This is a genomic window from Collinsella aerofaciens (genome assembly GCF_015670795.1).
GTDB classification, from domain to species: Bacteria; Actinomycetota; Coriobacteriia; order Coriobacteriales; family Coriobacteriaceae; genus Collinsella; species Collinsella aerofaciens_Q.
In genome coordinates, this window is the sequence record NZ_JADPCJ010000012.1 from 1 (window position 1) to 57,671 (window position 57,671).

Consider the following 57,671-nt stretch of genomic DNA (forward strand, 5'->3'; position numbering starts at 1 on the left):
GTATTGCCCGGCGCCGTTAGGAGCGCCGGTCAATACGGGGCCCGCTCCATTTGTCAATTCCTTCAAGCGAATGTGTCGGGAATGTTTCAATGCATGAATATGCAAGCCATTTACGTATTCATGCATCTTTTGGTGCTAAAGTTTCAACCCACTTCATAACGACCGCTGCGAAATGCGCATCGGTGCATAAATCGCAGACAAGGAGTCTGATATGTCTTTGAAGGTTGGAATCGTCGGCGCGGCTGGATATGCCGGAGCCGAGCTCATTCGCCTCGTGCTCGGCCATCCCGAGTTTGAACTTGTTGCCATTACGTCCAACGCCGATGCCGGCCAGCCGCTGTCCGCGGTGTATCCGAGCTTTGCTGGCGTGAGCGATCTGGTTTTCACCACGCATGACGCCCCCGAGCTCAAGAGCTGCGATGCGGTTTTTCTTGCCGTGCCGCACACGGCTGCCATGGCACAGGTGCCCGCGCTGCTTGCATCGGGCGTCTCCTGCTTTGATCTTTCGGCCGACTACCGTCTGAACGACGCGTCCGTCTTTGAGGCATGGTATGCCGCCGAGCACACGAGTCCCGAGCTGCTCAAGACGCGTGCTTTCGGCCTGCCCGAGCTGTTCTGCCAGGACTTGGAGACCGCTGCTTCCAGCCATGCCGCTGGCAGGCCCGTGTTGGTCGCCTGCGCCGGCTGCTATCCCACCGCAACGAGCCTCGCTGCCGCGCCTGCCGTGCGCGCCGACTGGGTTGCCCAGAGCGGCCCCGTAATCGTCGATGCCATTAGCGGCGTGACGGGTGCCGGTAAGTCCTGCAACGCCCGCACCCACTTTTGCAGCGCGGACGAGAACCTGGAAGCCTATGGCGTGGGTAAACATCGTCATACGCCCGAGATTGAGCAAATCCTTGGCTTAACCGATCGCGTCGTCTTTACCCCGCATCTGGCACCGCTCAAGCGCGGCCTGCTCTCCACGGTGACGATGCCGCTTACGCCGCAGGCTATCGATACCTTGACCCTTGAGGACGTTGTCGACTATTACAAGCAGTTCTACGCTGGACGCACCTTTGTGCGTGTGCTCGACGCCGGCCAGCAGCCCAAGACGGCTTCGGTCGTCGGAACCAACGCCGCCCAGATTGGCCTCGCGCTCAACAAGCGCGCGGGCGTGCTGGTGGCGACGGGCGCCATCGACAATCTGTGCAAGGGCGCTGCGGGCCAAGCGGTCCAGTGTGCCAATATCGTCTTTGGCTTTGACGAGCGACGAGGCTTGCCCACAGTGGCGTGCCCGGTGTAGCACATTCGATTGTTAACGATTTGGTAGTCGGGCATCGAGTGGGGCGCCACTCTTAAGCTGGTCTCATGATCACGACTGGCATGGCGCACCAACCGATGTCCGTTTTTTGTTTGACATAAGGAGTCATAAAGACGATGAATACCGAGCTGTTTGATATCAAGATTCGCGCCGTCGAGGGTGGCGTTACGGCAGCGGCCGGCTTTAAGGCCACGGGCATCCATGCTGGGTTCCGCAAGAACCCTGAGCGTCTGGATTACGCGCTCGTCGTGCCCGATAAACCCTGTCCCGGTGCTGGCGTGTTTACCACCAATCGCTTTTGCGCGGCGCCCGTGCAGGTGAGCCGTGCCAACCTGGGCGGTGCGGACAAGGGCTACGGTATCATCGCTGGTGTTTCAATCAACTCCGGCAACGCGAACGCCGCCACGGGCGAGACCGGCCTTGCCTGCGCGCGCGAGACCTGCAACATCGCATCGCAGGTTATCGGCTGTGAGCCCCAGCAGATTCTGGTTGCCTCCACGGGTGTGATTGGCCAGATTCTGCCGATCGACACGTTTGAGACCGCCATTCCTGCTGCCTACGAGGCGCTCTCAGCCCACGGTGGCGCCGATGCCGCTCGCGCCATCATGACGACCGACACGCACTCCAAGGAGTACGCCGTGTCCTACGTCAGTGAGGCCGCGGGTCATGCGGGCAATGTCTATACGGTAGGCGGAATGTGCAAGGGCTCGGGCATGATCATGCCCAACATGGCCACCATGATTGCAGTTATCACCACCGATGCCCCCGTCGAGCCTGCGGCACTTCATGCCCTGCTGCTCTCGACCGTCAAGCAGACCTTTAACAAGGTAACGGTCGATTCCGACACCTCGACCAACGACACCTGCATCATGCTTGCCTCCGGCGCCGCTGCCGCAGATGCCGAGCCTATCGTCGAGGGCTCCGATGCCTTTGGCGAGTTGGCATTTGCCGTGCACGAGGTGTGCGAGAGCCTGGCGCGCAATATCGCCGCCGATGGTGAGGGCGCATCCAAGCTTGTTACGGTCAACGTTACCGGCGCCGTGAACGACGAGGAAGCCGATATCGCCGCCCGTGCCGTTGCCAACTCGCCGCTCGTTAAGACCTGCATCGCCGGCCACGACTGCAACTGGGGCCGTGTTGCTATGGCGCTTGGCAAGTGCGGCGTGAAGTTTAATCAGGAAGACGTTTCCATCGACATGATGGGCATGCCTGTCTGTCGCGACGGTCTGACTGTTCCCTTTGATGAGGACGAGGCTCTACGACGTTTCGAGGCGCCCGAGATCTTGATCTCGGCCGACCTGGGCGCAGGCGACGCGGCAACGACCGTGTGGACCTGCGACCTCACGCATGAGTACATCTCCATCAACGGCGACTACCGTTCCTAGATTCCGGGCACGCTGCGCATCTTGCCGCGATTGCGGACAGCGGAGCACGGCGCGATAACGATACGAAAGACGAGGCAGATTATGAAATTCGCACGCGATTGTCGTTCGAGCGAATCCAACGAAGCAACCGCGCAGCTGCTGTTCGAAGCGCTGCCGTGGATTAAGAACCTGACCGGCAAGACGGTTGTTATCAAATATGGCGGAGCCGCCATGGTTGATGAGCAGCTGCGCCGCGACGTGATGAGCGACATCGTTTTGCTCAAGATCATCGGTATGCGCCCCGTCATCGTGCACGGCGGCGGCAAGGCTATCAACGAGGCGCTGAGCCATTACGATATTCCCGTCGAGTTTAAGAACGGCCAGCGCGTGACCACGCCGGCGACTATGGATATCGTGCGCGAGGTGCTGGGCGGCAAGGTTAACCAGGAGCTGGTTGCTGCCATCAACCACCACGGCAACCTGGCCGTGGGCGTGTCGGGCAGCGATGCCGGCACGCTCATCGCCGAGCCGCTCGACCCCGAGCTCGGTCGCGTGGGCAAAGTGACGCACGTCAACACCGACTATATCGAGCGCTTACTCGATAGCGAGTACATCCCCGTCATCGCTACCGTCGCGGCGGGGGAGGACGGCGGTTTCTTCAACATCAACGCCGACACCGCCGCCGGTGCCGTTGCCGCGGCGCTCCACGCGCATAAGGCGATCTTTTTGACCGATGTCGATGGCCTGTACAAGGACTTTAGCGACAAGGACTCGCTTATCTCCAACCTAACGCTCGACGAGGTTAACGAAATGCTCTACGGCGGCGAGGTCGATAAGGGCATGATTCCCAAGCTGCGCGCGGCCGTCGATGCGCTTACCGGCGGCGTATTTCGTGCCCACATCATTAACGGTACTACGCCGCATTCGCTGCTCCTGGAGCTGCTGACCGATGCCGGCGTCGGCACCGTGATCCATTCCACCGAGACGGCTTACGAGTTCGATACGCATCCGCATCCGCTTTCGACGTTTGCTGCGCGTCTGACCGAAAACCTTGACGAGGTCGAGAAGCTTCAGACGGTCTAGCTGACCCGCAGCCGCCCAATTCCTGCACCCATAGCCCCGCGCCGTCTGGCGCCCAACGAAAGGCATCCCATGTCACTTGCAGCTCAGCAATCGCTTGAATCCCATTACGTTATGCATACCTTTGGCCGCTCTCCGGTCGAGTTTGTCGAGGGTCACGGCATGAAGCTCACCGGCGACGATGGCCGTGAGTACCTCGACTTTCTTGCCGGCATCGGCGTGTGCAGCCTAGGTCATGGCGACCCGGCTGTGCTCTCGGCGCTCGAGGCACAGACCAAAAAGCTCATGCATGTCTCCAATTACTTCTACATTGAGCAGCGCGGACAGGTCGCGGCGCTGCTGTCCAAGCTTGCTAACGACGACGTAGATGGTGCGCGCGTGCTTGCCGATGCCATTGTCGCCGGCGATGAGACCACGGCAGCTGCTCTTGGTGCCCCGGCTGCGGATGAGCAGGTTTGGGAGACCTTCTTTGCCAACTCTGGCGCCGAGGCCAACGAGGGCTCGATGAAGCTCGCGCGCCTGTACGCCAAGCGTGCCGGTAATGGCGGCAACACCATCGTGTGCATGCGCGGCGGCTTCCACGGCCGTACGCTCGAGACCATTGCCGCTACCATGCAGGATTGGCTGCAGGACAGCTTCCGCCCGCTGCCGGGTGGCTTTGTGGCCTGCACGCCCAACGATGTGGACGAGCTGCGTGCGATCTTTAAGCAGCTGGGGAGCGAGATTTGTGCCGTGATGCTCGAGCCGATCCAGGGTGAGAGTGGCGTGCACCCCATGACCGAGGAGTTTATGGCGGCAGCGCGCGACCTGGCACACGAAGTGGGCGCCGTGCTTATCGCCGACGAGGTCCAGTGCGGCATCTTCCGCTCCGGCAAGCCGTTTGCATTCCAAACCTATGGCGTGGAGCCCGACATCATGAGCCTTGCCAAGGGCATTGCCGATGGCGTGCCCATGGGTGCCGTCGTGGCAAAGAAGGAGATTGCCGACGTGTTTAAGCCGGGCGACCACGGCTCGACCTTTGGCGGTAGCTGCTTGGCCGTCGCGGCGTGCGCCGCGACGCTCTCCGCGCTTGTGCGCGGCGATTATGCCGACCATGCTGCCAAGGTGGGTGCCTATATGGAGGCAAAGCTCGCTAAGCTGCCGCACGTGACGGAGGTGCGTGGCCGCGGCTTGATGCTCGGCTGTGATTTGGATGATGCTGCGGGCGATGCGCATGATATTGTTGCCCGCGCGCTGCCCGCCGGTGCCGTGATTAACGCTACGGGTGCCCATACGCTGCGTTTCTTGCCGCCGCTCGTCTGCGAGGAAGCCGACGTGGACAGTTTGGTCGAGATTCTGTCGGACGTTTTGGGCTAACGCAGCGCAATACCTCAATTTGGACCGGGTTCCGGACTGCGGGCGTGTCCTATGTGGCATGATTCAGCGGTCTGGAGCCCGTTTTGCCTTAGATTCGCTAAGGCAGGGAGACCTGCTGGTCAAATAACATCAAATATGAGTAGTGTTACCGATTTGGTAGCAGCAATTTTGGACTAATAAGGCCAGATGGCAAGTCGAAATGGCGATGAATGCACGATTTTGATCCAACTGTTAGTCCTAATAATGGACATATGCTGCGTAACTTAAGCAAATACTATCTTTTTATATGTTGCAAACAAAGTAGCAGTACTCATTTTTGCCATTATTTGGCCACGGCCTTTGTGACAGACGTGCTGGCGGGTTCGAATCCCATGCGCTGGGCATGAAAAAGGAAAGGCCTCCATCGCTGGAGGCCTATCAAATCAGTGGTGGGCGATGAGGGATGTCCGCGTGCGGCTCCGCCGCCCGCATCCGCTTCGTCGCTTCGCTCCTCGCGTGCTGCGCTGGAAAACGCTTCGCGTTTCCTCAGCTCCGCACCCTTGCGGGTTCGAATCCCATGAAATGGGCGCAAACAAAACGGTCCCCTTGCGAGGACCGTTTCCAATTCAGTGGTGGGCGATGAGGGATGTCGCGTGCGGCTTCGCCGCCCGCTCTCGCTTCGGGCCTGCGGCCCTCGCGTGCTGCGCTGGAAAACGCTTGCGCGTTTCCTCAGCTCCGCACCCTGGCGGGTTCGAATCCCATGCGCTGGGCCCAAAAAAGAAAGGCTCCCATTGCTGGGAGCCTATCAAATCAGTGGTGGGCGATGAGGGATTCGAACCCCCAGCCTTGTGCGTGTAAAGCACCTGCGCTAACCGTTGCGCCAATCGCCCGTGCGGAGAGAGTATAGCAAAACAATCGCCCCATTCACCTCATATCCATTAAAGGTAACTCGCGCGTGTCACAGCGGAGCTGATTCAGTTGAGATTGCCTGAACATTCCGCCCCTCTTTACGCCCTCGGGTATACTCAAAAGCTACTGATTCGATTTGATGCCCAGCAACAGCAGAGGGGATAGTATATGTGCGGTTTTGTCGGTTTTGTCGGTGGGACGGATAACCAATCCGAGGTGCTCACCAAGATGATGGACCGCATCGTCCATCGCGGTCCCGACATGGGCGGTCAGTTTATCGACGGCCGCGTTGCCCTGGGCTTCCGCCGCCTGTCGATCCTCGACCTGACCGAGGCCGGCGCTCAGCCCATGGCCAACGAGGACGGCAGCGTCGTCATTGTCTTTAACGGCGAGATCTACAACTTCCAAGAACTCCGTTCCGAGCTCGAGGCCAAGGGCTACAAGTTCCACTGCGGCGCCGACACCGAGAGCCTCCTGCACGGCTACGAGGAGTGGGGCGAGGCCGTTCTCGATCGCCTGCGCGGTATGTACGCCTTCGTCATCTGGGACAAAAAGAAGAACAAGCTTTTTGGCGCCCGCGACATCTTTGGCATCAAGCCGCTCTACTACTATCCCATGGCCGATGCGGGCGACGGCGCTCCGGGCGTGCTCTTTGGTTCCGAGATCAAGAGCTTCCTGGACTACCCGCACTTCCACAAGGCGGTCAACAAAAAGGCTCTGCGTCCGTACATGACGCTGCAGTATTCGGCAACCGAGGAGACCTTCTTCGAGGGTGTCTACAAGCTGCCGCCGGCGCACTACTTTACCGTCGATATCCCGACCGGCAAGATGAACATCGAGCGTTACTGGGATTGCGATTACTCTGCCGTCGAGAAGCCGTTCGAAGAGTATGTCGATGAGCTGGACGAGGTCGTGCACGAGAGCGTCGAGGCCCATCGCATCGCCGACGTCAAGGTCGCGTCGTTCCTCTCCGGTGGCGTCGACTCCAGCTACATCGCCGCTTGCCTCATGCCCGACAAGACCTTCTCGGTGGGCTTTGACTACAAGAACTTCAACGAGACCAACTACGCCAAGGAGCTTTCCGATAAGCTCGGCGTCGAAAACGTTCGCAAGATGATTACCGCCGACGAGTTCTTCGGTGCGCTCGAGGACATCCAGTATCACATGGACGAGCCGCAGTCCAACCTGTCTTCCGTGCCGCTGTGGTTCTTGGCCGAGATGGCCCGCAAGGACGTCACCGTGGTGCTTTCGGGCGAAGGCGCCGACGAACTCTTTGGCGGCTACGCCTACTACGAGGATACGGTCCCGGTGCGCAAGTACAAAAAGATGGTGCCGCTGCCCGTCCGTCGCGCGCTCGGTAACCTGGCGCTGCATATGCCGTACTTCAAGGGACATAACTTCCTGGTCAAGGGTGCCGAGATCCCCGAGAAGTCGTTCCTGGGACAGGCTCTGGTATGGCCGGAGCGCGAGGTCGACGACGTGCTCAAGCCCGAGTACAACACCGGCGATGGTGCCTTCGAGCTTGCCGCTCCCATCTATGCGCGCGTGAAGGGTCAGCCCGAGCTGGTCAAGAAGCAGTACCTGGACATGAACATGTGGCTCCCGGGCGACATTCTGCTCAAGGCCGACAAGATGTGCATGGCACACTCACTGGAGCTGCGCGTGCCCTTCCTGGACCGCAAAGTCATGGAGTTCGCCGAGCACATTCCCGACCGCTACCGCATCAACGAGAACGGCAACAAACAGGTACTCCGCCACGCTGCCAACAAGTCGCTGCCCGATGAGTGGGCCACCCGTCCCAAGGTGGGCTTCCCGGTGCCGATTGTCTACTGGCTGCGCGAGCAAAAGTGGTACGACTATGTCAAGGAGTACTTCACCGCGCCGTGGGCAAGCGAGTTCTTCGATACCGACGAACTCATGCACCTGCTCGATCTGCACTTTGCGGGCAAGGGCGATTTCCAGCGCAAGATCTATACGCCGCTCGTGTTCTTGGTGTGGTACAAGCGCTTCTTTATCGACGAGGACCAGCCCGCTGTTCAGGCTGCCTAGCCTCGGCTGACGAACGCCTGCGCGTAACGGCTCCTCCGGGAGCCGTTTTTGCGTGGGTGCGTTTCAGTTACTATAAAACCGTCCCTGCCAAATGGCTGAGAAAGGTGAAAGATGCACCATTCGGATTCCGCGACCGTGACCACGGTCGATACGCTTGCCAAGCTTCTCGATGTGTGCGGCGAGCTGCGCGCATCAGAGCAGGTTGACGAGCGTGCCGTGACCGGCTGCTCGTTTGATTCGCGCGCGGTCTCGGCAGGTGACGTGTTCTTCTGCAAAGGTGCTGCCTTTAAGCCCGCGTTTTTGAGCATGGCGCTCGATGCGGGCGCCGTCGCATTTGTGTGCGAGGAGTCACTGGTCGAGTCTCTGGAGCCGCTGGCGCAGGAGAGCGGTGCTGCGATGCTGGTTGTTGATAGCGTTCGCACGGCCATGGCCCTGTTGCCGCCGGAGGTCTACGACCGTCCCGACCACGACGTCAAGATCGTGGGTATCACCGGTACCAAGGGAAAGACCACGGCCGCTTTTATGCTCCAGTCGATTATCAAAGCGGCGGGCGAGTCCTGCGGCATGATCGGCTCGGTGAGTACCGACGATGGCATCGAGTGCTACGAGAGCACCAATACTACGCCCGAGGCCCCCGAGGTCTGGCGCCATATCGCCAACTGCCGCACGTCCGGTCGCCAGTCCATGGTCATGGAGGTTTCGAGCCAGGCGCTCAAGTACCAACGCGTCGAGAATCTGCCGTTTGACGTGGCGTGCTTCCTCAACATCGGCCGCGACCACATCTCGCCGATCGAACACCCCACGTTTGAGGATTATTTTGAGAGCAAACTCAGGATCTTTGACCAGGCAAAGACCGCCGTGGTGAATCTAGGCACCGAAGAGGTTGACCGTGTGCTAGAGGCAGCGTCGACGGCCGAGCGCTTGGTGACCGTTGGCGTCGAGCATCCCGAGGCAAGTCTGTGGGCGAGCGACGTACGCATGGTCGGCTTTAGCATCGAGTTCAACTTGCATGGCTTGTGTGCCGACGAGTCCGAGGCGGGGGAGAAGGTCCTGCTGGGTATCGCGGGCGACTTTAACGTGGAGAACGCGCTGGTCGCTATCGCCGCTGCGCGCGAGATCGGCATCGGTATCGATGCCATCAAGAAGGGCCTCTCAAAACTGCGTGTGCCGGGCCGTATGGAGGTCGTGGAGTCGAAGGACGGCCGCGTGATTTGTGTCGTCGACTACGCGCACAACCAGCTTTCGTTCCGCTCGCTTTTCTCGTCGGTCAAGCGCGCGTTTCCCGCTAGTCCGGTCATTGCGGTGTTTGGCGCTGCCGGCGGCAAGGCGCAGGAGCGCCGCGAGCAGCTTCCGCGCGAGGCCGCACCGTATTCCGACCTGATGATCTTTGCCAATGAGGACCCGGCTCACGAGGACCCGATGAAGGTCTGTCGCGAGCTTGCCGAGCATGTTCCCGGCGATACGCCGAACAAGATCATCCTCGACCGCGAAGCCGCTGTGCATGCGGCGTTCAAGGCGGCGCGCGAGGAGTACGTCAACCCCGATGCTCCCACCATTGTCTTGCTGCTGGCAAAGGGTGACGAGGAGCTCATGCACGTGGGCGACGAGTTCGTGCCCATCGAGAGCGACCTTTCGCTGGCCAATCGCCTGATCGATGTTACCCAGTTTGACTAATGAACCATGATGGCGGCGGCGCCCTGAGTGCGCTGTCGCCATAAGCGTGTTCCCTCAATCAAAACATGCCGTCCAAGTCCAAACCCTTCTACGTAAACGGAGTAACCATGTCCCACAATACCCTGCCGACCGTCGCTGAGCTTTCGGGCGAGATGCGCGAGCGCTTGGCCAAGGTCAAGTACGTCTTTACCGACCTGGATGCCACGATGCTCGCACCCGGCTCGTGCGTGCTGCGCGACAACGACGGCAACCCCTCGACCAAACTCGTCGAGGCCGTCGTGGCGCTCGCTCGCGCTGGTATTCAGGTGGTTCCCACCTCGGGCCGCAACCGTACCATGATCCACGAGGATGCGCGCGTGCTCGGCCTCAACTCCTACATCGGCGAGATGGGCGGCCTGGTCATGTACGACCTCAAAGCCAACGATTGGGAGTATCTGACCGGCGACATGCCCTACGACTCCTCTTGCGGCCTCACGCCGCACCAGGTGATCGAGCAGACCGGCGTGTGCGAGAAGATCCTCGCCCGCTGGCCGCACAAGATCGAGTATCACAACGACATGTCGACCGGCTACAAGTACCGTGAGGTCACCGTCGGCATGCGCGGCGATGTGCCCGACGATGAGGTTCAGGCCATCCTGGACGAGGCCGGCTGCGGTCTGATCTGGGCTTGCAACGGCCATCTGACTCACCTGTCCAAGCCGACGACGCTCGAGCTCGATCGCGTCGAGGACGGTCGCGCATTCAACATCAACCCCGCGGGCCTCAACAAGGGCGTCGCTATTGCGCGCTTCTGCGAGCACCTAGGGATCGAGCGCGAGGAGACGTTGGCGCTCGGCGATTCCGAGTCCGATTTCTACATGGCCGATCACGTGGGCACGTTCTGCCTGGTCGAGAATGGCCTGACGAGCGCCGGCGCGCCCGAGTTCCTGGCTGCCTGCGAGAACGCTTTCGTTACGCGCGGCAAAATTGTCGACGGTTGGGCGGCGACGGTAGAGCTGCTGGTCGCGGCGCGTTCGTAGCGCGGCGTCGCCGCACGTGGACATGTCTTTTCGAGAGAGACTGGTGAGGTAATGTCCGATATCGAGAATCCGGCAGGCGACACGCGCCCGATTGGCGTGTTCGATTCTGGTTTGGGCGGTCTGACGGTTGCGCGCGCGATTGCGACGGCGTTGCCGCACGAGTCCGTCTACTACTTTGGTGACACCAAGCGCTGCCCCTACGGCACGCGCACCGAGGATGAAGTGCGCTCGTTTGCGCTGCAGGCGGGCCGCTGGCTATCGAGGCACGACGTTAAGATCATGGTCATCGCCTGCAACACGGCGACCGCCGCGGCCTTGCGTTTGGCTCAGCAAGTGCTCGACGTTCCCGTGATCGGCGTGATCGCCCCGGGCGCGCGCGCCGCCATCAACAGCACGCGTACGCGTCGCGTGGGCGTGCTCGCCACCAATCTCACCATTCGCTCGGGCGCCTACACGCGCGCCATCCAGGATTTGGATGCTGGTGTCGATGTGTATGGCTGCCCGGCTTCGAGCTTTGTCGAGGTCGTCGAGCACGAGCTCGCCTCGGGCGCGCATCTGCAGGAGCAGTGGCTCGAGAACGAGGATATTTTTGATACGCCAGCCGTTCGCGCGCTGGTGGGTGCCACGGTTGAGCCGCTGCGCGACCACGGTATCGATACCGTGGTGCTCGGCTGTACGCATTTTCCGCTGTTGGTGGGACCTATCCGCCATGCGCTGGGGCCTGGGGTGCGCGTCGTGAGTTCCGCCGAGGAGACCACACGCGAGCTGACCGATATCCTCACGCGCCGCGAGCAGCTGGCGGGCGACGCCGCCGAGCCGCAGCATCGTTTTGCCACGACGGCCGATAACATTGCCGAGTTTGCGGTGGCGGGCAGCTTTATCTTTGGTCAGCCGCTCAAGAGCATCGAACATATCGATATCGATGAGCTGAAATAGATGTAAGGCAGCCGTCAAGGCCTTCGCCACATCTTTTGCCGAAAGGATATTTCTATGGAGTACATGCAGGTCAACCGCGCTAACGGTCGCGCCGCCAACGAGTTGCGCCCCGTTAAGCTCACCCGTAGCGTCATGAAGCACGCCCACGGCTCGTGTTTGGCCGAGTTCGGCGACACGCGCGTGCTGTGCGCCGCCACTATCGAGGAGGGCGTGCCGGGCTGGCGAAAGGGAGCTAAGGCCGGCTGGGTGACCGCGGAATACGCCATGCTGCCGGCGTCGACCGGCAAACGTTGCAAACGCGAGCACGCCAACCGCAAGGGTCGCTCCATGGAGATCGAGCGCCTCATTGGCCGCAGCCTGCGTACCGTCGTCAACATGAAGGCGCTCGGCGAGTACACCGTCACCGTCGACTGCGATGTGATTCAGGCCGATGGCGGCACGCGTACAGCGAGCATCACCGGCGCCTGGGTGGCGCTGCACGACGCCCTCGCCATGTGGGTCGAGGCGGGAAAGATCGAGCGCATCCCGCTTATCGGCCAGGTGGCTGCCATCTCCATGGGCGTTGTCGACGGCAATACGCTGCTTGACCTCGATTATTCCGAGGACAGCCATGCCGAGGTCGACATGAACCTCGTCGCTACCGAAACCGGTGAGATGATCGAGCTCCAGGGCACCGGCGAGCAGGCGCCCTTTGACCGCAAACGCCTCAACGCCCTGCTCGACCTGGGCGACAAAGGCATCGCCGAGCTCATCGAGCTCCAGCGCCAAGCCCTCGCCTAACCTGCCAAAAAGGGACAGGTTTATTTTGGTAGGTTTCATCTGCGGAGACGTCTAGACACAAGACTTCCGTTGATTGAGAGGGGAGAGGCAGAGGCCCTCGTCGCCCTCGGCGCGGCATTGCTATAGAGACAAGGAGGCCAGTTATGGCACTTGAGAAGATCGACATCGACACCCTCGACCCGGCGGCGACCATCGTCGTGGCAACCGGAAACGCTCATAAGCTCACCGAGATCGAGGCCATTTTGGGCAAGGTCATGCCCGAGGTGCGCTTTGTGGCGCTCGGCCAGCTGGGCGATTTTGAGGACCCCGAGGAAAACGGCACGACGTTTTTGGAGAACGCCATCATCAAGGCGCAGGCTGCCGTCGAGGAGACGGGGCTCATGGCCATTGCCGACGATTCGGGCTTGGTCGTTGATGCCCTGGACGGCGAGCCGGGCGTGTATAGCGCGCGCTATGCGGGCGTGCATGGCGACGATGCCGCCAACAACGCCAAGCTGCTCGTTAACTTGGAAGGCGTGGCAGACGAGGATCGCACCGCGCGTTTTATGAGTGTCGTCGCGCTCATCGACACGGATGGTCTGGTCACCTATGGTGAGGGCGCCTGCGAGGGCGTTATCGCGCACGAGGGCCGCGGCGATCACGGCTTTGGCTACGACCCGCTGTTCCTGCCGGTCGACACGCCGGGCAAGACCATGGCCGAGCTGACGGCGGACGAGAAGAACGCCATCAGCCATCGATTCCATGCGCTCGAGCACCTATCCGCCAAACTGACGGGCGAGGAGTAGGCCGTGCGTGCGGTGGTGCAGCGCGTACTCAACGCCGGCGTGACGGTCGACGGCGAGTGCGTGGGCCGCATTGGACGCGGCTACCTGGTGCTGCTGGGTGTGGGCCATGGCGATACGCGTGCCGAGGCCGATAAGCTGTGGGGCAAGCTCCGCGGGCTGCGCATCAACGAGGACGAGAACGGCAAGACCAACTTGGCGCTTGCCGATGTCGACGGTGAGGTGCTCGTGGTGTCGCAGTTCACGCTGTTCGCTGACTGCCGCCACGGTCGCCGCCCATCGTTTACGGATGCCGGCGCGCCCGATGTTGCCAACGAGCTCTACGAGTACTTCCTGACGCTCGTTCGCCAAGATGTCGAACACGTGGCGCACGGCATTTTTGGCGCCGATATGAAAGTCGACTTGGTCAACGACGGCCCATTCACCATCGTCTTGGACACCGATAACCTTTAGGTTACGCGGTTTTACCAAACCGCGTAACAACTGGTCATGCGAGATTGTCGTCTGGTACGTATTCGAGACCGGGCTTTTTTAGCTACTTGCGTATGGCCACAACAGGGTGCTATAGTATTAGAGTTTTGTCTATCTTAGGGGTATTATCCCCTTTTTGAATTGCACCTTCTGGAGGCCCTGTTCATGGAAGAGATGGAAGTCAATCACGTCGACGACATCCACGAGAAGCTGACCGATATGGTGGGCGATCGCGTCAAGGTTAAGGCCAACATGGGCCGTACCCGCGTCGTCGAGCGCATGGGCACCATCAAGAGCGTCCACCCGGCCGTCTTCATTGTCGAGGTTGACGAGCGTCGTGGCCGCAAGTCGCGTCAGTCCTACCAGTATATCGATGTGCTCACCGGTCAGGTCGAGCTGTTCGACCCCGAGAGCGGCGAGCATATCTTTACCCCGCTCGGCAATCAGCTCGAGGAGCATTAACGGTGACCGATCGGTCCCTGACTCTTTCCGCGCCGGCAAAGATTAACCTCTACCTGGGGGTTCATACCGAGCGCGATGACCGCGGCTATCACAGGGTCGATTCCCTGATGGCGGCCGTCGGTCTTTCCGATACCGTGACGGTCACGCCGGCGCAGGCGCTGACCGTCCAGACGGTTCCGGCATCAGATTTTCCCATGCAAAAGAATACGGCGTATCGGGCTGCGGTTGCTATGGCCGAGCATTATGGTCGCGAGGCAAACATCTGCGTGACGATTGAGAAGCGCATTCCATTGTGCGCCGGCTTGGGCGGCCCCTCGACGGATGCGGCCGCGGTCATTGTCGCCTTGGCGGAGCTCTGGGGCATTGATCGCACCGACCCCGCGCTCGATGACATTGCGCGGGGCATTGGTGCCGATGTCCCGTTCTTTTTGCACGCGAGCCCTGCGTTTTACGTAGGTGGGGGAGACGTGCTGGCAACTGAATACTCCGCGCTGCCCGCGACGCCCGTTGTGCTGGTCAAGCCGCGGGAGGCGAGCGTTTCGACAATTGAAGCCTATCGACGTTTTGACGAGGCCCCGGTGCCTGCGGACAAGCCCGGCGCGATAGCTTCTGCCTTGCGTGCTGGTGATGCCGAGACGGCATATGCGCTCATCCATAACAACCTGGGTGTCATTTCCGCACAGATGGAGCCGCAGATTCAAACGGTCCTCGACTGGCTGCGTAAACAGGACGGAACCGTTGCTGTAGATGTGTGCGGATCGGGTGCCTGCTCGTTTGCCATTTGCGACACCGCTGCCACGGTCGAAAGGCTTGCCGATGCTGCCCAGCAAAATGGCTGGTGGGCCTGCGCGACTGAGCTTATTCCCAACACGGTTCAAATCGACGCGCCAAAGAAATAAAAATTTCTCTGGCACACGACGGAAATCTTTGTTACTATAGTTGAGCTAACGGGTTGTGGCTCAGTTTGGTAGAGCACTGCGTTCGGGACGCAGGGGTCGCTGGTTCAAATCCAGTCAACCCGACCAGAGCATGAGGAGGGACCGCTTCTTGCGGTCCCTTTTTTTAGCTAGTGTTGTGATACCGCGATACCCGCGGTATACTCATTCGAGCTTGTCTCGCTGTATTGTGGAGGTCTACATGTTTGGACTGAGGGCTCCTGAGCTCATCATTATTCTCGTCGTTGTCCTGATTATCTTCGGTCCCAAGAACCTGCCGAAGCTCGGCAAGTCCCTCGGCTCTACCGTCAAGAATATCCGTGAGGGTATGGAGGGCGACGATAAGGCCGAGACCAAGCAGGCCGAGGAGGTCGTGGTCGAGCAGTCCGAGGAGGACAAGGAGATCGCTGAGCTCGAGGCCAAGCTCGCTGCTGCCAAGAAGAAGCAGGCAGAGGACAGCGACGCGGACGCAGAGTAGTCCCATCCCTTTGGGGTGAGCACCTGACCGGCTTGCCCGCAGGCTAGCCGGTCTTTTTCGTTTTGTTGACAGTTGATTGTTTGATCAGAGTTGGGGAGATATCCGTATGGACGCAAGCCAGATCGTACTGACCGCTGAGGGCCGCCAGAAGCTCGTCGAGGAGCTCGCCTGGCGTGAGGGCGATTACGCCAAGGAGATCGTCGAGGACATCAAGGAAGCCCGCGCGTTCGGCGACCTTTCGGAGAACTCCGAGTACGACGCCGCTAAGGACAAGCAGGCCCAGAACGCCGCTCGTATCGCCGAGATCCAGGCCATCCTCGCCAACGCTCAGGTTGCTGCCACCACGGGCGACCTGACCGTCTCCATCGGTTCCACCGTTTCGCTGATTGATCCCAACGGCGAGGTCATGGAAGTCACGCTCGTCGGTACCACCGAGACCAACTCGCTCGAGCACAAGATTTCCAACGAGTCTCCGGTCGGTCACGCCATCATCGGTCACGGCGAGGGCGACTCCGTCGAGGTCGTTACGCCTTCCGGCAAGACTCGCGTCTACACCATCGCCAAGATCGCACGCTAGACCACGGTCCCGCGTAAAGGTATGTTTTCGCTCCCTGGGACCGAATCCTGGGGAGCGTTTTAGTTTGAGGAGCTAACTTATGGCAGAGAACCAGAACGCCGCCGATCAGGCATCGACGCTCAACGACGAGCGCGCCACCCGCCTGGCCAAGCGCGCCGCCCTGTTCGAGGCGGGCCAGAACCCCTATCCCGAGCACTCTGAGCTTGAGGACTACGTCGCCGATATCGAGACTAAGTACGCCGAGCTTGCCGATGGCGAGGACACCGAGGACGTCGTGAAGATCGCCGGCCGCGTGGTCGCCAAGCGCGGCCAGGGCAAGATAATGTTCATCGTCGTGCGCGATGCGACTGCCGAGATTCAGCTGTTCTGCCGCATCAACGACATGGACGAGGCTGCCTGGAATACGCTCAAGGCCCTCGACCTGGGCGACATCCTGGGCGTGACCGGCGTGGTCGTGCGCACCCAGCGCGGCCAGCTTTCCGTTGCCCCTAAGAGCGCGACCCTGCTTTCCAAGGCCGTTCGTCCACTGCCCGAGAAGTTCCACGGTCTTTCCGACAAGGAGACCCGCTATCGCCAGCGCTATGTTGACCTGATCGCCAACGACGACGTTCGCGAGACCTTCCGTAAGCGTTCGCAGATTCTCTCCACCTTCCGTCGCTTTATGGAGTCCGACGGCTACATGGAGGTCGAGACCCCCATCCTGCAGACCATCCAGGGTGGTGCCACGGCCAAGCCGTTCATTACCCACTTCAACGCGCTCGATCAGGAGTGCTACCTGCGTATTGCCACCGAGCTGCACCTCAAGCGCTGCATCGTCGGTGGTTTTGAGCGCGTGTTCGAGATCGGCCGCATCTTCCGTAACGAGGGCATGGACCTTACCCACAACCCCGAGTTCACCACGATGGAGGCCTACCGTGCCTTCTCCGACCTCGAGGGCATGAAGGCGCTCGCCCAGGGCGTCATTAAGGCGGCTAACAAGGCCATCGGTAACCCCGAGGTCATCGAGTACCAGGGCCAGACCATTGACCTTTCTGGTGAGTGGGCCAGCCGTCCCATGACCGACATCGTCTCCGACGTGCTCGGCAAGCAGGTCACCATCGACACGCCGGTCGAGGAGCTTGCTGCCGCCGCGCGCGAGAAGGGCCTGGAGATCAAGCCCGAGTGGACTGCCGGCAAGATCATCGCCGAGATTTACGATGAGCTGGGCGAGGACACCATCGTCAACCCGACCTTCGTGTGCGATTACCCCATCGAGGTCAGCCCGCTCGCTAAGCGTTTTGAGGACGACCCGCGTTTGACTCACCGCTTTGAGCTGGTCATCGCCGGCCACGAGTACGCCAACGCATTCTCCGAGCTCAACGACCCGGTCGACCAGGCTGAGCGCTTTGCTGCCCAGATGGCCGAGAAGGCCGGCGGCGACGATGAGGCTATGGAGTATGACGAGGACTACGTGCGCGCCCTCGAGTACGGTATGCCTCCCGCGGGCGGCATTGGCATTGGTATCGACCGCGTGGTCATGCTGCTCACCAACCAGGCTTCTATCCGCGACGTGCTGCTGTTCCCGCACATGAAGCCCGAGAAGGGTTTCCAGTCCGGTGCCGCTGCTGCCAAGGCTGCCGAGGCCGGCAACACCGCGAGTCCCTTCGTCAAGCCGCTCAAGCCCACGGTTGATTATTCCAAGATTGCCGTCGAGCCGCTGTTTGAGGAGTTCGTCGACTTTGATACCTTCTCCAAGAGCGACTTCCGTGCTGTGAAGGTCAAGGCATGCGAGGCCGTCAAGAAGTCCAAGAAGCTGCTGAACTTTACGCTCGACGACGGCACCGGCACCGACCGCACCATCCTCTCCGGTATTCACGCTTATTACGAGCCCGAGGACCTGGTTGGCAAGACCTTGCTCGCCATCACCAACCTGCCTCCGCGCAAGATGATGGGTATTCCCAGCTGCGGCATGCTGATCAGCGCTGTCCACGAGGAGGAGGGCGAGGAGCGCCTCAACCTGATCCAGCTCGACGCCTCCATTCCCGCCGGCGCAAAGATGTACTAGGGGGTTACGCGGGTTTACCAACCCGCGTAACCAGTTGACGCTGCGCGCCGCCCAGGGCGACAATTTGTCATTCAAAAGGCAAGGCATGACCAGAAGGTCTATGCCTTGCCTTTTTCATGCCAACTTGTTCGCCCTGGACGTCGCTCGCTGTCCGTCCTCTACCTGCGGCGTTGACTTGGTTGGCACTTAGGGACGTTCCTTTTCTGCCGGCACTTGGGGACAGTCCTAGTCGTTGGGGATCTACCGACGCATTGGGGGTTTGCGCCTTCCATGCATGACAGCCGTCTCTTTTATGTTTCCTTTAGCCGTTGCTGCCTAGGATGGGGGTTAGTCGGTAGGAAGGGAGCGTCTATATGGACGACGCGAGCGAGCGTTCAATCGAAGAGGACATGCTCGATCAGTTCAATTACTTTGATGATGAGGACGAGGAGCTGATCGACCGTCGCGAGCCAGCGCCGCTTGATTCCTTTGATCTGGTCGATGAAGAGCCCGACGAGGACGAGGGCGAATCGGCGGAGCCCTCACAGCCTTCGCGCCTTGACTCGCTGCTTTCGAGAGCCCCCATGCACCACGGCGTTCGTGCCGGCGCGCTCCATATGAAAACTGACTGGCACCAGATCGTGACGGCAGGCGATGAGCTTGCCGTCGATGCGCCACTCACCGATAAGTCATCCATCATCTGCCGCACTGGCATGCTTATGCTGGCAAGCGGAACAGGTGCCTGGCGTGTGCGCGATACCATGAATCGTGTTGCTGCCGTACTCGGCGTCACGATTCACGTCGACCTGAGTCTTCTGTCGTTTGAGTGCACTTGCATCGAAGATGGCCACTGCTTTAACGAGGTTGTCAGCCTGCCCACAACGGGAGTCAATACCCATCGCATTTGGATGATGGAGAGTTTCCTCAAGGAAATTGAGACCTATGGTCGTCGCTTCACGGTACACGAGTATCACGAGATGCTCAAGACCGTTGAGAGTTCAAAACCCGATTACTCTCCCTGGCAACAGGGCCTTGCGGCAGCTTGTGCTTGCGGCGCCTTCGTCTTTTTGCTCGGCGGCGGCCCTATCGAGATGGCCTGCGCGTTTGTGGGCGCGGGTGTCGGCAACTTTGCCCGCTCCCATATTCTCAAGCAAGGCCTTGGTCAGTTCAGCGCGCTGACGACCGGCGTTGCGCTCGCTTGCGTTTCGTATCTGCTGGCATTGCTCGGCCTTGGCCAGGTCGTACCGGGGGCAATGTCGCACCAAGAAGGCTATATCGGCGCCATGCTCTTTGTGATTCCCGGCTTTCCGCTCATTACGGCAGGCCTCGACATCGCTAAGCTCGACATGCGAAGTGGTATCGAGCGCCTGTCATATGCCGTATCGATTATTGTGATGGCGACGCTCGTAGGTTGGATGGTTGCCGAGTGTGTTGGCCTGGCGCCGGACGACTTTGCGCCGCTCGGCCTTTCGCCGCTTGCTCTTACGCTCCTGCGCGTGGTGATGAGCTTCGTTGGCGTATTCGGCTTCTCGGTGATGTTCAACAGCCCGGTAAAGATGGCCGCGGCAGCTGGGCTGATCGGCGCCGTGTCCAATACCCTGCGTCTGACCCTTGTCGATGCGCCGACGATGATTCCCTTCCTGGGCCTCAGCACGGGAATGCCTCCCGAGGCAGCAGCGTTTATCGGCGCGCTGGTATCGGGTCTGCTGGCAAGCTTGGCCGAAGTCAAGCTCACCTACCCGCGTATCGCTCTCACGGTGCCTTCGATTGTCATTATGGTGCCGGGTTTGTATCTGTATCGCTCGATGTATTACATGTGCACCTTCGACACGGTCAATATGCTCGGCTGGTTTGTGCGCGCAGTGCTCATCGTGGCGTTTTTGCCCGTTGGCCTGGGTGTGGCGCGTACGCTCACCGACCCTCGCTGGCGCCACACCAGCTAATTGGTGCAAGGGAGACAGGTTACTTTGCACCAAATGAGTTGCGGTGAAATAGGGACTGAATTGCTGCTTAAAGGGTCAAAACAGTCCGTATTCCACCGCAACTTATGGGGTCGGGGGATTATCGGTGCCCTGCATCTTCATAAACTCAACGCTTACGAAGCGCATGCGTTTCGTGCTAGGCTGGTTCCACCACATAAGTAGTCGCAGACGCGCGTACCACGGGCGGGCGAGATGAAGTTCCAACAGCTCCATCTTGCCCGCCCGTTTTTGTTGCGTGGCGCCGCGGTACAACACAGAGAGGAATCTGCCCTTTATGCCTATCAACAAACGAGAGAGCCTGCTGTTCACCTTTATCATGTGCTTTTGCATGGTGCTCTGGATGAGCATCTACAACGTTGCCCTGCAGCACGGGGCCATCAACGGCGAGGTCGTTGCCGCTGCGTGGCTCGGCTTCCCCGTTGCCTACATTTTTGCCATGTGCTGCGACTGGTTCGTCGCCAGCCCGCTCGCCAAGGGTTTCGCCTTTAAGTACTTGGTCACGCCGGGCAAGAGCTCGCCACTTGCCATGACGCTCGCCGTCAGCTCCTGCATGGTCGTCCCCATGGTTATCATCATGTCGCTGTACGGTGCCTGCGAGGGTCTGACGCACATGCCCGGCGGCATCCTTGCGAACCTGTATTCCGTGCCCGCGATCTGGATGATCAACATCCCGCATAATTTTGTGATGGCGCTGCCGTGGAACCTTTTGGTAGCCGGTCCGATTTCCCGCTTCGTCTTCCGTCGCGCCTTCCCTGTGGGGACGGTTTTCGAGGAGGAGCATGCCGAGCTCTTGGAGCAGGCTATGGCTCCTGAGTGCGAGTAGCTCGCTTAGGGATCTGCTGAGCGCGGGCGACTTGCTTGGTTGGAGCCCTAAGCGTGGATAGCTCGCTCGGCGACATCGCGGGCGCGAGCGGTGCGCATGACAGGAGGGCCCGTGCTGCTCCGTTGCCCGACGTGCTAGCGCGCAGAACAATCTGTTGGTGCATTCGGCGGCTGCTGAAGCGTTTCGGCAGCCGCTATTTATACGGAGTTTAAATACAACAGTCTGTTGTATTACGTAGAGTGGTATATCTCTAGCAGGAAAAATGCGAGAGACGGAGCATTATGGCGTTGCTAGTAGGACTGGACGTAGGGTCGACGACGACCAAAGTTTACGCGATGCACGAGGATATGACCGAGGCGTGGTGGGGATATCGCCGCCACGGGGCGTGTCAGACAGCGAGCGTGCGCGCCATGCTCGGCGAGCTCGCCGAGCGCTTTCCCCATGAGTCACTGCGCGTTGCGGTGACCGGCTCGGGTGCGCGCGATATCGCGACCGCGCTGGGCGCCTCGTACGTTCAGGAGGTGGTCGCCAACGCGCTCGCGATCAGCAGGTTCTATCCGCAGACGCGCTGCGCCATCGAGCTGGGCGGCCAAGACGCCAAGATGATCTTCTTCCGCACCAACGATAAGGGAGACATCGAGGTTGCCGACATGCGCATGAACGGCTCGTGCGCAGGCGGTACCGGTGCATTTATCGACGAGATGGCAAAGCTCATGGGGGTCGGCACCGAATCGGGCGAGTTCGAGCAGCTCGCAAGCCGGGGAACGACCGTCCACGAGGTCTCGGGCCGCTGCGGCGTGTACGCAAAGACCGATATCCAGCCGCTGCTCAACGAGGGCATTCCTACCACCGACCTGGCGCTTTCGGCGCTTCACGCGGTCGCCCGCCAAACGATCGGCGGTCTGGCCCAGGGTATCGACATCGAGCCGCCGGTAATCTTCGAGGGCGGTACGCTCGCCTACAACCCCACACTGGTCCGCGTGTTCCGGGAGCAACTGAATCTATCGGACGATCAGGTTATCGTCCCGCGCGATCCGCAGATCATGGTCGCGCGCGGTGCCGCCCTGTCGCTGACCGACATGTTCGCATCGTCCCAACCGATCGACCTTCCCGACGCTTTTGTCCGGCTGGATAAGCTCGAGACGGTCGCGCCCGCAAGCGGGGAGGGACGTCTTGCCCAGCCCTTTTTTGCCACACCTGCCGAGCAGGCGGATTTTACGGCACGCCATGGCAAAGAGACGCCGGCAAAGGGTCCGGATGCGTATGCGCCCGGAGAGACGGTGCGTGTGGCGCTCGGTATCGATTCGGGGAGCACGACGACCAAGTTCGCCCTGGTCGATGAGGCGGGTGAGCTTGTCGATTCGTTCTACGCGTCTAATAACGGCAGACCGCTCGACGTCGCCCAACAGGGTCTTGTCAGCTTGAAGAACCGCTGGGAGACAGCGGGAGTCACGCTTGCGATCGATGCCGTGGGCACCACGGGATACGGCGAGGAGCTTTTCGCGCGCGCGTTCCACGCCGACTACCATACGGTCGAGACGGTCGCGCACGCCCGCGCCGCGTGCGCATGCGTTCCCGATGCGACCTTCGTGCTCGACATCGGCGGACAGGATATGAAGGCCATCTGGCTCAACCACGGCGTGCTGACCGATATCGTCGTCAACGAGGCGTGCTCTGCGGGCTGCGGCTCGTTCCTCGAGGGTTTTGCCAAAAACCTCGGAATAGCCGTTGAGGATATCGCGACCGAGGCATTTTCGTCCAAAGCCCCCGCCGTTCTCGGCAGCCGCTGCACGGTGTTCATGAACAGCAGCGTCGTTTCCGAGCAGCGGCGCGGTAAGGGTCCGGGCGACATCATGGCCGGTCTCTGCCGTTCGATTATCGAGAACGTGTTCACCAAGGTCATTCGCGTTTCAAATCTCAACCGTCTGGGCGACAAAGTCGTCGTCCAGGGCGGCACGTTCCGAAACGACGCGGTGCTGCGCGCATTCGAGCAGTATCTGGGCAAATCCGTCACGCGTGCGCCCCACCCGGGGCTGATGGGCGCTATCGGTATCGCCCTGCTCGCGCGCGAGGAATGCCGCAAGGGCGACGCCGGCACGTCGTTTATCGGGCTCGATGCCGTGGAGCGCTTCGAGCATCGCGAGTTCGGCGGCGTTACCTGCCGTCGGTGCAACAACCGCTGCCAGCGCGCGGTCGTGGCATTTGGCGACGGCTCGCTTTACGTCACGGGCAATCGCTGCCCGCGCGGCGGCGCCATCTCATGGGATGAGCTCGTGCGCGAGGTTCCCGCGGCGGAGGAGCTGCGTCCGCAGGGTGCTTGCGAGGCACAGGCACCCGGCACGGGGCGCGACCGGACCGCGGCTGCCCCCAATCTCTTTGTCGACCGCGAGAAGCTGCTGTTCGAGTCGTACCCCACGGTTCCCGTCAGCGGGGGGCGCGATGTCACGATCGGCATTCCCCGTGTGCTCGAGTTCTGGGACACCATGCCGTTCTGGTCGACGTTCTTCAGCACGCTCGGCTTTAAGGTGCGCGTCTCGGGACGCAGCACCAAGGCGATGTACGAGCGCGGTCTGGCGCACGTCACATCCGACACCGTGTGCTTCCCGGCCAAGCTCGTCCACGGGCACATCCGCAATCTCGTCGACGCCGGCGTCGACCGCATCTTCATGCCCATCATCACGACGGTGCCCACCGAAAACACCGCCTCTACCAGCGAGTGGATGTGCGCCGTCGTAAAGGGATACCCCTACGTGATGCGCAATTCCGATAACCCGGAGGAGCGTTTCGGCGTTCCGTTCGATACGCCGCTGTTCCACTGGTACGACGAGGGCGACCGAAACCGCCAGCTCAAGGCGTGGTGCAAGGAGACCTTCGATATCGATGCCGACCTGGTTGCCAAGGCGACCGAGCAGGCGGACCGCGCGCAGGAGACGTTTGAGAACCAGCTGCAGCTGCGCGGCAGGCAGGTGCTCGAGAACGTGCACGAGGACGGCGGCTACGCGGTGGTGATCGCTTCGCGCCCGTACCACAACGACCCGCTGGTCAACCACGGGCTGCCCAAGCTCTTCTCTGAGCGCGGCATCCCCGTGCTGACGCCCGATGCGGTGCCGGGGGTCTGCAACGTCGATCTTTCCAACAGCCGCATCGACATCGTGAACAACTACCATGCGCGCATGCTGTCGTGCGCGGTCATCGTCGCATCGACGCCCGAGCTCGAGCTCGTGCAGATGGGCAGCTTCGGCTGCGGCCACGATGCGTATCTCACCGACGAGATCGCGCGCATGATGGGCGAGATGGGCTCCAAGGTTCCGATGATGATCAAGCTCGATGAGAGCGACGTCGCCGGTCCCATGGGCATTCGCGTGCGTTCGTTTATCGAGTCGGTCAACCGTCGTCGCGCGGAGGAGCGTGCCGAGGGCGCCCGGGTGCACGCGGTCCATCCGCTCGACGACCCGTATAAGGTCAAGTACACCAAGCGCGACCGGCACGACAAGATCGCGCTGGTCCCCAACACCTCCCATGCGTTCTGCAGGCTCATGACCGCGGCGATGCGCAATCAGGGCGTGCGCGCCGAGGCCCTTGATATCGGGCGCGAGGATGCCATCCGCCTGGGCAAACGCTATGTGCACAACGACATCTGCTTCCCCGCGCAAATCGTGATCGGCGAGGCGCTCGCGGCACTCGAGAGCGGTAAGTACGACCCGCACGACGTCGCCGTGGTGACTGGCAAGTATATCGGCGACTGCCGCCTGACGCACTACATGCCCCTGCTGCGCCGCGCGCTCGACGACGCGGGATACGACTATGTCCCGGTGCTCACCAACGACGACGTCGATGCCCACAATGCGCATCCGGGCTTCAAGCTCGGCCTTGGCCCGAGCATCCAGATCGCCTACGGTCTTCCCATGATCGATGCCCTCGAGGCCATGCTTAGGCGCATCCGTCCCTACGAGCTCGAGAAGGGCGCGGCGGACGCTGCGTTCGACCGCGCGCTCGATGAGGTTATCGAGGGCATGGAGCGCTCCGGGCTGAGAGGCCAGGCGACGGGCTTCAAACGCGCGCTTGCGATCATGGACGCCGTTCCGTACGACCGCTCGAACCCGCATCCGACCGTTCTCATCGTGGGCGAGTACCTGCTCAATTTCCATCTCGGCGCCAACCACGAGATCGAGCGCTACCTCGAGGACAACGGGCTCGAGGTCATCGAGGCGCGCATGACCGACGTGATCCGCAAGACCTATTTCTACAAGCATGCGCAGTCGCGCGAGTTCCACGTCGACCTGTCGCTGCCCGAAAAGGCCTGGTACGCCACGGCGGACAACCTGTTCGAGCTCGCGCACGACCGTTGCGACCGCCTGGGCGCGGCGAGCCCGCTCTACGAGCCGCCGACGCGCATGCCCGAGCTCGTGCGCGCGAGCGATAAGATCCTGCACCATACGTTCGATGCGGGCGAGGGCGTGCTGATTCCGGCGGAGATCCTCGAGCACGCCAAGCGCGGCTGCCGCAACTTCGTGATCCTGCAGCCGTTCGGGTGTCTGCCCAACCATGTCGTGGGGCGTGGGCTCATCCATGCGCTCAAGGAGCAGTATCCCACGGCGCAGTTCCTGCCGCTCGACTACGATCCCGACGTGAGCTTCGCCAACGTGGAGAACCGTCTTCAGATGCTCATCATGAACGCCAAGGCGCAGGGGTGCGGTGAGGCGCATGGCGAGACCGCGTAAGGACGCCGATGCGCCCGATGCACGCACCCGTATCATCGAGGCGTTTTGGGAGCTCATCGAGAACAACAGCATCTTCGAGCTGTCGGTTGGCGAGGTGACCCGCGCCGCCCAGTGCAATCGCGGAACGTTTTACTACTATTTTCACGATTTCGATGAACTCGTCGCCATCGCCATAGCCCAGCTGCTGCAGGATAACGAGCTCATCACCGATGCCCTCTGGCATTTTTCGAGCGAGGGCGACCTTTCGGCGTTCGACCGGCGCGACGTCCGCTGCCTGCTGCGGCGCATCGTCATCACCATGAGGGCGGGTGCCGCCGAGCAGGTCGTGCAGGGCATCCATACGATCATCATCGACCGCGTGAGAGAGATCGTCCACCCCGACGGAGAAGAGCTCAAGGCAGATTCGAGCTTTGCGGTGGGCTTTCTGGTCTCGGGCATCATGGGCTTTGTGATGGCGGTCGGCTTTGCCCGGGAGGGCGGCGAGGAGATAGACCTCGAGCAGCTGGGGGACAGCGCGTGCGCGTACCTGAGGGCGGTCGCCATGCAGACGGTGGAAACGGTCGCGCAAGTCGAGGGCGTCGATACATCCGAGCTGCTCGAACACGTCTCCAAGGAGGCCGATGCCTATCGCGCATCGCGTGCGACGAGTCCCGACGTGGTGAAAGACACCTAGGGTTTCTCTTGCGGGGCGCCTGTCGCGCATCGCGCGGTGAGTCCCGCGATGCGGTCATAACCTGCATTCATGTGAGCCGGGTTTATAGATATTCCTCCAGCTGTTAACATAGACAACCTGTGGGTAAAGAGACAAAAGCGCCGCCGACGGGCGGGCGTTTTGATTTCGATGAACTCATGTAAGGAAACGAGCATGTTAGATAGATTTACCGATCGAGCGCGCAAGGTCATGTCCATGGCCAAGCAGGAGGCGCTCGATCTTCATTCAAATAAGGTGGGTACCGAGCATCTGCTGCTCGCGCTTGCCAAGGAGGACGAGGGCATTGCCGCCGAGGCGCTGCGCTCGCTCGATATCTCCTACGACGACATCATGGACACCCTCAAAGAGGTCCAGACCACCGTTCCCGAGCCCAGTGAGGAGACCGAGGCCGCTAAGCTCGCCTTTACGCCGCTCGTCATTAGCGTGATGGAGCGTTCATTCCGCGTGGCGCGCGAGAACAACCAGACCTACGTGTCGACCGAGCACTTGCTGATCGGCATCGTCGAAGAGGGCAACGGCATGGCCATGGACATCCTCATGCGTCTAGGTGTGTCGTCCGCCTCCATCAAAAAGGCTATCGAGAAACTCACTGCCAAGGACCAGGATAAGAAGCGTCCGCTCGCCGGCGCCGGTGCCGGGCGTCCCGGTGCGGGCCTGCCGTTCTTTAGCGGCTCGGACGCGTCGCAGCAAAAGGGGAGCGGCACCGACACGCTCAAGCAGTTCGCCACCAACCTTACGCAGAAGGCGCGCGACGGCGAGCTCGACCCTGTAATTGGTCGCGAAAAGGAAGTCCAGCGTATGATGGAGATCCTTTCGCGTCGCACCAAGAACAATCCGCTTATCTTGGGCGACCCCGGCGTGGGCAAGACGGCCATCGTCGAGGGTCTGGCTCAGCAGATTGCAGCTGGCAACGTGCCCGAGAACCTCATGAACCAGAATATCTGGACGCTCGACCTGCCGGGTCTCGTTGCGGGTGCCAAGTATCGCGGTGAGTTCGAGGAGCGCCTCAAGAACGTGATCCAGGAGGCCACCGAAGCTGACGACGTTATCCTGTTTATTGACGAGATGCATACCATCATCGGTGCCGGTTCTGCCGAGGGCTCCATCGACGCGAGCTCCATGCTCAAGCCCGTACTTGCGCGCGGTGCCTTTCAGATTATTGGCGCCACCACGGCCGAGGAGTTCCGCAAGTACCTCACCAAGGACCCGGCCTTCGAGCGTCGCTTCCAGACCATCGATGTCGAGGAGCCGAGCGTCGAGGACACAGTCAAGATCCTGACCGCGCTCAAGCCGCGCTACGAGGAGCACCACCATGTGCGCTATACGCAGGGTGCTATCGAGGCCGCCGCGAACCTTTCCAACCGCTACATCCAGGATCGCTTCCTGCCCGATAAGGCCATCGACCTTATCGACGAGGCCGGTGCCCGCGCTCGCATCGCCGCGAATCGCGCGCCCGAGCCGGTGCGTGAGGCCGAGCATCGCATAGAGGAGCTTAAGGCCGCCGCGCAGGAGGCCACCGAGAGCGACGACATGAACAAGGCCGCCGAGATCACCGAGCAGCAGAAGGCCGCCGAGATTGAGCTTGCCGAGGCTAAGGCCGCCTGGACCGCCGAGCTCGACGCCAGCCCGCTCACCATCGACGTGAGTCAGATTGCCGACATCGTGTCCGTGACCTCTGGCGTGCCGGTTTCCTCGCTCACCGAGAGCGAGAGCCGCCGCCTGCTGCAGACCGAAAGCGTGCTCAAGACGCGCATCATCGGTCAGGACGAGGCCGTCGAGGCCGTTGCCAAGGCCGTGCGCCGCAGCCGCTCGCCGCTCAAGGATCCGCGTCGTCCCGGTGGCAGCTTTATCTTCCTGGGTCCCACCGGCACAGGCAAGACCGAGCTCGCCAAGACGCTCGCCGAGTACCTCTTTGGCAGTAAGGACGCGCTCATCAGCTTCGACATGTCGGAGTTCGGCAGCGAGTTCGAGGTCTCCAAGCTTATCGGTAGCCCTCCGGGTTACGTGGGCCACGACGAGGGCGGTCAGCTTACCAAGGCCGTTCGTCGTCACCCGTACTCGGTCGTGCTGTTCGACGAGATCGAGAAGGCGCACCCCGACATCTTCAACATTTTGTTGCAGGTGCTGGAGGAGGGTCGCCTGACCGATAGCCAGGGCAAGACGGTCGACTTCCGCAACACCGTGATCATCATGACGTCCAACGTGGGCGCCCGCGAGATTGCGCAGGATGCGAGCGTTGGCTTTGGCACTACCGGCGAGCAGGGTCTCACGTCGAGCGAGATCCGCGGTCGCGCGATGGGCGAGCTCAAGCGCCTGTTCCGCCCCGAGCTGCTCAACCGCATCGACGACATTGTGGTGTTCCAGAAGCTCTCGGGCGAGAATCTCACCAAGATCGCGCACCTGCTGGTGGACGACCTACGTCAGCGTTTGATTGCCAACGGCATGAACATCAAGCTCACCGATGCGGCGTACGACAAGATCGTGGCCGAGGGTACCGACCTCACCAACGGTGCGCGTCCGCTGCGCCGTGCTATTCAAAAGCTCATCGAGGACCCGCTGTCCGAGGAGCTTCTGGCCGGCGAGTGGGGCGAGGGCGATACCGTCCTATGCGACGTGGCCGATGGCAAGTTTGTCTTTAGCCACGGCACGGGCGAGATCCCGGCACCGCGTCCGGCGGGCACGCTCGGTGGCGATACCGCCCCGGCGGCACCGCACACCGGCAACGCCGCGCCCGTGAGCGGCGGCGTGACCTCGGGCCCCGGCGGCATGATGCAAGCCGGTTCCGGCGCGCTGTAGGGCGTGGCGACAATTTGATACGCGCAATCGAGGCGCTCCGGAAAGGGCGCCTCGATTTGTAGAGCTGCGGAAGTTGTGACCGTTACGCTATACGGTCCACCGTTAGCCGATGATGCGAGGGCGCTCGGCGTTTTCGACTGGTTTATGCACGCAAAGTCTGGGAATATACAAGTCGCATGTCTTACTGTCTAACCAGTTGCGCCAAGGAGGCACCATGGACTACAAGATTACCGGCTACGAGCCCGCCCAGCTGTTCCATTTCTTTGAGGAGGTCAGCGCGATCCCCCGTGGGTCTGGCAACGAGAAGGGCATCAGCGATTTCCTGGTTGCGTTTGCCAAGGAGCGCGGTCTCGATGTGTACCAGGACGAGGTCTACAACGTCATCATTCGCAAGCCCGCATCTGCCGGTGCCGAGAATGCCCCGACCGTGATGCTGCAGGGCCACATCGATATGGTGTGCGACAAGTTGGGCTCCGTTGAGCACGACTTTACGACCGATGGTATCGACCTGGTCGTCAAGGACGGCGTCCTCACCGCTAACGGCACCACTCTGGGCGCCGACAACGGTATTGCCGTCGCGCTTATGCTTACCGTGCTCAACGACGATTCGATTACCCATCCGGCCCTCGAGTGCGTGTTCACCACCGACGAGGAGACTGGCCTGGTCGGCGCCGAGACGCTCGACAAGTCCCAGATTAGCGCCCGCACCATGATCAACCTTGACTCCGAGGAGGAGGGCGTTGCCACCGTCAGCTGCGCCGGCGGCGTCGTCGTTACCTACACCTGCCCCATCGTGCGCGAGCACAAGACCGGTAGCACCCTCACGCTCGACATTTCCGGTCTGTTGGGCGGCCACTCCGGCAGTGATATCAACCTGGAGCGCGGCAACGGAAACCTCATCATGGCCCGCATCATCGACCGCCTGATGGTCGCCGGCGAGCCCGCCATCGTCAGCTTCAACGGCGGCACCAAGGACAACGCCATCAACCGTGAGTGCAAGGCCGTTCTGGTCTATGCCGATCACGCTGCCGCCGAGGCCGCGGCCCAGATCGCAAAGGGCATCATCGCCGACGTCACTGCCGAGCTCGAGGTCTTCGACCCCGGCTTTACCTGCACCGTCGAGATTGCCGACGACGCCGAGGTCGAGGCCATGGACGAGAAGTCCGCGCTTGCCCTCATCCGCGCCCTGCGTCTTGCCCCTAACGGCGTGATTCGCCGCAACGTCGCCACCGACGGCTCCGTCGAGGTTTCCTCCAACATCGGCGTGGTCGCCACCTCCGATGACGAGGTCAAGATTATGCTGTCCCCGCGCTCCTCGATCACCTCGCTGCAGAACGAGTTCAAGGACCGCCTGCAGACGCTTGCCGATGTCCTGGGCTTCGACGCCAAGTTTGAGTTCGAGTATCCCGGCTGGAGCTATGCCGAGCATTCGCCGGTCCGCGAAGTCTTTGTCGAGAGCTATCGAGAGCTCTTTGGCTCCGAGCTGCGCATCGAGTCCATTCACGCCGGCCTTGAGTGCGGCCTGTTTGCCGAGGCTCTGCACGGCCTGGACGCCATCGCCGTGGGCCCGACGCTCTCCGATGTCCATACCCCGGACGAGAGCATGGAGCTCGCTTCTGCCGAGCGCTTCTACGAGCTGCTCATCGACGTCCTCAAGCGCCTCGCTGCGTAAAGGTTGCGCTAGCAGCAGTCCGAGCCACGTGCTAGCGGATTGCAAATGACATTATGAGAGGGGGCACCCGGTCTTTTGCGACGGGTGTCCCCTCTCTTTTGTTTGATAATTGCGAAATTAAGGCCACCTAGTCCATTTCTGCCTTGATGAGGTCGAGGGTGCGCTGGCAGTTTTCGCGGACGGGGCCGAGCATATGCTCGCGCAGGTCCGCCATGCCGGGCAGGTCGGCGTATTCGTCCATGACCTCTTCCATGCAAATGGGCACCTCGTAGGCGAGGTCCATCATGGTCGCAAAGCAAAACTTCTCGGATAGCCCGGCATCGGTGAGTGCCGCCTCCAGCGCGGGGTCGCCCATACCGTGGTATCGGCGGATAGCGCCTGGACCGATGCGCCCCACACGATTTTCGCCGCCAACGCTCATGGCAAGGCGCGCCCGGCGGCGCATGCGCTCGTATGCCAGCCCCGATGCGACATCGTACATGGGTGCGAGCGCCGCGTTTGTGCCTTTGCCAAGGATGAGCGAGTAGTTTTTAGCGTGTGCGTCAGGCGCTCCGATAATGGCGTTATAGAACAACATATAGGTAAAAAGCACAAGATTCATGTGGTGGGGGACTGTGTTAATCAGTCGTTCTTGGATGTCTCGTGTAGTTGGTCCTCCGTCGGCGGTGTATTTCTGGATTGGCAATACACCGAGCGCCTGGCAAAAGTCCTCCTGATGCAGCCTTTCGATATTTCCGCTGCTATTGACCATTCTGTCGTACCGTTCAACGACGAGCGCGGCTTCGTCTTCAAATGTGTAATAGGAGACGTTGGCAGTTGGAATGCCAACACGCCGAGCCGTTTTCATGCAGACGAATTCGTTTAAGGCCTGATGTTTGAACCCAACGACACCATTTTTGAAGATATGGGTAGTGGGGGATGACCCTAGACATTCGCACCATTGGCCATCATGCCAAGCTAGTGCAAATTTGCCTTGATTGCCGCCCAGGGACCAGCTTTCGTTGGAGCCCATCCATGTCTCTCTTTCGTCATCGCGAATTGCTTTGAGCTTGTGAGCGATTTGAGAATTGGTAAGCGGGCGGTATGCCGAGACCCTGCCGCGGGCGGCGTCTAATTGATCGGCTCGACAAAACTGAACGGCCCCCGCGCAGTCTAGACCGATATGGCACAAGAGGGCGACGGGGTTGTTGGATGCAACATCATGCTCGGTGGCAATAGCGCGACGCTGCTCTTGACTGTCGGGCAAAAGGCCAAATAGGAACGGGCGGACGATGCTATGGCCATACGTGCGATTGGAAAGCGGCATTGTTAGCGATAACGGTGCTCCGCGATAGGTTGGGGCGTATGCAAAGCTGCAGAGTCCATGCTCGTCTTGGCGGAGAGTGCCGGCGATTTCGCCACAAATGAGGGTCGCAAGCTCCATTTCTGCCATTTATTTCACAACCTTACAGCCAAAGGAGAGGTCTGAAGTGCTGGAAAGGCCTTGCTCGGCTGCGATTTGGGCCAGCAAGGCACCATAGAAAGCTGGCGTTCCTTGTCGAGCGGGTCGTCTGCCTACGCTTGGCTTTGGCAGGGCATTCGAGTTCGCGATAGGGAGGTCCGCTATCGTCATCGGATGTTCGGAGGGTGATGCGATGGAGTCGTTATCGCTTTGCGCAAAGAGACCTATGCCGAGTGCGTTAAAGACGGTCAACAGCTTGTCGAGCCGAATGCCCGTGGCATCTCCCAGCTCGAGCGATGCGAGCAGGCGCTCCGAAACACCGGCCTTTTTGGCGAGGGTGGCACGGGTGAGACCCTGAGTCTCGCGTGCCTGGCGCACGTAGATGCCAGCTTGGCGTGGTGTGGTGATGGGAAGGGTATCCACGGCTATCTCCTAACGTGCAGGCTTTTGCATCCTAGTATGACATGCAAAAGTCTGCATGAAAAGGCCTCATGCAAAACTCTGCATGAGGCCTTATACGGACGTTTAGTTTTGAAGGGTGTTTTACAGCACTAAAATCCCTAGGTGCTCCAGCAAAATCTTGAGGCCGATGAGGATGAGCACAACGCCGCCCACGATGGTGGCGGGCTTTTCGTAGCGCGCGCCAAAGATGCGGCCAATCGCCACGCCGGCAACGGAGAAGATGAAGGTCGTGATGCCTATGAGCGACACGGCGGGAACGATGTCGACGGAAAGCGCGGCGAACGAGATGCCCACGGCCAGGGCGTCAATCGAGGTGGCGATGGCGAGGATCAGGTACTCGCCCAGGTCAATCTTTTCGGCATCCTTGCCGTCGCCTTCATCCTCGTCCTCGGTAAAGGCTTCCCACAGCATTTTGCCGCCGATGAAGGCGAGCAGGATAAAGGCGATCCAATGGTCGATGGGTCCGATGATGCCCATGAATTGACTGCCGAGCGCCCATCCGATTACGGGCATGCCGGCCTGAAAGCCGCCAAAGAACAAGCCGAGCACTACGGCGACCTTAAGGTTGATCTTCTTCATGCCAAGGCCCTTGCAGATGGATACGGCAAAGGCGTCCATCGAAAGGCCGATAGCGAGCAATACGAGCTCTGCGAGTCCCATAGTCTGGCTCCCTCTCTGCGGGCGGGCCCGCGTGTACCTCTTGGGGGAGTAACAAAAAAGACCCGTGGCGTACGCGTTGTGCGCACAGCCACGAGTCTCGTTCATTAAGGCAAGCCAGGCCGCATCGGCCAGTGTGTTGACTTACCGCGCCACCGGAGGCGAATCCGGTCACGCGACTACTCCCTCATTTATGCGAATCCCGATGCTGCCACATGAACAGCTGATTTGGGTTGGGCTCTCAGCTGTGTTCGCTCATTCTGTAAGCATCGGATTTCGCAAGCGCCGCAGGGACAAACCGTGAGAAACTATTTAGCGTTTATGGAGCGTATACGATGGGAGCGATGCCTTGGATAAGAACGAGCTGCAAAAGCGTATGGAACAGGCCATCCGCCTGACGGCACCTGGTCAGCCGATCCGCACCGCCCTCGACATGATCATCGCCGGTCACCTGGGCGCCCTTATCTGCGTCGGCGACACCGAAAACGTGCTCGCTGCCGGTAACGACGGCTTCCCGCTCAACATTTCGTTTACTTCGAACCGTCTGTTCGAGCTTTCCAAGATGGACGGCGCCATCGTTATCGATGGCGACCTCACCCAGATCCTGCGCGCCAACTTCCACCTCAATCCCGATCCCTCGCTTGCCACGAGTGAGACGGGCATGCGTCACCGTACTGCCGCTCGCATGTCGGTGCTCACCGATGCCATCGTGATCTCGGTCTCGGCCCGTCGCGCCGTCGTTAACGTGTACGTTCACGGCAAGAGCTACGAGATCCAGCCCGTCACCACCATCATGAGCTCGGTCAACCAGCTCGTCGCCACGCTCCAGACCACCCGTCAGTCGCTCGACCGCTCCTTGCTGCGCCTGACGGCCCTCGAGCTCGACGACTACGTCACGCTCGCCGACATCACCGGCATTTTCTCGAGTTTCGAGATCATGCAACAGGCAAAGACCGAGCTTAAGGATTGCATCGTCAAGCTGGGTAACCAGGGCAAGCTCGTGCAGATGCAGCTTGAGCAGCTCGCGGGCTCCAGCATGGATACCGAATACGACTTGATGATCCGCGACTACGCAAGCGATTCCTCTGAGGCCAACGCCGAGAAGATTCGCGCCGAGCTGAGTCGCATGACGCCTAAGGACCTGTCTGACCCGCAGCACGTGGCGGCAGTTCTGGGCTATGACGACCTGGACGAGGACTCCGTCATGACACCGCTGGGCCTGCGCACGCTTTCGCGCGTGTCCGTCGTGCGCGACGGCGTGGCCGAGAAGATCGTCGACGAGTACGGCTCGCTGCAGGAGCTCATGGATGACATCAGCGAGGATCCGGAGCGCCTGGGCGACTTTGGTGTTAACAACCCTGCCATTCTTGCGGACTCGCTGTACCGCATGAAGGGCACCAAACAGGGGAACGCATAATGGCGCCCGTATGCGCCGTGGTCGTTGCCGGCGGCAGCGGCCAGCGCTTTGGTAACCCCGGTGGCAAGCAGCTCGTTAACGTGGCGGGCCGTCCACTCATGAGCTGGTCCATCTGCGCGTTCGATCGTAGCGACAAGGTCGGCCACATCGTGGTGGTGTGTCCTGCCGAGCGCCGTGCCGAGATGCGCCGCCTGGCCATTGACCCGTTTGACTATGACACGCCCATCAGCTTTGCCGATGCCGGCGATACCCGTCAGGATTCCACCCGTGCCGGCGTGCATGCGGCTCCGGCGGGCTTTGAATACGTTGCCATCCACGACGGCGCTCGTCCGCTCATTACTACCGAGGCGATCGATCACGCTATCGACGTGCTCGTGAGCGACCGCGCCCTCGACGGTGTCGTGTGCGGTCAGCCCGCGATCGACACGCTCAAGATCGTCGACGGCGATAATATCGTCGAGACGCCGCCGCGCGAGCTCTATTGGGCTGCGCAGACGCCGCAGATCTTTAGCGTCGACGCCATGAAGCGTGCCCATGCCGCTGCTATCGCCGAGGGCTTTATCGGGACCGACGATTCATCGCTGGTCGAGCGCATGGGCGGGCGCGTCCGCTGTGTCCAGAGCCCGCGCGATAACCTTAAGGTGACGGTGCCCGAGGATCTGCGTCCCGTAACCGCGATTCTGCTTGGCCGTATGGCCGAGGGAGAGGACCTTCCCCATGTTCAGTAACCTGCGCATTGGCCATGGCTACGACGTCCACCGTCTGGTGGAGGGGCGTCGATGTATCATCGGCGGGGTCGACATTCCCTACGAGCGCGGCCTGCTGGGCCACTCGGATGCCGATGTGCTCGCGCACGCCTTGGCCGACGCCATTCTGGGCGCCTGCCGCGGGGGAGACATCGGCAAGCTATTCCCCGACACCGATCCCGCCTATGAGGGCGCCGACTCGATGGTGCTGCTCGCTCGCGTGATGGACTATGCGCGCGAGCTGGGCTTCGAGTTTGTCGATGCCGATTGCACCATTGCCTGCCAGCAGCCTAAGATCACCCCGCACCGCGATGCCATGCGCGCCAACCTCGCCCATGCCTTGGGCGTTGACGTCGAAAACGTGGGCGTCGCCGCCACTACGACCGAAAAGCTCGGTTGGGAAGGCCAGGGCGAGGGAGTCGGCGCCTGGGCCGTCTGCCTGCTACAGAAAACCGTTAAGGAGTAACGAATGCGTATCTACAACAGCGCTACCCATAAAAAGGAAGAGTTCCAGCCCATCGAGTCCGGCAAGGTCCGCATGTACGTGTGCGGCCCCACGGTCTACGACAACATCCACATCGGCAATGCCCGCACGTTCATCAGCTTTGACGTGATTCGTCGCTGGCTCATCGCGAGCGGCTACGAGGTCACGTTCGCCCAGAACCTCACCGATGTCGATGACAAGATCATCAAGCGCGCCAACGAGCAGGGCCGCACTGCCGCCGAGGTCGCGACGGAGTTCTCCGACAAGTTCATCGGCGTCATGCGCGCCGCCAACGTGCTCGATCCCGATGTGCGCCCCCGCGCCACCAAGGAGATCGGCCCCATGATCGCCATGATCAAGACGCTTATCGAGCAGGGCCACGCTTACGCAGCCGATAACGGCGATGTGTACTTTGCCGTGCGCAGCGATCCCTACTATGGTCAGGTCTCGGGCCGCAACATCGACGACCTTATGGTTGGCGCGCGCATCGAGGAGAACGAGGACAAGAACGACCCGCTCGACTTTGCCCTGTGGAAGGCCGCCAAGCCGGGCGAGCCCAGCTGGCCGAGCCCCTGGGGCGAGGGCCGTCCCGGTTGGCACACCGAGTGCGCCGCCATGGTGCATCGCTACCTGGGTACCCCGATCGATATCCACGGCGGTGGCTCCGATCTTGCTTTCCCGCATCACGAGAACGAGTGCGCCCAGGCCACCTGCGCCTGGCACCAGGGTTTTTCCAACACCTGGATGCACACTGGCATGCTGCTGGTTGACGGCGAGAAGATGTCCAAGTCACTCGGCAACTTCTTTACGCTGGCCGAGGTCCTCGAACAGCACTCCGCTGCCGCCCTGCGCCTGCTGATGCTGCAGACGAGCTATCGCTCGCCGCTCGACTTTTCTTGGGAGCGCCTGGAGGGTGCCGAGAACTCGCTCACGCGTATCGCCGGTACGGTCGAGAACCTGCGCTGGGCCGCGAACCATGCGACGGCCGATGCCGATGCGGCTGCCGCCGAGGCGTTTGCCGCCAAGGCCGCCGAGACTCGTGCCACCTTTAAGGAGTGCATGGACGACGACTTTAACACCGCTGGTGCCATGGGTGCCGTCTTTGGCTTTGTGACCGAGTGCAACCAGTACCTGGAGCAGGCGGGCGACGCTGCCGACAAGGCCGCCGCGCTTGCCGCCGCCGACACGCTGGCCGAGCTGCTCGATACGCTTGGCGTTGAGCTCCCCGAGCCCAAGGTCGAGTTGCCGCTGGGCCTGCTGGGCGTTGCCGCCGGTTTGGTTGCCTACACGGGTGACGACGTGGACGAGGCCGCTGCCAAGATTCTCGAGGCCCGCGCCGAGGCCCGCGCCGCCAAGAACTGGGATCTGGCCGACGCCATCCGCGACCAGCTCAAGGACCTGGGCCTGACGATCGAGGATACGACCGCCGGCACCCGTATTAAGACTCTCTAGTATTTGTTGACCGTTCGAGGTGCGGCAGATTGCCTTGAAAGAGGAGGGCATAGACCTGGTGGTCATGCCCGACGATTGAAAGGCAAGGTGCCGTGGCTCGGACGGTCGATTCTTGTTCGTTATGTATTTAGGAGGTCGCTTTATGGCCGACAATCGCAAGCGTGCACCGCGTGGAGGCAAGCAGGCTGCTTCTGACTCGCGTCCGATTCGCCGCAACGACCGCGCTGCCGCTCCCAAGGGCCAGCGCGAGCGCTCCCAAGCCCAGGCTGCGCGTCCGCAGCGCGATCGCAACCGCGACAACGTTCAGGCTCCCAAGGGCGAGTTTATCGAAGGTCGTCGTGCAGCCGCCGAGGCGCTGCGTACCGGCTTTCCCGTCAAGTGTGCGCTCATCGCCGAGGGCGGGGAGCGCGATGCCGCCCTGTCTCGTCTGGTCGATGACCTCAACGCCGCCGGTGTCCGCATTAAGTATGTGCCGCGTGCGCAGCTCGATGCGCTGTCGAGCCATGGCGCTCACCAGGGCATTGCGCTCGAGGTTGGTAACTTCCCTTACGCTGATGTTGCCGATATCCTCGACCGCGCGGGCGACGGTCCGGCGCTTGTCGTTGTGCTCGACCATGTGACCGACGACGGCAACTTTGGTGCCATCGTGCGCTCCGCCGAAGTCGTGGGCGCGGCGGGCGTCATCATTGCCAACAAGCGCGCTGCCGGCGTGACCGTTGGCAGCTACAAGACTTCCGCCGGCGCCGTCATGCACCTGCCTATCGCGCAGGTTCCCAATATCGCCCGTGCACTCGACGACCTCAAGGCCGCTGGCTTTTGGGTGGGCGGCGCCTCCGAGCACGCCGAGGGCAGCTGCTGGGATGCTCCCTTCGAGGGCCGCGTGGCGCTCGTCATGGGCTCCGAGGGCGACGGCATCTCGCGCCTGGTGCTCGAGAAATGCGACTTTATGACCAAGCTTCCCCAGCGCGGCATGACCGAGAGCCTCAATGTTGCCCAGGCGACCACGGCGCTGTGCTTTGAGTGGCTGCGCCGCAACGTCGGCGAGCTCATGGGGGAGGAGTAGCGCATGTCCAAAAAGAACCGTGCCAAGTCCAAGGCCAAGCGCTTTGGCGAGGGCTCGGCCAAGCCGATTGTTTCGGCCGCGACCTACGGCGTGGGCGGCAATGCGTTTGCGCAGGCCATCGCCGACCCGGTCTCGACGGTGCACTCCAATAAGCCCGAGCTGCTGGTGGTCGACGGCTACAACGTGATCCACTGCACGCCGCGCTACGAAAAGCTCGTGTACGACCATTCAGACGATCCGTATTCCAGCGACGTTCACGATATGGCACGCACCGCCCTCATCAACGACGTCGCCGCCTTTGCCCAGGGCCGCTACGAGGCCGTGATCGTGTTCGACGGCGCGGGCAATATCTCCAACGAGCGCCCCAACCTGCCGGCCCGCGGCGTGCGCATCGAGTTTTCGCCGACGGGCGTTTCTGCCGATACCGTGGTGCAAAAGCTCTGCATCGAGGCGCGCGAGGAAGGCCGCGCGTGCTCCGTGGTATCGAGCGACGGCACGATCCAGGCCGTCGTCATGGGCAAGGGCGTCACGCGCATCTCGAGCCGTATGCTGGTGGACGAGATCAAACAGATCGACAACGACGTGCACGAGGCCGAGGAGGCCCCGCAGATCAAGATGACCCTGGGCAGCCGTCTAAGCCCCGAGGCCCTGGCCAAGCTCAAAGCTCTGCGCGGGAGGTAGGGGAGTTGGCGGGGCGATGCTGTCTCGCTAACTCCATTCAGCGATGTCGATCATTCTTTCGAGGCGCCATGTTAGCGCCTCTTTTAGATAAGGCAGTCTCGCTGTAAGAGCGTCGTTTTTGGATAGGATTTCGATTGCCTCGTCAACGAAACCCTCGAGTTTGTCGCCGTCAAACCAGCCCATGTCCTCGACGAGCAACATTTGTTTGGCGGGGCTTGAATGAAATTGTGCGCTGGTAAAACTGTGCTCTCCCGCCCTAAGCTCCTCTAGTGATATGTTGCACCAGAGTGATGAGCCCGAATCGAAGATAGGGGCAGGTCTGCAGGCTAGCGTGTTTACGTTTCGCACAAGGCCAAAGTTGCGCCAATGGCGATCATAGTTGGCAATGATGTCATCGCATACGATCATGCGGTCAAGGGCGTCTTTTATATCCGTCGCTCCAAGCTCCTCGCAGTTTGCTACATACCGTTCGTAATCGGTTAGTCGCTCGTCTGCATTTGCATGCTGGTTTACATAGAACGCAGGGACATACTCTTCTTCATCAGTTAAGAAGACATCGCATATGCTCAGGGCGGAAGTGCCCGTGCCCTCGAGCGAGTAAGGCACATAATCGCAAGCGTTTAGGATGCGACGGTGAAGTGCAGTCGCCACCAGCTCGTTATAAGGTTCCTGGCTTAGATGTGCACCTGCCTTGTGGAGGATTCGACGGTCATCCTCGCATGTCCAGTACTTTTGAAGATTGCCGTCCGAGGTGTTATCGGGCTTTGCGGCAGCTGCCTTGCCCTCTGGGGCGAAGGGCGCGATGCTGAGAGAGACGTCGTCAAAAGCATTATTGAAGAAATTGATATCTTCCCACGCGAGACCGGAGTCTTGGGGCCTAATCCAATACTGGTCGGATAAGGAGAGGCCAAGATTTCGCTGGACGAGTTCATCGGGAACATCGACTGCGGCTTCTGCAAGCAGGGAGGCTAGTCCAATGCGTGCGAGCGGGATACCGCGGCCGCGCCACCAGATGCGGAAGGAGTCGAGCGATATGGGGCTATTAGGGCCAAATACTCCAATAGGGGCGTGGGCGTAATCGACGTCGGCGCCGATGTGGGTGAAGTCTTTTCGCGATGTGCTGTAGACCAGTTGGGCTACTTCGTGCGTGCGGTTCATGAGGGTAAATGCGACTTCGCTTTTCCCATGCCCACGACGAGGTCGTCCCCCTCTTTTGGTTGCGGAGCGGAGTCGCGCGTCTACGCTGTCTTTGTCGATGAGCCACACGCCAGAAGCCTTGCGGGCGGTCAGCGCGCCGTTCTTAATGAGCTCCTGCACCCTGCGCGGGCTGATGCCGAGCAGCTCGGCTGCTTCCTTGGTAGTCAACATCGCGAAACCCTTCGCCAGAACGAATAGTTTTATATAGCCAATTGTAATTAAAACTATTCGTTCTGGCGAATAGTTTTGAGATGTGGTCGGGTGAAGGGCCTGTTGCGCCTCGTCGGCAATTCCTTTATTCTTAATTGGCTTCGCGCGAAAGCGCCAAGTGTGCCAGTGTGGCGCAACGGTAGCGCAACTGATTTGTAATCAGTGGGTTGCAGGTTCGATTCCTGTCACTGGCTCCATGAGAGTTTCGGGCTCTGTCTCTATATGGGACAGGGCCCGTTTCTATTTAGGTGGTGCGCCATCGGGTTAGCGCCCATCCCGTTTTTGGTTTGTCTCGTCCTCCAGTTTGTCTAAATCTGTAACACCAAGACCGATATTTGGCATCTAACTGTTACAGATTGAGATGAAACTTAGGGTGTTTTAGGAATATCTTGATCTGTAACATGTAGAAGCGGAATAGGCCTCTTACTGTTACAGATCGAGACAAGGGCGGGTGCGGACCTGGATGTCCTGCTCGAGCGTGGATTTCTGGACACGCGAGCGAAGAAAATCTCCCGACCGGAGAACGAGCGTGGATAATTAACTTGGATAGGGAGCTAAGGTAAACACCGATTGTCTATCGACGGCTTTAGAAACAACGACCCCGATTTCATTGTGGAATCGGGGTCGTTTGTGCCTCAGGAATCCGAATGGATTAATCGAGCTCCTAAGGGACTTCTTGGGTTCTTGCTAATGGTCTGCCGAGGATGTCCCCAATGCAAACAGCGGGCATCTACTCAATATAGCTGGGGTTCTTCTTGATGATTACGCGTGCAGCGATGAAAGAGACGACGATGGCGATGATGGCGACAACGCATGCCAGCACGAAGTTGCCCATGGACCCATCGGGAGCGATAAAGATGAGTGCCGAAAGAAGGCCGGGGCATGCTCCCGCAACATACTCTTTCAGGACAAAGATGCCTGCAGGGAGTCCAGCGCAGAGCGCGCCGATTGCCGTGCCGACAAGCAGGCGGGGACGCTCGATGAGGCAACCGTAGAACGCGGGCTCGGTTACGCCACAGAGTGCGGTAACGGCAACCGTGGTGACCATACCCTTCTTCTCCTTGTTTCCCTTCATGGCAGTTGCCAGGGCGAGGCTCGTGCCGCCAATGCAGAGGTTCGAGATGAATCCAAAGATAATGGGTGCCCAACCGAGCTGCGCCAGGCTCGTAACTTCGATTGCGATGTAAGCCTTATCGAGACCGAGCATGACGAAATAGGGGTTAAGGGCTGCCAGGATCGGAGTAGCGATAAATGCCACGTTGTCCATAAGCCACGTGACGGCATCACTCAGCGCGTAGCCCATCATGCTGCCGGCGGGGCCAAGGATAATCAGCTCGACGGGCACGACGATGATCATGGTGAGCAGCGGCTTCAAGAACAGTTTGGTAACGTCGGGAATGATCTTCTGAAGGCTGCGGTCGACAAAGTACATGAACACAACGCCCAGTACGATGGGCACTACCGTACTCGAATAGTCGTTCGTCGGGATGGGGATACCAAGAAAGTCGAGACCCTCGGCACCGCTAATGGACGAGCTGATCATGATCGCGCCCAGCAATGCGCCCATGATGGGCTGCATCTTCATGACGGCTGCGAGCTGATAACCAAGATAAACGGGCAAGAAGCTAAACGAAGCGCTAAAGATCGCCAACAGGACCTGGGCGGTTCCGCTATCGGTGCTTAATCCGCAATAATTGACCAGGAGATTCTTGATCGAAAGAATGAGTCCGCCAACGATGAGCGCCGGGACGATGGGCATGAATACCTGTGCAGAGACGTTCCCGAATTTCTCAATCAAGCCCATGGCGGTGTTACCGCTTTTAATGCCTTCTGCAAGGTCTTTGGCGGTTTGGGCATCGTCGGCAACCGTGCCACCGCCGACTTCGATTCCCGCGAAGTCGAGGAAGTCGTTGTAAGCCTCGGTGACGTTTGGGCCGATGATCACCTGAAGCTGGCCACCGCTGACTACTGCCCCGAGCGCCTGATCGGCCGATTTGGCGAGCTGGAGATCGATGATCGAGGTGTCTCGTGCGTCGATGCGAAGGCGTGTCGCACAATGAGTTACCGATGTAATGTTCTCTTTGCCGCCAACAGCCTTTAGGACTGTTTCGGACATTGCCTGATATTTCATCTCTTTCTCCTAACCTTCCTGCTCCTGATACTTCGAGATAAGGTCTCGGTACCAATACCAGCTCTTTTTGGGGGTGCGCTCCAGATTGTTCTCGAAGTCGATATGGACAAGTCCGTATCGTTTTTCGTAGCCGTTGATCCAGCTATACAGATCCATCGTCGACCAGAGGTAGTAACCCTCAACGCGCGCGCCGTCGCGCTTAGCCCTCATCATGTGCTCGATGAACTGGCCCAGAAGCTCGATGCGGTCATCATCGTGGATCATTCCGTCTGTGTCTGGTTGCTCATAGGCGCCATGTCCGTTTTCCGTAATAAAGATGCGGGGCGCGTCATAGCGCTCGTGGACATCCATGATGGTTGAATACATGCAACTTGGGAGTATTTCGCGGCCCCATTTATTGCGGGGAACATTGCTGTCGCGGGCGCTTTCAAACAAGGGCGCAATGCATTTTCCTTCGACCCTTTTGCTCGAACTGCCCTTATTGTTCGCCGAAACGGCAAGCTCTCCACCGTGCCAGTCGGTTACATACTCTCGGCAATACACGTTGAGTCCAATAAAATCGACTTTACCGTCTCTGAATTCTTTTACGTCATTTGGGGATCGATAGAGCGAGACGCCAAGTTTTTCAAGGATTTCGTCCATTTCTGGCGGCAGTTGACCCTGAAGCGCTGGTGCCAGAATCATGCGATTGGCGAAAAAGTCTGCGTATCGAAATACGTCATCAGGGTGCTCGGTTGCCGGGTCGAGTTCGACAACGCCGCCATCGTGGACGGCGCCGATGATGCCGTCGTAGCCCATTTGACGATATGCTCGGACTGCGAGTGCGCTTGCGCGCATCAGGTTGTACTGAAACTGCATGTACGACTGAACATCGAGCGATCGATTGGGGGGATAGTTGCCCAACATGTTTACGCAGTAGCTGTAGAAATGCGGCTCGTTAACGGTAGCCCAGATTTTGACGCGGTCTCCAAAGCGCTCAAAGCAAATCTTGGCGTATTTGCAGAACCACTCTGCCATGTCGTTGTTCAGCCATCCGCCTTTGCAAGCAAGCGTGAATGGCAGATCGTAATGGAACAGCGTAACGTTGGGCTCTATGCCATTTTCGAGGCAGCAATCAATGACCCGATTATAAAAATCGATACCCTCTTCATTCACTTCGCCGATACCCGTGGGGATGATTCGACTCCATGAAAGAGAGAAGCGATAGGTGTTTTGTCCGCCTTCTTTCATCATGCGGATATCTTCTTCATAGCGATGGTAGAAGTCGCAAGATACATCACCGTCAACATGGTTGATGTTCTTATTGCTTGTGTGGCTAAAGAAATCCCACTCACCAAGGCCTTTGCCGTCTTCGTTCCAGGCACCCTCGCACTGATAAGACGCCGTGGCGGAACCCCAGAGAAACGGCATGTTGTTCACGTTGCCCATGAATCCCCTTTCCATCACTCAAAACACGGTGGATACGTGTGGCGGAATTATGATTAAGATGACGTCAACTGATTTGAATCATAGGAGAACGACCAAAGCTGTTTGATTCAATAAATGAACCATGATTTCGAGGAGAGCGGAAAGAGGGATCACGTGAATATCAATGACTTCGATGTGCTCAATCGCATTAGCTCCATCATCAACAGCGAGTTTGGGTCAAACGATGCCGCCATCGCTCGATATCTCATCGCTCACATTAGGCGTTCGAGCGAAATCAATGTTGCCGCAATAACCCGCGATGCATTCGTGACTCGTTCCGCTGTTCGTCGTTTCTGCAATCGATTGGGCTACCAGTCTCTTAGCGATTTGAAAGAATCATTTACTCAGTCAGTCTTTCCAAGCGACTTAAGCCATCGAGAGGAGGAATTTGGCTACGAGGAGTACAGGGCAGAGCTCGACGTTCGCATGATCGAGATGTTCGCTGAGGTTGAAAGCGGCGTGTCCGATATCGCTATTAAGCATCTTGTCGACGAAATTGATGGCCATAAAAACGTTGAAATCTGGTGCACCAATAATGTGAGCGCCAATCTCGTACGATTTCAGCAGGAAATGTTTTATGCGGGCAAGATAGTTCGCATAGTTGCTGGGGCTAACGTCGCGGAATTGAAAAACATGGGAGACGCTTCGCAGTCATTGATAATTCTCGTATCGGTCTCCGGGCTATTTGCGTCACAGGCGCGTGAGTATCTTGATTGCCGTTCGGGCAGGAAGATTCTAATTACTGCGTTTAGCAACGATGACAAATCGAGGTCTTTTGACCGTGTATATCGTCTTGGTAATGCGGGAAACGGAATTGACCGACTCGGCGTTTATTCGAAATACGCCATGACTTATTTTTTCGACTTGCTATCGTCGTGTTACTTGAGTCGCTACCCCTGCACCAAGGGGGAGCCGCTCTATGGGTCTACTTTGGCCTGGCCCGAGTAGTTGCGGCTTTACAGTTCTCTCGCCTGGAGAATGAACGTGGATAATCTGCCACTTTGGCCTTAGAGCCGCGCTAAAAGTGGGAGATAATCCACGCTCGATCGTGGCGTGGAAGCCCCGATCTCGACCTATATATAGGTGCAAATAAGCTGGTATCGAAGTTCGATACTGAAGGTGTACTCCACTACAGCAAAGTGTTACCTTGGGAAACGTCACCTCAGTATCCAAAACCACCGTCCTTCATATCCAAACTCAATAAAACCGCAGGTCACGGCTATATAGATACGCCCGGCACCGTGTATCTAGAGGTTTTCGTTGACAGCCCCCAAGGTGGCATCGTATTATCTTCTTCGTTCGCGGGGGCGGCGGTCCAAAAGACCAAAGGACCTGCGGATACTTGAACGATTGGGAGTTTGCCCGAGTGGTTAATGGGGACGGGCTGTAAACCCGTTGGCTCTGCCTACATAGGTTCGAATCCTATAGCTCCCACCCGTCAAGTGCCTGTATAGCTCAGTCGGTAGAGCACTTCGTTGGTAACGAAGAGGTCACCAGTTCAAGTCTGGTTGCAGGCTCCATCCGGCGGTGTAGCTCAGTTGGTTAGAGCACACGGTTCATACCCGTGGCGTCACTGGTTCGAATCCAGTCACCGCTACCATAGGTAACACGGTGGCTTCTCAATAGTATGTTGAGAGGCCACTATGGTATAAAGGCAAAGTCCCGTCCGGGGACGACCTGTTAAGAGGAGGGCTTTATGGCCAAAGAGAAGTTTGAGCGCACTAAGCCGCATGTTAACATCGGCACCATTGGTCACGTCGACCACGGCAAGACCACGCTGACCGCTGCCATCACCAAGGTTCTCTCCGAGACCGAGGGCTGCAAGGCTGACTTCACTGCGTTCGAGAACATCGACAAGGCTCCCGAGGAGCGCGAGCGCGGCATTACGATTTCCGTCTCCCACGTTGAGTACGAGACCGCTGCCCGTCACTACGCTCACGTTGACTGCCCGGGCCACGCTGACTACGTCAAGAACATGATCTCCGGTGCTGCTCAGATGGACGGCGCTATCCTGGTCATCGCCGCTACCGACGGCCCCATGGCTCAGACCCGCGAGCACATCCTGCTCGCCCGTCAGGTCGGCGTTCCCTACATCGTCGTCTTCCTGAACAAGTGCGACATGGTCGACGATGACGAGCTCATCGACCTCGTCGAGATGGAGACCCGTGAGCTCCTCTCCGAGTACGATTTCCCCGGCGACGACATCCCCGTCATCCGTGGTTCCGCTCTGGGCGCTCTCGAGGGCGACGCCAAGTGGATGGACGCTATCCGCGAGCTCATGAAGGCCGTCGACGAGTACATCCCGACGCCTGCTCGTAACAACGACCTCCCGTTCCTGATGGCCGTTGAGGACGTTATGACCATCTCCGGCCGTGGTACCGTTGCTACCGGCCGTGTCGAGCGCGGTGAGCTCAAGCTCAACGAGCCCGTCGAGATCGTCGGCATCAAGGATACCCAGAACACCGTCGTTACCGGTATCGAGATGTTCCGTAAGTCCATGGACTTCTGCGAGGCTGGCGACAACGTCGGTCTGCTGCTCCGCGGCATCAAGCGCGAGGACATCGAGCGCGGCCAGGTTCTCTGCAAGCCCGGTTCGGTTACCCCGCACACCAAGTTCACCGGTGAGATCTACGTTCTGACCAAGGAGGAGGGCGGCCGTCACACCCCGTTCTTCGATGGTTATCGTCCTCAGTTCTACTTCCGTACCACCGACGTTACCGGTACGGTCAAGCTCCCCGAGGGCACCGAGATGGCTATGCCTGGTGACCACATCACCATCGAGGGCGACCTCATCCACCCGATCGCCATGGAGGAGGGCCTGCGCTTCGCTATCCGCGAGGGTGGCCACACCGTCGGTTCGGGCATCGTCTCCACGATCATTGAGTAAATTAGCTCTTTGATATAGCTGACTTAGAGAACCCGGCACTTATATGGGTGCCGGGTTCTTTTCTGCAATGGATATTGAGCCGTTGCTGGTGTCGAGAGGATCGATAATGGTCCTGGATGCACCGTCGATTAGCTCTCGATGGCTTCATTGATGTGTTCCAAATATGAATGGATCCACCGAGAACCAATTGACTCGAGGTTTTCATTGACAGCACTTACGTGGAGCTGATAAAGTAACAACTCGTGCCCGTACGGGGCGGAAATGAAAGGTTCAGGATACATGCGTACTCTAGTTACTCTTGCGTGCACTGAGTGCAAGCGCCGCAACTATACGACCACCAAGAACAAGTCGACCATGCCTGATCGTATGGAGATCAAGAAGTATTGCCCCTGGTGCCGTCACCACACGCTGCACAAAGAGACTCGCTAGTCTCTAGTCACATACGCCAGTAGTTCAATTGGTAGAGCATCGGTCTCCAAAACCGAGTGTTGAGGGTTCGAGTCCTTCCTGGCGTGCCAGTCATTATTCCGTAAGCTCCCACTTGGGGGCTTACGGTTTACTCATGTATAAGCGCATTGCGCGGAGGTAACCCAAATGGCCAACAAGAAGAACAAGAAGAAGGCTCAGCAGCCGGCACCTGCCAACAAAGCTGCCGCCAACTCCAAGGTTGAGGCCAAGAAGGCCGTTGCCAAGAAGAACGAGAAGGCTGCGAAGTCCAAGAAGAACGAGAAGCCTGGTTTCTTCGCCCGCACCAAGAAGTATTTCGCTTCGGTCAAGTCCGAGATGAAGCGTGTCACGTGGCCCGATAAGAAGGAGCTCGTGAACTACTCGGTTGTTGTTTGCGCTTCTCTGATCGTCGTCGGCGTCGTCATCGCTCTGCTCGATGCTGGCTTTGGCGAGGCTCTTGCTCTGTTCTCTGGATTGAGGGGCTAAACCATGTCTAAGCGTTGGTACGTCGTTCACACTTACTCTGGATACGAGAACCGCGTTAAGTCCGATCTCGAGCATCGCATCGAGACTATGGGCATGCAGGACCGTATCTTTGATATCGAGATTCCTATGGAGCGCGTCACCGAGATTAAAGAGGGTGGCAAGCGTGAGACCAAGGATTCCAAGATCTTCCCGGGTTATGTCCTGGTCCGCATGGAGATGGATGACGATGCTTGGACGTGTGTTCGTAACACGCCTGGCGTCACCGGTTTCCTAGGCGGCAACGGCAAGCCCGCTCCGCTTTCCCGCGACGAGTACAACAAGATGACTCGTCGTCCCGGTAAGGGCGATTCGCCCAAGCGCACCTCGGTTGATATTGAGGTCGGTACGTCCGTCCGCGTCACCGATGGCCCGCTTACCGACTTTGATGGCAAGGTCTCCGAGGTTAACACCGAGGCTGGCAAGCTCAAGGTCACGCTGATGATCTTTGGCCGCGAGACGCCGGTCGAGCTCGACTTTAACCAGGTCGCTGTCATCGCTTAAGTTTTCGTCCGTTCGCGCGAGCGTGCTTCTTCTGTGACTGCTCATCTCAGGAGTGCTTCTAACACGTGCGTGCTTACGATATAGCAAGTACTTCACACTCGTGATTCGAAAGGAATGACCATGGCTGAGAAGAAGGTTGCCAACGTCATTAAGCTCCAGATTCCTGCTGGTGCAGCAAACCCCGCTCCTCCCGTCGGCCCCGCCCTGGGCGCTGCTGGCGTGAACATCATGCAGTTCTGCCAGGCCTTTAACGCCGAGACGCAGGACAAGAAGGGTGACATCATCCCCGTTGAGATCTCTGTCTACGAGGACAAGTCCTTCTCCTTCATCACCAAGACCCCGCCGGCGGCTCACCTTATCAAGAAGGAGCTGAACCTCAAGTCTGGTTCCGCTAAGCCCCAGGCTGACAAGGTTGGTCAGCTCTCCCAGGAGCAGCTCACCAAGATCGCCGAGATCAAGATGCCGGACCTCAATGCCAACGACATTGACGCCGCCAAGAAGATCATCGCCGGTACCGCCCGTTCCATGGGCGTCACCATCGCTGAGTAGCGATTTCTTATGGTAACGGCGGGTGCTCCGACCGGGGCGCCCGTTAAATGTGTGCAATAGGGCACACGATACGATGTGGGAGGGCTCACGCCCGTTTAACCACAGGAGGTAATGCACATGGCTAAGCATGGTAAGAGCTATAACGCCGCTGCCGAGAAGATCGACCGCGCCACGCTCTACACCCCCCTTCAGGCTGCCAAGCTCATCAAGGAGCTCGACACCGCCAAGTTCGACGAGACCGTCGAGGCTCACTTCCGTCTGGGCATCGATACTCGTAAGGCTGACCAGAACATCCGTGGTTCCATCTCCCTGCCCCACGGCACCGGCAAGACCGTTCGTGTTGCCGTCTTCGCCGAGGGCGAGAAGGCCCGTGAGGCTGAGGCTGCCGGCGCCGACATCATCGGTTCCGACGAGCTCGTCGCCCAGATTCAGAAGGGCGAGATCAACTTCGACGCCGCTATCGCTACGCCGAACATGATGGCCAAGGTTGGCCGCATCGGTAAGATCCTTGGTCCCCGTGGCCTCATGCCGAACCCCAAGCTCGGCACCGTGACCATGGACGTCGCCAAGATGGTCTCCGAGCTCAAGGCTGGCCGCGTTGAGTACCGCGCCGACCGCTACGGCATCTGCCACGTGCCCCTGGGCAAGAAGTCCTTCTCTGAGCAGCAGCTCGTCGAGAACTACGCTGCCCTGTACACCGAGATTCTGCGCGTCAAGCCCTCTTCTGCTAAGGGCAAGTACGTCAAGTCCATCTCCGTGTCTTCCACCATGGGCCCTGGCGTCAAGGTCGATCCCGCTGTCCAGCGTGACTTCCTGGCTGAGTAACTGCTAGTTACTGCCTGAGCAAAGCAAGCATTGCTAAAGAAACCCGGTTCTGTCTCGTGCAGGACCGGGTTTCTTGCTATCGCGTCAAAAGCACCACAAAGGGGACAGTGTCCTCTTTGTGGTGGTTACCAGGGTGTTCTGGCCGTTGAGGGCTCGATGGCTTCGTGGCGTTTGAGCTCGCGGCGCATGGTTTGCGAGTTGAGCCAGGCTGCCTGCCAGCCACGGATGGGGTAGCGCGCTTCGTCGAGCTCAAACTGCGTATAGCCGCAGGCGTTGATAATCGTCGTCCCGCACGCGTGTTGCCGCTCGCGCTGAAAATCGGGACCGTAGCTCTGGTGCACATGCCCGTGCACCATGTAGTCGGGTCTCCAAGACTCAAGCGCTGTGTTAAAGCATTCGAATCCTCGATGTGGCAGATCATCCAGATCGCCCATGCCGGCGGCGGGCGCATGGGTCAGCAGGATGTCGCAGCCGCCGACCATCTTCACTTTGTGTGACAGCTTGCGCACGCGCTTGGCCATCTCGCGCTCGGTGTACATGTTGGCGCCATCTCGGTAGCGCATGGAGCCGCCAAGCCCCGCAATGCGGACGCCTCGATACACGTACACGGTGTCTTCGACGCAGATACAGCCGCCCGGTGCATGACGTGCGTAGCGGTCATCGTGATTGCCGCGCACGTAGATGAGCGGTTTGTTGATGACCGTGACCAAAAACTCAAGATAATCCGGGTCCAGATCGCCAGCGGACAAAATCAGGTCGACACCTTCAAAACGCTCCTTGCGAAAGCACTCCCATAGGCATCGTTCTTCGGTATCGGCTATGGCAAGGATTTTCATAGGGCGTGGACTTTCGGCTCATCGTCGAGTTGCGGAATGGTGCCTACCACGTTGTCCGCCAGCCAATTCATCTCGACAATCTGCGTGCTCGGCAGCGGAGGGAAGCCTTCGATCTGTACCACGCCGTTCTGGCTGTGGAGCTCGCCGCCAAAGGGGTTGATGGATCCCTCAACAATGCCGTTGCGGAGCAACTGCACGAGTTTGCGCGTTTGGTAGGGTAGGCCCGGAGCGTAACGGATGTCGATAACGCCGGAGCTCATGCCATACCAGTAGTTGACAGCGCGCACTTGGTTGTCGTCGCTGGTCTCGTCCCACGTGCCGTGAAGAAGGCTTTTCACGATAAGCTCGTAGTAGCGCCCCCAGTTCCAGACGGGCATGGCGATGCCGGTAACCTTGCCATCGACCAAGCGGTGAAGCCCGTAGGCGGTGGGATCTTCCAGCGACTTTGACATATCGGCGCCGGTCATGACGCTCACGCCTTCGCGGCACATGGCCTCGGCAAGGCCTCCGGCGGGCACATCGCCCCAAGTCAGGATAATTTGCGCACGGGGGTCGAGCAGCGAGGCGCCAATCGCAAAGGCGTTGATCTCGCTGAGCGCGCCCGAGGCGAAGACCGACGCGTGGTAGCCGATGCGGTGGTTGTCCGCCATGCTGGCGGCAAGGGCGCCCAGGAGGAACTTGGCCTCGTACATCTTGCCAAAGTACGAACGGACGCTTTGATGGGGAAGGCCGATAGAGCAGTTGAGGAACCGAACCTGGGGATACTCAACGGCAGCCCTGAGCGTGTATTCCATCAGGCGGTGCGAGGTCGAGAAGATGACGTTTGCCCCATGTTTGACAGCCGTTTCCACGGCGGCGTAGAACACGTCCGGATCGTGACAGTCCTCGAACGCCTCGGTGTGCACGATACCGTCAAAGTGCTCATCGAGATACTGACGCCCTTGGTCGTGCAGGCTGTCCCAGCTCGACGTCGCACAGGGGAACTCATGGATAAAGGCGATGCGCAGGGGGTTGGCCGCCGAATAGACGGTCTTGCCCATAAAGAAGTTGAGCACGCCGGAGGTGGACTTGGCGGGCGACTCTTCCTCATCGACGCTCGGTGCTTCGACAAGATCAACCTTGTCCTCGTCATTTTTGCCGGCGATGACCAGCTCGCGCCAAATCTTGCACAGGCGGTTTACGACGATATCCGTTGGCGTATCCAGCAGGCGGTCCTGGTTGTACACATTGAGGTACACGAGCATGGCGTCGGCAGGCGTAATGTCCAGGTGGTCGCCGCCTGCGCGAAGGTAGGCGCGCTTAAAGAGCAGGAAGGTGTGGCGCAGGTAGTCGACCTTTTTCTGCGGCCATTTTTCGATAAGGTTCTGACCGAGCATCTTGGCGAGCGTTTCGTAGCTTCCCTCACGCGAGAACTCGATCTCGTATAGGGGGCAGACGCGCCAAAACGCGCAGAATTCACCGTACAGGCGGCTTTCGACGGAATCCCATGTGCCGGGGTAGAGACGGGTGACCTTGGCCGAAACCGTCGGGGCGTCTAGGAATTTGAGGACACTGACGCGTTTGTTGCCTTCCTGGACATAGAACCGATGCATGAACTCGGTGACGATGACGGGGTCGCGATAGCCCTCGGTCACCTGGATGTCGTAGAGGTTGGACCACTTGCGGGCGAACTCGGTGCTAAACGGAAGCAGGGGCATAAAGTTACACGAAAAGGCGGACTGGCGGCCTTTGGTGACCGTGCCGACGACCATTTCGAGCGGAATATCCCTTAGGCCGACATTCTCTCGCTGACCTAAGGGGAGCTGGGCAACGAGGCTGTCGAGGTCCGTAAGGTACGGGTGCTCGCTTTGGCTAATGGCGCGACGGCGTCCCTGCTCGCCGCGCTTGCGTGCTTGACGATAGGCCTCTTCCATGATGTTGCTCCCTTAGTCGTTTAAACAACTATATGAACCATGGTACCACGAATGAAAACCGCTACAACGATGCCTGTCCCCTTTGTGGTGATTTAGACAATGATGGGGGCGATGGCACGAATGCAGGCGTCGGCTGCCGTAAAAGTGGTGCTGTCGTCGCTGACGATAAAGATGATCTTGCCCTTGATGCCAAAGTCGCCGATTTCGCTAAAGAGCACGTAGGGCTCCTTGTCAAAGCCCGAGATTGGCGAAACGGCCGTTTTGGTGGCGCTGACGAGCTCGTCTGCTAGCGCATCGAGAGACGCCCATTTGGAGGGGTCTTTCACCGCGACGGGGACGGCCACGCGCCCAAAGGGCATCAAATGCACGAGTGTGTTCTTGGAAATATTGGAGTTGGGGACGATGATGGTCTGCCCACAGGCATCCTCAATCGTTGTATGGCGCCAAGTGATGTCTTGGACCACGCCGGATACGCCGCCGACCTCGATATTGTCGCCGGGTTTGATGATGCCCATAAAGGTCACCTGCATGCCGCCGATAAGGTTTGACAGCGTGTCCTGAAAGCCGAGCGAGATGGCGATGCCGCCGACGCCAAGAGCGGCGACGAGCGCGTTTGCGTTAATGCCAAAGCAGTTGTCGAGGATAAAGCTGCCGCCAATCATCCAGATGACGGCGCGTGCGATGTTGATGAAGATACTCGATGCCGGAAGCGGGTTATCGTCTCGGTTAAGCAGATGGTTCAGGGTCTTGGATACGACCTTGGCGGCGACGGCGGTGCCTATCGCCAAGATGACGGCCCAGATGATGTTGTGGACCCACCGTTGCTCAAAGAAATGAAGAATCGGCTCAAACAATTCCATGTAGGGAAAACCTCCTTATGATCGTCCAACCATGATACCCACCAAGAAGCCCGTCCGATCAAATTCGGACGGGCTTCTGTGCTCGATATAAGGTTTACGCGGCGGGGCTGTAAGGCCCGGCGGTGTAGCTTAGCGTCGACGCTTCCGGATAATGCCGAGCATGATGACGATGATGCCGCCGATAAGGCACGCGCCAACTATTGCCAACGTGCGGTCTCCAGTTGCGGCGAGCTTACCGGTCGTCTTCTTGGTGATGACCTTCGTGGTCGTCGTGTCCGTTTTAGGCGAGGGCTTAGGCGTCGGGGCCGGTGTGGGCGTGGGGTCCACGGCTGCGGAGCCGAAGCTGATGGTGCCGGCGAGCCCGGCCATCTTGCTCTCCCAGCTGTCTTGCCCGATCAGCGCCCTCAGCGCCGCCTCGCACGTGCCCCACTCGGTGTACTTGGTGGCGTGTGCAAAGGTGGGAAAGTCGGTCGTGTTGGTAATGATGTAGTTGTTGGTGGCGACGGTATAGGTCTTGGCGGGGTCGAGCGTGCTGCCGTCCTTGGTGAGTGTGGCACTCACAATGCGCTTGCCTTCGGGCTGCGTCCAATCAATCGTCACGTTGATACCGCCAAAGGAGAGAACGCTGCCAGAGTCATCGCGCCACTTGTACTTGTCTTGCGCCTCCTGCTCGGTGTGACCGGCCGCCACATAAGCCTGCTGAAGCTCGTAGCTGTCGTTGCAATCGTCGCTAATTTGTAGCGAGTGCTCGAGCGCTGCGAGGAAGTCCGCGCCGGTCATGGTCCAGGTCTCCACGGTGTTGCCGTAGGGCGAGATGGCGATGACGTTGCCGGCGGTCACGTTGCCCGCCGCGATGCCGCCGCGGATGCCGCCAGCGTTCTCGATGGCAAGGTCCGCGCTCGTCAGGGCAAGATAGGAGCCGCAAATCACATGGCCGATGGTCTGGGCCTTGGTGGTATCGCCCTCCTTGCTGGGGCGGAAATCGGTGGTGCGCACCATTTCCCAACCATGCGTGCCTGCGGCGTCCTCGCCGTAGAAATAGTTGGTGGTGGATGTGCCGAGCACCTTGTTCGATTCGTTTTCAAAGGCCTCGTCGAGCGGCTTGATCTTGTTGCGGACGGCTTCAAGGCGGTTTTGGTAGTCGGAGCCCTTGTCGGGGTCTGCCAAAAGGTCGTTGACGTTCTTGGCGGTGTAGAGCTTCTCGTCGCTGCCGTCTGCAGGGACCGTGGCCGTGTCATCGTCGGTCGACTCGGTGCCATTGGTGTCGTACTTGTACGGAATGGAAAGCAGCCCCACCTCGGCAAAGGCGCTGCCCGCCTCGACAATGTGGATCGTCTTGCCGTCGGCTCCCGTCACCTTCTCGTTAAGGTTGATGTGCTCGTGGCCTGCGATAAGGGCATCGACGCCACGGAGCCGCGTGGCAAAGGTCTTTGCGTCGAGCGTGTGCGCGATACACACAACAACATCGCAGCCCTCCTTGCGCAGCTGCTCTGCCTCGGCATTGATGGCGTTCGCGGCACTCGAGAACGACGTACCCGCGACCAGGTCCGCGCGCAGCGAGGAACCTAGCGACTCATCCATGGCTCCGACGACGCCGACCTTGATTTTGTAGTCGAATGTGGAGTGATCTTCGCTATCCTCCCAGGTGCGATCGAGCGTCTTCGTGAAGCTCGAGCTCCATACGCCGCTCGTAGACTTCGCGTTCGCGCAGAGCATGGCGAAGGGCGTGTCGGTGGTGCTGTAGCCGGTCATGGTGCGGAGTTTGTCCGCGCCGTAGCTCCAGTCGTGGTTGCCTGGCGTGGTCGCATCGTAGCCGTCGGCGTAGAAGGTGTCCATGAGCTCGGCGATGCTCTTGCCCTCGCTCATGGTGGCGAAGGACTGTCCGTGGAAGGTGTCGCCCGCATCGAGCAAAAGATCGGGGGCGCTGCTTTGGGCGCTATAGAGAACCGCCAGTCCGTCAAAGCCCACAGTGCCGGTGCCCTTGCTTTCGTTGTAGCTGTACTTGTAGCTGCCGTGGATGTCGTTGGTGTGCATGACGGTCACAGAGCCGTCAATAGCGGCGGGCAGGTTTCCCGCGAAAGCGAGGCTTGGGATGCCTGCGAGCGCGCCGACAAACAACGCGGCGGTTAACGCAAGGCGGGGGAGTCTTTTCATGGCAGCTTCCTTAGTCCTTAGCCAGAATGTCTGGTTGAATATCGGATTATCGACATAATATGCGAAAACCGCCGCAAGGGCGCCTGTCCCTTAGCGGCGGTTTTGACGTTTGCGCAGATAAAACCTGCCAAAATAAACCTGTCCCTTTTTGGTAGGTTTAGCTTAGCAGCATGCGGTCGTTGGCGAGCTCGCCACCCGAGACCTCCTCGAATTTCTGCAGCAGGTCGGCTACGGTGAGCGACTTCTTCTCATCGCCCGCCACGTCGTAGATCACATGGCCCTCGTGCATCATGATCAGACGGTTGCCCAGACGGATGGCGTCGTTCATGTTATGCGTGACCATGAGCGTGGTCAGGTGGTTCTCGTCGACGATCTCCTCGGTCAGGTTGAGCACCTTAGAGGCCGTCTTGGGGTCGAGGGCCGCAGTGTGCTCGTCGAGCAGCAGCAGGCGCGGCCTGGTGAGAGTGGCCATTAGCAGGGTGAGTGCCTGGCGCTGGCCACCCGAGAGCAGGCCGACCTTGGCGTTGAGACGCGTGTCCAGACCAAGGTCCAGGCGCTTGAGCAGCTCAACGTACTCATCTTTCTCGGCCTTGGTGACGCCCCACGAAAGGCCGCGACGCTGGCCGCGACGCTTGGCGAGGGCCAAGTTCTCGGCAATCTGCATGTCGGCAGCGGTACCGCGCATGGGGTCCTGAAACACGCGGCCCAGGTACTTGGCGCGCTGCGACTCGCTCAGGCGCGAGATGTCGGTGCCGTCGAGCTCGATAACGCCCGAATCGAGCGGGTACACGCCGGCGATCATGTTGAGCAGCGTGGACTTGCCGGCGCCGTTGCCGCCGATCACGGTTACAAAGTCGCCGTCATTCAGGGTGAGGTCGACGCCGGTGAGCGCGCGCTTCTCGGTGACGGTGCCCTTGTTAAAGGTCTTCTTGACATGCGAGAGCTTAAGCATCTGCCTCATCTCCCTTCGTGTAGGAGCTGCGGAGCTTATAGCGCTCCCAAACCACGGGCACGCACAGGGCCACAGCGACAATTACGGCGGAGAGCAGCTTCATGTCGTTGGCGTCCATGCCCAACTGCAGCACGATGGCGCGGATAAGGAAGTACACCACGGAGCCAAAGACGGCGGAGGCAAGACGGACGCTAAACTGCGTGAGGCCGCCGGGCAGCAGACGGCCGAGCACCTCACCGATAACAATGGCGGCAAGACCGATAACGATGGCACCGGTGCCCATACCAATGTCGGCATACTTTTGGCTCTGGCAGATGAGCGCGCCCGAAAGGCCGATGAGGGCGTTGGAGAGCACGAGGGCGATCATCTTGGTGGAGTTGGTGTTGACGCCCAGAGCGCGGATCATGTACTCGTTGTTGCCGGTGGCGCGCAGCGCCGAGCCGATCTCGGTGCCAAAGAACCAATACAGGATGGCAACGATAGCCACGGCGAGCAGGATGCCCAAGATGATGGCAACGGTGGACTGCGGCAGACCGGTCATATTGCTGACGGCCGAGAACACGGTGCCCTTGGCAAGAATGGGCGTATTGGACTTGCCCATGATACGCAGGTTAATGGACCACAGGCTGATCTGGGTGAGGATTCCGGCGAGGATCGCGGGAATCTCAAAGACGGTGGTCAAAATGCCCGTGACGGCACCCGCGATGGCGCCGGCGCACATACCGGCCAGCACGGCGAGCAGCGGGTCGACGTTGTTATTGACGATGAGCACAGCGCAGACGCAGCCGCCGAGGGCAAAGCTGCCGTCGCAGGTCATATCGGGAATGTCGAGCAGGCGGAACGTGATAAACACGCCAAGCACCATAATGCCCCAGAGGACGCCCTGCGAAACGGCGCCCTGCAATGCAATGAGCATGCTTCATACCTCCTAGGA

The 57,671-nt window shown here is 59.7% G+C and carries 47 protein-coding genes and 7 tRNA genes; 41 read left to right on the forward strand and 13 right to left on the reverse strand.

Annotation, left to right across the window (positions count from 1 at the left end):
- Positions 1 to 211: 211 nt before the first annotated feature.
- The 4 genes from argC (at position 212) to I4W09_RS04975 (ending at position 5,100) form a co-directional block, all read left to right on the forward strand.
- Positions 212 to 1,282: an N-acetyl-gamma-glutamyl-phosphate reductase gene (gene argC, locus I4W09_RS04960; RefSeq protein WP_148331917.1), complete on the forward strand. Its 1,071-nt coding sequence runs from the start codon at positions 212 to 214 to the stop codon at positions 1,280 to 1,282.
- Between the two features lie 134 nt (positions 1,283 to 1,416).
- A complete protein-coding gene (argJ, locus tag I4W09_RS04965; protein WP_196032483.1) occupies positions 1,417 to 2,685 on the forward strand; it encodes a bifunctional glutamate N-acetyltransferase/amino-acid acetyltransferase ArgJ in 1,269 nt (422 codons plus the stop codon).
- Positions 2,686 to 2,766: 81 nt separating this feature from the next.
- Positions 2,767 to 3,747, forward strand: coding sequence for an acetylglutamate kinase (gene argB, locus I4W09_RS04970; protein WP_055252306.1), 981 nt, complete (start codon positions 2,767 to 2,769; stop codon positions 3,745 to 3,747).
- Between the two features lie 69 nt (positions 3,748 to 3,816).
- Complete coding sequence (locus I4W09_RS04975; RefSeq protein ID WP_196032486.1) at positions 3,817 to 5,100, forward strand: aminotransferase class III-fold pyridoxal phosphate-dependent enzyme; 1,284 nt, start codon at positions 3,817 to 3,819, stop codon at positions 5,098 to 5,100.
- Between the two features lie 793 nt (positions 5,101 to 5,893).
- Here the strand turns inward: I4W09_RS04975 and I4W09_RS04980 are convergent.
- Positions 5,894 to 5,969: transfer RNA gene (locus tag I4W09_RS04980), tRNA-Val, on the reverse strand.
- A gap of 187 nt (positions 5,970 to 6,156) precedes the next feature.
- Here I4W09_RS04980 and asnB point away from each other — a divergent pair.
- The 19 genes from asnB (at position 6,157) to I4W09_RS05075 (ending at position 30,880) form a co-directional block, all read left to right on the forward strand.
- Positions 6,157 to 8,037, forward strand: a complete 1,881-nt coding sequence (asnB, locus tag I4W09_RS04985) for an asparagine synthase (glutamine-hydrolyzing) (protein WP_196032489.1) — start codon at positions 6,157 to 6,159, stop codon at positions 8,035 to 8,037.
- 111 nt (positions 8,038 to 8,148) lie between these two features.
- Entirely contained in the window at positions 8,149 to 9,711 is a 1,563-nt protein-coding gene (locus tag I4W09_RS04990) for a Mur ligase family protein (RefSeq protein WP_196032492.1), read from the forward strand.
- A gap of 107 nt (positions 9,712 to 9,818) precedes the next feature.
- Complete coding sequence (locus I4W09_RS04995) at positions 9,819 to 10,730, forward strand: HAD family hydrolase (protein WP_196032496.1); 912 nt, start codon at positions 9,819 to 9,821, stop codon at positions 10,728 to 10,730.
- A gap of 51 nt (positions 10,731 to 10,781) precedes the next feature.
- Positions 10,782 to 11,666, forward strand: a complete 885-nt coding sequence (murI, locus tag I4W09_RS05000) for a glutamate racemase (RefSeq protein WP_196032499.1) — start codon at positions 10,782 to 10,784, stop codon at positions 11,664 to 11,666.
- A gap of 54 nt (positions 11,667 to 11,720) precedes the next feature.
- On the forward strand, positions 11,721 to 12,446 hold the full coding sequence (rph, locus tag I4W09_RS05005) for a ribonuclease PH (RefSeq protein WP_196032502.1): 726 nt from the start codon (positions 11,721 to 11,723) through the stop codon (positions 12,444 to 12,446).
- Between the two features lie 143 nt (positions 12,447 to 12,589).
- A complete protein-coding gene (rdgB, locus tag I4W09_RS05010; RefSeq protein ID WP_022094898.1) occupies positions 12,590 to 13,231 on the forward strand; it encodes an RdgB/HAM1 family non-canonical purine NTP pyrophosphatase in 642 nt (213 codons plus the stop codon).
- A gap of 3 nt (positions 13,232 to 13,234) precedes the next feature.
- Positions 13,235 to 13,681: a D-aminoacyl-tRNA deacylase gene (dtd, locus tag I4W09_RS05015; protein ID WP_055286755.1), complete on the forward strand. Its 447-nt coding sequence runs from the start codon at positions 13,235 to 13,237 to the stop codon at positions 13,679 to 13,681.
- Between the two features lie 183 nt (positions 13,682 to 13,864).
- On the forward strand, positions 13,865 to 14,161 hold the full coding sequence (locus I4W09_RS05020) for a Veg family protein (protein WP_006234957.1): 297 nt from the start codon (positions 13,865 to 13,867) through the stop codon (positions 14,159 to 14,161).
- Positions 14,162 to 14,163: 2 nt separating this feature from the next.
- Positions 14,164 to 15,060 (forward strand): 4-(cytidine 5'-diphospho)-2-C-methyl-D-erythritol kinase, encoded by an 897-nt coding sequence (gene ispE / locus I4W09_RS05025; RefSeq protein WP_196032505.1) that lies wholly within the window; start codon positions 14,164 to 14,166, stop codon positions 15,058 to 15,060.
- 49 nt (positions 15,061 to 15,109) lie between these two features.
- Positions 15,110 to 15,186: transfer RNA gene (locus I4W09_RS05030), tRNA-Pro, on the forward strand.
- 112 nt (positions 15,187 to 15,298) lie between these two features.
- Positions 15,299 to 15,574: a twin-arginine translocase TatA/TatE family subunit gene (gene tatA / locus I4W09_RS05035; protein ID WP_022094895.1), complete on the forward strand. Its 276-nt coding sequence runs from the start codon at positions 15,299 to 15,301 to the stop codon at positions 15,572 to 15,574.
- A gap of 106 nt (positions 15,575 to 15,680) precedes the next feature.
- On the forward strand, positions 15,681 to 16,151 hold the full coding sequence (gene greA / locus I4W09_RS05040) for a transcription elongation factor GreA (protein ID WP_006234960.1): 471 nt from the start codon (positions 15,681 to 15,683) through the stop codon (positions 16,149 to 16,151).
- 79 nt (positions 16,152 to 16,230) lie between these two features.
- Positions 16,231 to 18,195, forward strand: a complete 1,965-nt coding sequence (gene lysS / locus I4W09_RS05045; RefSeq protein ID WP_196032508.1) for a lysine--tRNA ligase — start codon at positions 16,231 to 16,233, stop codon at positions 18,193 to 18,195.
- A gap of 353 nt (positions 18,196 to 18,548) precedes the next feature.
- Positions 18,549 to 20,117: a threonine/serine exporter family protein gene (locus I4W09_RS05050; protein WP_230318689.1), complete on the forward strand. Its 1,569-nt coding sequence runs from the start codon at positions 18,549 to 18,551 to the stop codon at positions 20,115 to 20,117.
- A 313-nt stretch (positions 20,118 to 20,430) separates the two neighbouring features.
- Positions 20,431 to 20,979 carry a DUF2798 domain-containing protein gene (locus tag I4W09_RS05055; RefSeq protein WP_195544464.1) on the forward strand — a complete coding sequence of 183 codons (549 nt, stop codon included), beginning with the start codon at positions 20,431 to 20,433 and terminating at the stop codon, positions 20,977 to 20,979.
- Positions 20,980 to 21,260: 281 nt separating this feature from the next.
- Positions 21,261 to 25,700: an acyl-CoA dehydratase activase gene (locus I4W09_RS05060; RefSeq protein ID WP_196032510.1), complete on the forward strand. Its 4,440-nt coding sequence runs from the start codon at positions 21,261 to 21,263 to the stop codon at positions 25,698 to 25,700.
- Positions 25,684 to 26,373: a TetR/AcrR family transcriptional regulator gene (locus I4W09_RS05065; protein WP_196032513.1), complete on the forward strand. Its 690-nt coding sequence runs from the start codon at positions 25,684 to 25,686 to the stop codon at positions 26,371 to 26,373. Before I4W09_RS05060 ends, I4W09_RS05065 begins: the two co-directional genes overlap by 17 nt.
- Before the next feature lie 192 nt (positions 26,374 to 26,565).
- Positions 26,566 to 29,208, forward strand: coding sequence for an ATP-dependent Clp protease ATP-binding subunit (locus I4W09_RS05070; RefSeq protein ID WP_117655064.1), 2,643 nt, complete (start codon positions 26,566 to 26,568; stop codon positions 29,206 to 29,208).
- A 214-nt stretch (positions 29,209 to 29,422) separates the two neighbouring features.
- Positions 29,423 to 30,880, forward strand: a complete 1,458-nt coding sequence (locus I4W09_RS05075) for an aminoacyl-histidine dipeptidase (protein WP_196032516.1) — start codon at positions 29,423 to 29,425, stop codon at positions 30,878 to 30,880.
- A gap of 127 nt (positions 30,881 to 31,007) precedes the next feature.
- On the opposite strand, the gene I4W09_RS05080 is transcribed toward I4W09_RS05075, so the two are convergent.
- The 3 genes from I4W09_RS05080 to I4W09_RS05090 all read right to left on the reverse strand — a co-directional run bounded on the left by I4W09_RS05080 (position 31,008) and on the right by I4W09_RS05090 (position 33,443).
- Entirely contained in the window at positions 31,008 to 32,312 is a 1,305-nt protein-coding gene (locus I4W09_RS05080) for a type II toxin-antitoxin system HipA family toxin (protein WP_055250328.1), read from the reverse strand.
- Positions 32,313 to 32,744 carry a helix-turn-helix domain-containing protein gene (locus I4W09_RS05085; RefSeq protein WP_196032519.1) on the reverse strand — a complete coding sequence of 144 codons (432 nt, stop codon included), beginning with the start codon at positions 32,742 to 32,744 and terminating at the stop codon, positions 32,313 to 32,315.
- Positions 32,745 to 32,864: 120 nt separating this feature from the next.
- Complete coding sequence (locus I4W09_RS05090) at positions 32,865 to 33,443, reverse strand: manganese efflux pump MntP (RefSeq protein WP_196032522.1); 579 nt, start codon at positions 33,441 to 33,443, stop codon at positions 32,865 to 32,867.
- Between the two features lie 373 nt (positions 33,444 to 33,816).
- Between I4W09_RS05090 and disA the strand changes: the two genes are divergently transcribed.
- The 6 genes from disA (at position 33,817) to I4W09_RS05120 (ending at position 39,283) form a co-directional block, all read left to right on the forward strand.
- Positions 33,817 to 34,857 carry a DNA integrity scanning diadenylate cyclase DisA gene (disA, locus tag I4W09_RS05095; protein WP_369796797.1) on the forward strand — a complete coding sequence of 347 codons (1,041 nt, stop codon included), beginning with the start codon at positions 33,817 to 33,819 and terminating at the stop codon, positions 34,855 to 34,857.
- Positions 34,857 to 35,585 (forward strand): 2-C-methyl-D-erythritol 4-phosphate cytidylyltransferase, encoded by a 729-nt coding sequence (gene ispD, locus I4W09_RS05100; RefSeq protein WP_196032525.1) that lies wholly within the window; start codon positions 34,857 to 34,859, stop codon positions 35,583 to 35,585. Before disA ends, ispD begins: the two co-directional genes overlap by 1 nt.
- The gene (gene ispF / locus I4W09_RS05105; RefSeq protein WP_152077139.1) at positions 35,575 to 36,069 is read left to right on the forward strand and encodes a 2-C-methyl-D-erythritol 2,4-cyclodiphosphate synthase; all 495 of its coding nucleotides are present in this window, start codon (positions 35,575 to 35,577) and stop codon (positions 36,067 to 36,069) included. The genes ispD and ispF overlap by 11 nt, the downstream gene beginning before the upstream one ends.
- Before the next feature lie 3 nt (positions 36,070 to 36,072).
- Positions 36,073 to 37,539, forward strand: a complete 1,467-nt coding sequence (gene cysS, locus I4W09_RS05110; protein WP_196032528.1) for a cysteine--tRNA ligase — start codon at positions 36,073 to 36,075, stop codon at positions 37,537 to 37,539.
- Positions 37,540 to 37,681: 142 nt separating this feature from the next.
- Positions 37,682 to 38,602 (forward strand): 23S rRNA (guanosine(2251)-2'-O)-methyltransferase RlmB, encoded by a 921-nt coding sequence (rlmB, locus tag I4W09_RS05115; RefSeq protein WP_196032531.1) that lies wholly within the window; start codon positions 37,682 to 37,684, stop codon positions 38,600 to 38,602.
- Positions 38,603 to 38,605: 3 nt separating this feature from the next.
- Entirely contained in the window at positions 38,606 to 39,283 is a 678-nt protein-coding gene (locus tag I4W09_RS05120) for an NYN domain-containing protein (protein WP_117786129.1), read from the forward strand.
- 27 nt (positions 39,284 to 39,310) lie between these two features.
- On the opposite strand, the gene I4W09_RS05125 is transcribed toward I4W09_RS05120, so the two are convergent.
- Positions 39,311 to 40,651, reverse strand: coding sequence for a DNA-binding protein (locus I4W09_RS05125; RefSeq protein WP_196032534.1), 1,341 nt, complete (start codon positions 40,649 to 40,651; stop codon positions 39,311 to 39,313).
- Between the two features lie 161 nt (positions 40,652 to 40,812).
- On the opposite strand from I4W09_RS05125, the gene I4W09_RS05130 reads away from it, so the two are divergent.
- Positions 40,813 to 40,887 (forward strand) — tRNA-Thr (locus I4W09_RS05130).
- Between the two features lie 533 nt (positions 40,888 to 41,420).
- Here I4W09_RS05130 and I4W09_RS05135 read toward each other — a convergent pair.
- Complete coding sequence (locus I4W09_RS05135; RefSeq protein WP_161145280.1) at positions 41,421 to 42,821, reverse strand: PTS transporter subunit EIIC; 1,401 nt, start codon at positions 42,819 to 42,821, stop codon at positions 41,421 to 41,423.
- 9 nt (positions 42,822 to 42,830) lie between these two features.
- Positions 42,831 to 44,249, reverse strand: coding sequence for a glycoside hydrolase family 1 protein (locus I4W09_RS05140; protein WP_161145281.1), 1,419 nt, complete (start codon positions 44,247 to 44,249; stop codon positions 42,831 to 42,833).
- Positions 44,250 to 44,402: 153 nt separating this feature from the next.
- Here I4W09_RS05140 and I4W09_RS05145 point away from each other — a divergent pair, with 153 nt between their 5' ends.
- From I4W09_RS05145 to rplA, 11 genes are all read left to right on the forward strand, one after another.
- Entirely contained in the window at positions 44,403 to 45,236 is an 834-nt protein-coding gene (locus I4W09_RS05145) for a MurR/RpiR family transcriptional regulator (protein WP_070100711.1), read from the forward strand.
- A 404-nt stretch (positions 45,237 to 45,640) separates the two neighbouring features.
- Positions 45,641 to 45,722 (forward strand) — tRNA-Tyr (locus tag I4W09_RS05150).
- Between the two features lie 10 nt (positions 45,723 to 45,732).
- Positions 45,733 to 45,808 (forward strand) — tRNA-Thr (locus I4W09_RS05155).
- Between the two features lie 3 nt (positions 45,809 to 45,811).
- Positions 45,812 to 45,888, forward strand: a tRNA-Met gene (locus tag I4W09_RS05160).
- Positions 45,889 to 45,984: 96 nt separating this feature from the next.
- Entirely contained in the window at positions 45,985 to 47,175 is a 1,191-nt protein-coding gene (gene tuf, locus I4W09_RS05165) for an elongation factor Tu (RefSeq protein ID WP_035137538.1), read from the forward strand.
- 279 nt (positions 47,176 to 47,454) lie between these two features.
- Entirely contained in the window at positions 47,455 to 47,604 is a 150-nt protein-coding gene (gene rpmG, locus I4W09_RS05170) for a 50S ribosomal protein L33 (RefSeq protein ID WP_022093895.1), read from the forward strand.
- A gap of 13 nt (positions 47,605 to 47,617) precedes the next feature.
- Positions 47,618 to 47,693: transfer RNA gene (locus tag I4W09_RS05175), tRNA-Trp, on the forward strand.
- Between the two features lie 76 nt (positions 47,694 to 47,769).
- Complete coding sequence (gene secE / locus I4W09_RS05180; protein WP_035137537.1) at positions 47,770 to 48,108, forward strand: preprotein translocase subunit SecE; 339 nt, start codon at positions 47,770 to 47,772, stop codon at positions 48,106 to 48,108.
- Between the two features lie 3 nt (positions 48,109 to 48,111).
- A complete protein-coding gene (gene nusG / locus I4W09_RS05185) occupies positions 48,112 to 48,648 on the forward strand; it encodes a transcription termination/antitermination protein NusG (protein WP_099432095.1) in 537 nt (178 codons plus the stop codon).
- Between the two features lie 120 nt (positions 48,649 to 48,768).
- Positions 48,769 to 49,197: a 50S ribosomal protein L11 gene (rplK, locus tag I4W09_RS05190; protein WP_022093893.1), complete on the forward strand. Its 429-nt coding sequence runs from the start codon at positions 48,769 to 48,771 to the stop codon at positions 49,195 to 49,197.
- A gap of 117 nt (positions 49,198 to 49,314) precedes the next feature.
- Positions 49,315 to 50,022: a 50S ribosomal protein L1 gene (rplA, locus tag I4W09_RS05195; RefSeq protein WP_022093892.1), complete on the forward strand. Its 708-nt coding sequence runs from the start codon at positions 49,315 to 49,317 to the stop codon at positions 50,020 to 50,022.
- A 125-nt stretch (positions 50,023 to 50,147) separates the two neighbouring features.
- Here the strand turns inward: rplA and I4W09_RS05200 are convergent, their stop codons facing one another.
- From I4W09_RS05200 to I4W09_RS05225, 6 genes are all read right to left on the reverse strand, one after another.
- The gene (locus I4W09_RS05200; RefSeq protein WP_196032539.1) at positions 50,148 to 50,858 is read right to left on the reverse strand and encodes a metallophosphoesterase family protein; all 711 of its coding nucleotides are present in this window, start codon (positions 50,856 to 50,858) and stop codon (positions 50,148 to 50,150) included.
- Complete coding sequence (locus I4W09_RS05205; RefSeq protein ID WP_196032542.1) at positions 50,855 to 52,771, reverse strand: BMP family ABC transporter substrate-binding protein; 1,917 nt, start codon at positions 52,769 to 52,771, stop codon at positions 50,855 to 50,857. The genes I4W09_RS05200 and I4W09_RS05205 overlap by 4 nt, the downstream gene beginning before the upstream one ends.
- Positions 52,772 to 52,863: 92 nt before the next feature.
- Positions 52,864 to 53,631, reverse strand: coding sequence for a mechanosensitive ion channel family protein (locus I4W09_RS05210; RefSeq protein WP_196032545.1), 768 nt, complete (start codon positions 53,629 to 53,631; stop codon positions 52,864 to 52,866).
- A 129-nt stretch (positions 53,632 to 53,760) separates the two neighbouring features.
- Positions 53,761 to 55,785, reverse strand: coding sequence for a bifunctional metallophosphatase/5'-nucleotidase (locus I4W09_RS05215; protein WP_196032548.1), 2,025 nt, complete (start codon positions 55,783 to 55,785; stop codon positions 53,761 to 53,763).
- Positions 55,786 to 55,942: 157 nt separating this feature from the next.
- A complete protein-coding gene (locus I4W09_RS05220) occupies positions 55,943 to 56,737 on the reverse strand; it encodes an ABC transporter ATP-binding protein (RefSeq protein ID WP_055250279.1) in 795 nt (264 codons plus the stop codon).
- On the reverse strand, positions 56,730 to 57,653 hold the full coding sequence (locus I4W09_RS05225; RefSeq protein ID WP_006234992.1) for an ABC transporter permease: 924 nt from the start codon (positions 57,651 to 57,653) through the stop codon (positions 56,730 to 56,732). Before I4W09_RS05225 ends, I4W09_RS05220 begins: the two co-directional genes overlap by 8 nt.
- Positions 57,654 to 57,671 lie beyond the last annotated feature (18 nt).

Coding starts and splice junctions, on each gene's coding strand:
- greA (WP_006234960.1), top strand. CDS start 15,681: ATGGACGCAAGCCAGATCGTACTGACCGCTGAGGGCCGCCAGAAGCTC.
- I4W09_RS05140 (WP_161145281.1), bottom strand. CDS start 44,249: ATGGGCAACGTGAACAACATGCCGTTTCTCTGGGGTTCCGCCACGGCG.
- cysS (WP_196032528.1), top strand. CDS start 36,073: ATGCGTATCTACAACAGCGCTACCCATAAAAAGGAAGAGTTCCAGCCC.
- I4W09_RS05065 (WP_196032513.1), top strand. CDS start 25,684: ATGGCGAGACCGCGTAAGGACGCCGATGCGCCCGATGCACGCACCCGT.
- I4W09_RS05225 (WP_006234992.1), bottom strand. CDS start 57,653: ATGCTCATTGCATTGCAGGGCGCCGTTTCGCAGGGCGTCCTCTGGGGC.
- disA (WP_369796797.1), top strand. CDS start 33,817: ATGGAACAGGCCATCCGCCTGACGGCACCTGGTCAGCCGATCCGCACC.
- I4W09_RS05205 (WP_196032542.1), bottom strand. CDS start 52,771: ATGGAAGAGGCCTATCGTCAAGCACGCAAGCGCGGCGAGCAGGGACGC.
- I4W09_RS05120 (WP_117786129.1), top strand. CDS start 38,606: ATGTCCAAAAAGAACCGTGCCAAGTCCAAGGCCAAGCGCTTTGGCGAG.
- argJ (WP_196032483.1), top strand. CDS start 1,417: ATGAATACCGAGCTGTTTGATATCAAGATTCGCGCCGTCGAGGGTGGC.
- rdgB (WP_022094898.1), top strand. CDS start 12,590: ATGGCACTTGAGAAGATCGACATCGACACCCTCGACCCGGCGGCGACC.
- I4W09_RS05080 (WP_055250328.1), bottom strand. CDS start 32,312: ATGGCAGAAATGGAGCTTGCGACCCTCATTTGTGGCGAAATCGCCGGC.
- rpmG (WP_022093895.1), top strand. CDS start 47,455: ATGCGTACTCTAGTTACTCTTGCGTGCACTGAGTGCAAGCGCCGCAAC.
- nusG (WP_099432095.1), top strand. CDS start 48,112: ATGTCTAAGCGTTGGTACGTCGTTCACACTTACTCTGGATACGAGAAC.
- I4W09_RS05135 (WP_161145280.1), bottom strand. CDS start 42,821: ATGAAATATCAGGCAATGTCCGAAACAGTCCTAAAGGCTGTTGGCGGC.
- I4W09_RS04995 (WP_196032496.1), top strand. CDS start 9,819: ATGTCCCACAATACCCTGCCGACCGTCGCTGAGCTTTCGGGCGAGATG.
- ispF (WP_152077139.1), top strand. CDS start 35,575: ATGTTCAGTAACCTGCGCATTGGCCATGGCTACGACGTCCACCGTCTG.
- I4W09_RS05220 (WP_055250279.1), bottom strand. CDS start 56,737: ATGCTTAAGCTCTCGCATGTCAAGAAGACCTTTAACAAGGGCACCGTC.
- I4W09_RS05070 (WP_117655064.1), top strand. CDS start 26,566: ATGTTAGATAGATTTACCGATCGAGCGCGCAAGGTCATGTCCATGGCC.
- asnB (WP_196032489.1), top strand. CDS start 6,157: ATGTGCGGTTTTGTCGGTTTTGTCGGTGGGACGGATAACCAATCCGAG.
- rplK (WP_022093893.1), top strand. CDS start 48,769: ATGGCTGAGAAGAAGGTTGCCAACGTCATTAAGCTCCAGATTCCTGCT.
- I4W09_RS05090 (WP_196032522.1), bottom strand. CDS start 33,443: ATGGGACTCGCAGAGCTCGTATTGCTCGCTATCGGCCTTTCGATGGAC.
- I4W09_RS05060 (WP_196032510.1), top strand. CDS start 21,261: ATGGCGTTGCTAGTAGGACTGGACGTAGGGTCGACGACGACCAAAGTT.
- I4W09_RS05075 (WP_196032516.1), top strand. CDS start 29,423: ATGGACTACAAGATTACCGGCTACGAGCCCGCCCAGCTGTTCCATTTC.
- argC (WP_148331917.1), top strand. CDS start 212: ATGTCTTTGAAGGTTGGAATCGTCGGCGCGGCTGGATATGCCGGAGCC.
- secE (WP_035137537.1), top strand. CDS start 47,770: ATGGCCAACAAGAAGAACAAGAAGAAGGCTCAGCAGCCGGCACCTGCC.
- rplA (WP_022093892.1), top strand. CDS start 49,315: ATGGCTAAGCATGGTAAGAGCTATAACGCCGCTGCCGAGAAGATCGAC.
- I4W09_RS05020 (WP_006234957.1), top strand. CDS start 13,865: ATGGAAGAGATGGAAGTCAATCACGTCGACGACATCCACGAGAAGCTG.
- I4W09_RS04990 (WP_196032492.1), top strand. CDS start 8,149: ATGCACCATTCGGATTCCGCGACCGTGACCACGGTCGATACGCTTGCC.
- I4W09_RS05200 (WP_196032539.1), bottom strand. CDS start 50,858: ATGAAAATCCTTGCCATAGCCGATACCGAAGAACGATGCCTATGGGAG.
- I4W09_RS05050 (WP_230318689.1), top strand. CDS start 18,549: ATGGACGACGCGAGCGAGCGTTCAATCGAAGAGGACATGCTCGATCAG.
- argB (WP_055252306.1), top strand. CDS start 2,767: ATGAAATTCGCACGCGATTGTCGTTCGAGCGAATCCAACGAAGCAACC.
- I4W09_RS05210 (WP_196032545.1), bottom strand. CDS start 53,631: ATGGAATTGTTTGAGCCGATTCTTCATTTCTTTGAGCAACGGTGGGTC.
- rlmB (WP_196032531.1), top strand. CDS start 37,682: ATGGCCGACAATCGCAAGCGTGCACCGCGTGGAGGCAAGCAGGCTGCT.
- rph (WP_196032502.1), top strand. CDS start 11,721: ATGGAGTACATGCAGGTCAACCGCGCTAACGGTCGCGCCGCCAACGAG.
- I4W09_RS05215 (WP_196032548.1), bottom strand. CDS start 55,785: ATGAAAAGACTCCCCCGCCTTGCGTTAACCGCCGCGTTGTTTGTCGGC.
- I4W09_RS05055 (WP_195544464.1), top strand. CDS start 20,431: ATGCCTATCAACAAACGAGAGAGCCTGCTGTTCACCTTTATCATGTGC.
- tatA (WP_022094895.1), top strand. CDS start 15,299: ATGTTTGGACTGAGGGCTCCTGAGCTCATCATTATTCTCGTCGTTGTC.
- lysS (WP_196032508.1), top strand. CDS start 16,231: ATGGCAGAGAACCAGAACGCCGCCGATCAGGCATCGACGCTCAACGAC.
- murI (WP_196032499.1), top strand. CDS start 10,782: ATGTCCGATATCGAGAATCCGGCAGGCGACACGCGCCCGATTGGCGTG.
- ispD (WP_196032525.1), top strand. CDS start 34,857: ATGGCGCCCGTATGCGCCGTGGTCGTTGCCGGCGGCAGCGGCCAGCGC.
- tuf (WP_035137538.1), top strand. CDS start 45,985: ATGGCCAAAGAGAAGTTTGAGCGCACTAAGCCGCATGTTAACATCGGC.
- I4W09_RS04975 (WP_196032486.1), top strand. CDS start 3,817: ATGTCACTTGCAGCTCAGCAATCGCTTGAATCCCATTACGTTATGCAT.
- I4W09_RS05125 (WP_196032534.1), bottom strand. CDS start 40,651: ATGTTGACTACCAAGGAAGCAGCCGAGCTGCTCGGCATCAGCCCGCGC.